45 protein-coding genes, 4 tRNA genes, 1 pseudogene and 1 other annotated feature (1 of these 51 running past the window's edge) are annotated in these 57,671 nt (G+C 37.3%); of the genes and pseudogenes, 41 read left to right on the forward strand and 9 right to left on the reverse strand.

The window, feature by feature from the left end:
• Positions 1-189 precede the first annotated feature (189 nt).
• From EDD71_RS01170 to EDD71_RS01185, 4 genes are all read left to right on the forward strand, one after another.
• Positions 190-264, forward strand: a tRNA-Glu gene (locus tag EDD71_RS01170).
• Between the two features lie 4 nt (positions 265-268).
• Positions 269-344, forward strand: a tRNA-Val gene (locus EDD71_RS01175).
• A 15-nt stretch (positions 345-359) separates the two neighbouring features.
• Positions 360-436: transfer RNA gene (locus EDD71_RS01180), tRNA-Asp, on the forward strand.
• A gap of 5 nt (positions 437-441) precedes the next feature.
• Positions 442-517: transfer RNA gene (locus tag EDD71_RS01185), tRNA-Thr, on the forward strand.
• Between the two features lie 557 nt (positions 518-1,074).
• On the opposite strand, the gene EDD71_RS01190 is transcribed toward EDD71_RS01185, so the two are convergent.
• Both EDD71_RS01190 and EDD71_RS01195 read right to left on the reverse strand, forming a co-directional pair.
• The gene (locus EDD71_RS01190) at positions 1,075-2,067 is read right to left on the reverse strand and encodes an ATP-binding protein (protein ID WP_133626918.1); all 993 of its coding nucleotides are present in this window, start codon (positions 2,065-2,067) and stop codon (positions 1,075-1,077) included.
• Positions 2,060-3,022, reverse strand: coding sequence for a DnaD domain-containing protein (locus EDD71_RS01195; RefSeq protein ID WP_243116356.1), 963 nt, complete (start codon positions 3,020-3,022; stop codon positions 2,060-2,062). The genes EDD71_RS01190 and EDD71_RS01195 overlap by 8 nt, the downstream gene beginning before the upstream one ends.
• A 330-nt stretch (positions 3,023-3,352) precedes the next feature.
• Between EDD71_RS01195 and EDD71_RS15890 the strand changes: the two genes are divergently transcribed.
• The gene (locus EDD71_RS15890) at positions 3,353-4,759 is read left to right on the forward strand and encodes a peptidoglycan DD-metalloendopeptidase family protein (protein ID WP_133626919.1); all 1,407 of its coding nucleotides are present in this window, start codon (positions 3,353-3,355) and stop codon (positions 4,757-4,759) included.
• 17 nt (positions 4,760-4,776) lie between these two features.
• On the opposite strand, the gene EDD71_RS01205 is transcribed toward EDD71_RS15890, so the two are convergent.
• The gene (locus EDD71_RS01205) at positions 4,777-5,979 is read right to left on the reverse strand and encodes a S8 family serine peptidase (protein WP_133626920.1); all 1,203 of its coding nucleotides are present in this window, start codon (positions 5,977-5,979) and stop codon (positions 4,777-4,779) included.
• A gap of 103 nt (positions 5,980-6,082) precedes the next feature.
• On the opposite strand from EDD71_RS01205, the gene EDD71_RS01210 reads away from it, so the two are divergent.
• Positions 6,083-6,271 (forward strand): FmdB family zinc ribbon protein, encoded by a 189-nt coding sequence (locus tag EDD71_RS01210; protein ID WP_133626921.1) that lies wholly within the window; start codon positions 6,083-6,085, stop codon positions 6,269-6,271.
• A 280-nt stretch (positions 6,272-6,551) separates the two neighbouring features.
• On the opposite strand, the gene EDD71_RS01215 is transcribed toward EDD71_RS01210, so the two are convergent.
• Positions 6,552-7,448 carry a selenium metabolism-associated LysR family transcriptional regulator gene (locus EDD71_RS01215; RefSeq protein ID WP_133626922.1) on the reverse strand — a complete coding sequence of 299 codons (897 nt, stop codon included), beginning with the start codon at positions 7,446-7,448 and terminating at the stop codon, positions 6,552-6,554.
• Positions 7,449-7,684: 236 nt separating this feature from the next.
• Between EDD71_RS01215 and EDD71_RS01220 the strand changes: the two genes are divergently transcribed.
• The 4 genes from EDD71_RS01220 (at position 7,685) to rlmH (ending at position 11,562) form a co-directional block, all read left to right on the forward strand.
• Positions 7,685-8,941 carry a UDP-N-acetylglucosamine 1-carboxyvinyltransferase gene (locus EDD71_RS01220; protein ID WP_133626923.1) on the forward strand — a complete coding sequence of 419 codons (1,257 nt, stop codon included), beginning with the start codon at positions 7,685-7,687 and terminating at the stop codon, positions 8,939-8,941.
• A 117-nt stretch (positions 8,942-9,058) separates the two neighbouring features.
• Positions 9,059-9,850 (forward strand): MBL fold metallo-hydrolase, encoded by a 792-nt coding sequence (locus EDD71_RS01225; protein ID WP_133626924.1) that lies wholly within the window; start codon positions 9,059-9,061, stop codon positions 9,848-9,850.
• 10 nt (positions 9,851-9,860) lie between these two features.
• Positions 9,861-10,967, forward strand: coding sequence for a S1C family serine protease (locus EDD71_RS01230; RefSeq protein WP_243116357.1), 1,107 nt, complete (start codon positions 9,861-9,863; stop codon positions 10,965-10,967).
• A gap of 115 nt (positions 10,968-11,082) precedes the next feature.
• Positions 11,083-11,562 carry a 23S rRNA (pseudouridine(1915)-N(3))-methyltransferase RlmH gene (gene rlmH, locus EDD71_RS01235; RefSeq protein WP_133626925.1) on the forward strand — a complete coding sequence of 160 codons (480 nt, stop codon included), beginning with the start codon at positions 11,083-11,085 and terminating at the stop codon, positions 11,560-11,562.
• Between the two features lie 343 nt (positions 11,563-11,905).
• Here rlmH and EDD71_RS01240 read toward each other — a convergent pair whose 3' ends face one another.
• On the reverse strand, positions 11,906-13,837 hold the full coding sequence (locus EDD71_RS01240) for an oxidoreductase (RefSeq protein WP_133626926.1): 1,932 nt from the start codon (positions 13,835-13,837) through the stop codon (positions 11,906-11,908).
• Between the two features lie 187 nt (positions 13,838-14,024).
• On the opposite strand from EDD71_RS01240, the gene EDD71_RS01245 reads away from it, so the two are divergent.
• Entirely contained in the window at positions 14,025-14,603 is a 579-nt protein-coding gene (locus tag EDD71_RS01245) for a TetR/AcrR family transcriptional regulator (RefSeq protein ID WP_133626927.1), read from the forward strand.
• Between the two features lie 384 nt (positions 14,604-14,987).
• Positions 14,988-15,241: pseudogene (locus EDD71_RS15630) on the forward strand (IS66 family transposase); the annotation flags it as partial.
• A gap of 71 nt (positions 15,242-15,312) precedes the next feature.
• Here EDD71_RS15630 and EDD71_RS01250 read toward each other — a convergent pair.
• Positions 15,313-16,167: a LysR family transcriptional regulator gene (locus EDD71_RS01250; RefSeq protein WP_133626928.1), complete on the reverse strand. Its 855-nt coding sequence runs from the start codon at positions 16,165-16,167 to the stop codon at positions 15,313-15,315.
• Between the two features lie 482 nt (positions 16,168-16,649).
• On the opposite strand from EDD71_RS01250, the gene EDD71_RS01255 reads away from it, so the two are divergent.
• A complete protein-coding gene (locus tag EDD71_RS01255) occupies positions 16,650-17,225 on the forward strand; it encodes a flavodoxin family protein (RefSeq protein WP_133626929.1) in 576 nt (191 codons plus the stop codon).
• Positions 17,226-17,513: 288 nt separating this feature from the next.
• Here the strand turns inward: EDD71_RS01255 and EDD71_RS01260 are convergent, their stop codons facing one another.
• Complete coding sequence (locus tag EDD71_RS01260) at positions 17,514-18,896, reverse strand: M20 family metallopeptidase (RefSeq protein WP_133626930.1); 1,383 nt, start codon at positions 18,894-18,896, stop codon at positions 17,514-17,516.
• Positions 18,897-19,312: 416 nt separating this feature from the next.
• On the opposite strand from EDD71_RS01260, the gene nfsA reads away from it, so the two are divergent.
• From nfsA to EDD71_RS01275, 3 genes are all read left to right on the forward strand, one after another.
• Positions 19,313-20,050, forward strand: coding sequence for an oxygen-insensitive NADPH nitroreductase (gene nfsA / locus EDD71_RS01265; RefSeq protein WP_133626931.1), 738 nt, complete (start codon positions 19,313-19,315; stop codon positions 20,048-20,050).
• Between the two features lie 49 nt (positions 20,051-20,099).
• Positions 20,100-20,852: an exodeoxyribonuclease III gene (locus tag EDD71_RS01270; protein ID WP_133626932.1), complete on the forward strand. Its 753-nt coding sequence runs from the start codon at positions 20,100-20,102 to the stop codon at positions 20,850-20,852.
• Between the two features lie 80 nt (positions 20,853-20,932).
• A complete protein-coding gene (locus EDD71_RS01275) occupies positions 20,933-21,202 on the forward strand; it encodes a hypothetical protein (protein WP_133626933.1) in 270 nt (89 codons plus the stop codon).
• Positions 21,203-21,240: 38 nt separating this feature from the next.
• Here EDD71_RS01275 and EDD71_RS01280 read toward each other — a convergent pair whose 3' ends face one another.
• Positions 21,241-22,281, reverse strand: a complete 1,041-nt coding sequence (locus EDD71_RS01280; protein ID WP_133626934.1) for an oxidoreductase — start codon at positions 22,279-22,281, stop codon at positions 21,241-21,243.
• A 112-nt stretch (positions 22,282-22,393) separates the two neighbouring features.
• Positions 22,394-23,449 carry a lactonase family protein gene (locus EDD71_RS01285; protein ID WP_133626935.1) on the reverse strand — a complete coding sequence of 352 codons (1,056 nt, stop codon included), beginning with the start codon at positions 23,447-23,449 and terminating at the stop codon, positions 22,394-22,396.
• A gap of 358 nt (positions 23,450-23,807) precedes the next feature.
• Here EDD71_RS01285 and EDD71_RS01290 point away from each other — a divergent pair, with 358 nt between their 5' ends.
• From EDD71_RS01290 to EDD71_RS01405, 25 genes are all read left to right on the forward strand, one after another.
• Positions 23,808-24,242, forward strand: a complete 435-nt coding sequence (locus EDD71_RS01290) for a MarR family winged helix-turn-helix transcriptional regulator (RefSeq protein WP_133626936.1) — start codon at positions 23,808-23,810, stop codon at positions 24,240-24,242.
• 58 nt (positions 24,243-24,300) lie between these two features.
• Complete coding sequence (locus tag EDD71_RS01295) at positions 24,301-26,028, forward strand: ABC transporter ATP-binding protein (protein WP_133626937.1); 1,728 nt, start codon at positions 24,301-24,303, stop codon at positions 26,026-26,028.
• Positions 26,025-28,073, forward strand: coding sequence for an ABC transporter ATP-binding protein (locus tag EDD71_RS01300; protein ID WP_133626938.1), 2,049 nt, complete (start codon positions 26,025-26,027; stop codon positions 28,071-28,073). Before EDD71_RS01295 ends, EDD71_RS01300 begins: the two co-directional genes overlap by 4 nt.
• Before the next feature lie 179 nt (positions 28,074-28,252).
• Positions 28,253-29,875, forward strand: a complete 1,623-nt coding sequence (locus EDD71_RS01305) for a response regulator (RefSeq protein WP_133626939.1) — start codon at positions 28,253-28,255, stop codon at positions 29,873-29,875.
• A 20-nt stretch (positions 29,876-29,895) separates the two neighbouring features.
• Positions 29,896-31,716, forward strand: coding sequence for a cache domain-containing sensor histidine kinase (locus EDD71_RS01310; protein WP_243116358.1), 1,821 nt, complete (start codon positions 29,896-29,898; stop codon positions 31,714-31,716).
• Positions 31,691-32,665 carry a substrate-binding domain-containing protein gene (locus EDD71_RS01315; RefSeq protein ID WP_166636280.1) on the forward strand — a complete coding sequence of 325 codons (975 nt, stop codon included), beginning with the start codon at positions 31,691-31,693 and terminating at the stop codon, positions 32,663-32,665. Before EDD71_RS01310 ends, EDD71_RS01315 begins: the two co-directional genes overlap by 26 nt.
• Before the next feature lie 234 nt (positions 32,666-32,899).
• Complete coding sequence (locus EDD71_RS01320; RefSeq protein ID WP_133626941.1) at positions 32,900-33,931, forward strand: galactose ABC transporter substrate-binding protein; 1,032 nt, start codon at positions 32,900-32,902, stop codon at positions 33,929-33,931.
• A 145-nt stretch (positions 33,932-34,076) separates the two neighbouring features.
• On the forward strand, positions 34,077-35,567 hold the full coding sequence (locus EDD71_RS01325) for a sugar ABC transporter ATP-binding protein (RefSeq protein ID WP_243116369.1): 1,491 nt from the start codon (positions 34,077-34,079) through the stop codon (positions 35,565-35,567).
• 16 nt (positions 35,568-35,583) lie between these two features.
• The gene (mglC, locus tag EDD71_RS01330; RefSeq protein ID WP_133626943.1) at positions 35,584-36,621 is read left to right on the forward strand and encodes a galactose/methyl galactoside ABC transporter permease MglC; all 1,038 of its coding nucleotides are present in this window, start codon (positions 35,584-35,586) and stop codon (positions 36,619-36,621) included.
• A gap of 221 nt (positions 36,622-36,842) precedes the next feature.
• Complete coding sequence (gene cooS / locus EDD71_RS01335; protein ID WP_133626944.1) at positions 36,843-38,756, forward strand: anaerobic carbon-monoxide dehydrogenase catalytic subunit; 1,914 nt, start codon at positions 36,843-36,845, stop codon at positions 38,754-38,756.
• A gap of 397 nt (positions 38,757-39,153) precedes the next feature.
• Positions 39,154-39,387, forward strand: a binding site (T-box leader).
• A gap of 129 nt (positions 39,388-39,516) precedes the next feature.
• Positions 39,517-40,701, forward strand: coding sequence for an ABC transporter substrate-binding protein (locus EDD71_RS01340; protein ID WP_243116359.1), 1,185 nt, complete (start codon positions 39,517-39,519; stop codon positions 40,699-40,701).
• Positions 40,702-40,783: 82 nt separating this feature from the next.
• Positions 40,784-41,668 (forward strand): branched-chain amino acid ABC transporter permease, encoded by an 885-nt coding sequence (locus tag EDD71_RS01345; protein WP_133626945.1) that lies wholly within the window; start codon positions 40,784-40,786, stop codon positions 41,666-41,668.
• A gap of 10 nt (positions 41,669-41,678) precedes the next feature.
• Complete coding sequence (locus EDD71_RS01350) at positions 41,679-42,644, forward strand: branched-chain amino acid ABC transporter permease (RefSeq protein ID WP_243116360.1); 966 nt, start codon at positions 41,679-41,681, stop codon at positions 42,642-42,644.
• Complete coding sequence (locus EDD71_RS01355) at positions 42,622-43,392, forward strand: ABC transporter ATP-binding protein (protein ID WP_133626946.1); 771 nt, start codon at positions 42,622-42,624, stop codon at positions 43,390-43,392. The genes EDD71_RS01350 and EDD71_RS01355 overlap by 23 nt, the downstream gene beginning before the upstream one ends.
• Before the next feature lie 2 nt (positions 43,393-43,394).
• Positions 43,395-44,099 (forward strand): ABC transporter ATP-binding protein, encoded by a 705-nt coding sequence (locus EDD71_RS01360; protein ID WP_133627124.1) that lies wholly within the window; start codon positions 43,395-43,397, stop codon positions 44,097-44,099.
• Between the two features lie 289 nt (positions 44,100-44,388).
• On the forward strand, positions 44,389-45,717 hold the full coding sequence (locus tag EDD71_RS01365) for an FAD-dependent oxidoreductase (RefSeq protein WP_133626947.1): 1,329 nt from the start codon (positions 44,389-44,391) through the stop codon (positions 45,715-45,717).
• Positions 45,718-46,041: 324 nt separating this feature from the next.
• On the forward strand, positions 46,042-46,200 hold the full coding sequence (locus tag EDD71_RS15120; RefSeq protein ID WP_166636282.1) for a TPR end-of-group domain-containing protein: 159 nt from the start codon (positions 46,042-46,044) through the stop codon (positions 46,198-46,200).
• Between the two features lie 74 nt (positions 46,201-46,274).
• A complete protein-coding gene (locus tag EDD71_RS01370; protein ID WP_133626948.1) occupies positions 46,275-47,204 on the forward strand; it encodes a M15 family metallopeptidase in 930 nt (309 codons plus the stop codon).
• Between the two features lie 136 nt (positions 47,205-47,340).
• Positions 47,341-49,659, forward strand: a complete 2,319-nt coding sequence (locus tag EDD71_RS01375) for an ATP-dependent Clp protease ATP-binding subunit (protein WP_133627125.1) — start codon at positions 47,341-47,343, stop codon at positions 49,657-49,659.
• A gap of 253 nt (positions 49,660-49,912) precedes the next feature.
• On the forward strand, positions 49,913-51,487 hold the full coding sequence (locus tag EDD71_RS01380; protein ID WP_133626949.1) for a serine/threonine-protein kinase: 1,575 nt from the start codon (positions 49,913-49,915) through the stop codon (positions 51,485-51,487).
• Positions 51,488-51,660: 173 nt separating this feature from the next.
• On the forward strand, positions 51,661-52,488 hold the full coding sequence (locus EDD71_RS01385) for a DegV family protein (protein ID WP_133626950.1): 828 nt from the start codon (positions 51,661-51,663) through the stop codon (positions 52,486-52,488).
• Between the two features lie 408 nt (positions 52,489-52,896).
• A complete protein-coding gene (locus tag EDD71_RS01390; protein ID WP_133626951.1) occupies positions 52,897-55,824 on the forward strand; it encodes an insulinase family protein in 2,928 nt (975 codons plus the stop codon).
• A gap of 221 nt (positions 55,825-56,045) precedes the next feature.
• Positions 56,046-56,846 (forward strand): amino acid ABC transporter substrate-binding protein, encoded by an 801-nt coding sequence (locus EDD71_RS01395; RefSeq protein WP_133626952.1) that lies wholly within the window; start codon positions 56,046-56,048, stop codon positions 56,844-56,846.
• A gap of 14 nt (positions 56,847-56,860) precedes the next feature.
• Complete coding sequence (locus tag EDD71_RS01400; RefSeq protein ID WP_133626953.1) at positions 56,861-57,502, forward strand: amino acid ABC transporter permease; 642 nt, start codon at positions 56,861-56,863, stop codon at positions 57,500-57,502.
• A gap of 8 nt (positions 57,503-57,510) precedes the next feature.
• Positions 57,511-57,671: the beginning of an amino acid ABC transporter ATP-binding protein gene (locus tag EDD71_RS01405; protein ID WP_133626954.1), read on the forward strand. It continues 595 nt past the right edge of the window; the window shows 161 of its 756 coding nt (coding positions 1-161); it begins with the start codon at positions 57,511-57,513; the stop codon falls past the right edge of the window.

Here is a 57,671-nt window from a genome sequence, read left to right on the forward strand (position 1 = left end):
TAGTAATTAAGATGGGCTTAAGGTTAAGTATGGGCTATCTTACCCTATTCAACATGATTTTTCACTAAGTGTTGCATTTAATATTGCAATTTAAGCCTCAAAAAAATATATTTTAATGTGTTGACAGTTTGGCAAAAATCCTGTATTATATACAAGTGTCGGGGCGATGAAAGCCTGATAGAAGAGCATGGCCCCTTGGTCAAGTGGTTAAGACACCACCCTTTCACGGTGGTAACAGGGGTTCGAGTCCCCTAGGGGTCACCATTATGGGCGCATAGCTCAGCTGGGAGAGCATCTGCCTTACAAGCAGAGGGTCACAGGTTCGAGCCCTGTTGTGCCCACCAAATCCAATCTCATACGGCCTAGTAGCTCAGTTGGTTAGAGTGCCGGCCTGTCACGCCGGAGGTCGAGGGTTCGAGCCCCTTCTAGGTCGCCAATAATGCCGGCTTAGCTCAATTGGCAGAGCAACTGACTTGTAATCAGTAGGTTGTAGGTTCAAGTCCTATAGCCGGCTCCACAACAAAGATAAGGAGTTTTTCCTTATCTTTTTTATTTTTCACTCATTACCTCCATTTCCGATTCGTTACAAACTTGCAGAAGCATTAGCCTATTGTACTCTTCTTTTGCTGAGAAGTAGTGAAGATATAAATATATGAAATTAATCTGTTGTGCTACTCTGAAAAGTACGTTGGAATAAAAATAGAAAATATTTACAGATCGACGCTGCGATAAAAAATACATTTCATTCACAAGTATGCTTAGCAAAGAAGTTCTAAGGCTCGGGCTGCTGACAAGCCAAGTAAGCTTTTAAAACTCGCTTAGCTCAAACACCACGAACTCTACTTTGACTTCTCAGCTACCCACTCGCCAAGAACCTCTAGTTGCTCGCTAGAATAGTTCGCTTCATATATTTTTTTCACAACGTCTTTTGAAAATAAAACTAGCTGCAGATGAATAATTGTTCACCAATATGAATGAAAATATCTTTCAGAGTAGCACAACGCGTGAAATTCACATTTGGCGGACGGCTGAGAAGGATTAATGACCTTCGTGTTACTTGTAGAAAAAAGCCCGTTATGCACGGGCTTTTCTTTTGTTTATGCTCTTTTTTATTCTTATGTCATCACCATAAAATTCGCATATCGTAAAATGACCTAGTATTCTTGAGGTGATCCTTTCAGGATAGATTGAGAGCAGATCCTCAAGTGGGAAGTTTGTCGATATAAGTATCTTTTTTCCCTTGATTATTCTTGTGTTTATAATATTAAAAAGCTCCGACTGCGCATAGGGTGTGTTGGGCTCGGTTCCGAGATCGTCTATTATAAGAAGGTCACATTCGATGAAATCTTCAATCTGATCCTTAGGTGCATTATCTTCAAACCTTAAACTTCTTAAAATCTGAATGAGATTTGATGAAGTTTGATAAATTACAACCTTTCCCTTATCAAGAAGCTCCTTGGCAATACAGTTTGAAAGAAAGGTCTTTCCAAGGCCTGAACCTCCGAAGAAGAAGAGGTTTTCATTTGTATTATCAAAGTTTTTAGTAAAATTAACGCATCTTGTAAATATTTCCTCTATGTTTTTTCTTGGAGAAAGAGGCTCATCCTTATATTTCTGATCGGAATACAGGCTGAAATCAAAGGTATCAAAGTTTTCTTCATTAAGTATGTCTCTCAGATTTGATTGCTTGTAATGTCTGTCTATGAGCTTTTGCTTAAAACAGCTGCATTTTTCATTTCCTATATAACCTGTATCCTTGCACTTATTGCATTTATATTGAATTTCAAGGTAATCTACAGGATAGTTGTGGGAAGATAGTATTTCTGCCTTCTCTATTTTAAGATCTGTTATTCGCTTTTTTTGCTCCTTTATGTAGTTTTCTATGTCTATTCCCTTAAAAATTGAGGAGGCTATTTCAAAACCTGTCCTTGCTATTTCATTATCAATATCCCTTATCCTTGGAAATTTGTTGTAAATTTCTATCTGCCTCTGTCTCTGCTTGTTCTTGGCTTCATCCTGGAGGCGTTCATACTCTTTAAGCACCTCAAGGGTATATTTATCACTCATCCCTATCACCCCTTCCTAATAGTTGTTTTTTAAGCTCATTTATATCGTACTGCCTTTGACCGCCATAGTTTGCAAATGGATTTGAGTTGTTTCGTTTTGTATTTTTGTTTTTTTTGTTGTGTTTTTTAATATCATCAATACTTTTGAATCCGCTTTTGTACCAATCGGTTAGTATGGCATCTATATAGCTGAAGTTAGCTTCGTTTATTCTCATAATACATATCCTTGCAGCTTCAAATATGATATCAAGTGAGAAGTTATATTTAAAGAGCCATTTTTCAAGTATTTCCTCCTGGGGTTTTGATATATCTGTGTCTTTAATGCCAAGATAGTTAAGGATTGTTCTATATTTTACCCATTTTTCCTCATGCTTTGTTATATGGTTTTGGGCATCTTCATAGCTTTTAACCCCTGAGTCATGCCATGCAAGGGCAACCTTTTCAATATATCTTATATCAGTTTTATTCTTGGAGCTGCAGTATTCTACCAGAAGCGTTACCATTTCAGGAGAAAATTTAAAATCCTCAATTATATTCATATAAACAGAAACTTCCTTGGAGGATAAAGGCCTTCCAATTAATTTTTCTATATCATCAAACATCTCCTTAATCTGCTTATTAAAAAGAAGGTTGAAGTTTTGTGATTCGAAGGAATTAACTGAGAATATCTCTATTAACCCTTCAGGGCTTAAGTGTATAATTTTTTCTTCTTCCCAATATTCAAGGGCTTTTATAACGTCGGTCTCAAGGAGGCACAGGGCGGAGGCTATCTCCTCTATTGTTATGTCCCTGTTTTCCATTCCGACTCTGAGGCAGTATATGTAGACCTTTATAAAGTCTCCCCTTGCTTTTGAAAGATATTTGTCTATAAAGGCGTTATCAATAGGTGTAAAGCCCATTGGCGGTATCTTTATTTTAACAGAGGACATAAGCATCACTTCCTTGAGTTTTTTCATAAAAGAAAAGTAAATCAATTTTTAAAAATATATCATTCAAAAAAGATAAAAATTCAAATAGAATTATAAAACATATCGGTTTTAATGAATTCATTTAACTATTATAACAAAATATAGTATGCCCCTCAATAACAGCAAAATTGTATAATATAGTAAAAGATGTTATTTATGATATATTGTTTATAAAATATGTAATAAAAAATACTTTAAATATTTAATAAAATAGATTTAATTATTCAATACGATAATCAGAAGTTAGGCAAACTTGCATTTTTTCTGACTTTATTGTATATTATATTATATACAAATTTAGAGAAAGGAGGCGAACTATTGAATAAGCCGACTGAAATTTTTTACGCTAAAATTTCCAGTATAATCAGAAAAATACGTCAGAAAATTGGTTATAGTGTTTTATTAGGAACATTATTTGGACTAGCAGTTACAGTAATGGTACTTTATATATATATAAAAAGTCACACAGTATACATAGTTAAGATTAATAACAATTCAATTGGCTATGTACAAAATCTCGAAACCTTTAATGAGGTTATTGAAAAAATCAAATCTACCGATGGCATTGACATAACTCAAAGCGTTACCGCTGAAAAAACCAGGGATGTTTCATCGAAGCTTTTATCGAGCTATGAGATTGAAAGGATTGCAAGGCAAAGCTTAAAACTTAAGATGCCGGCGGTTGCAATGTATGCAAACGGAGAAGAAGTGGTTAAGCTCCCTTCGAAGGAAGATGTGGATAAGGTTTTAGAGAAAGTTAAACAGAATTACATTCCGCAGTATAAGGACGCTACTGTATCAATATTATCAAGTAAGATAAAGGAAAATATTGAAACTAAGGATACTCTTGCTAATCCAAGTGAGGTACTTGATATTAATGGTGCAGTACAAAAGATTATGGCTGGTAAAAATGAACAAAAGAAGTATGTAGTACAACAGGGAGATACAATATGGGATATTGCACTTAAAAACGATGTTGAAATTGAAGACATTCAGGAAGCAAATCCTGATATTGATCTCGATAAGATAAAGATAAATCAGGAAATAAAACTAAATGCCATTGTTCCATATATAAACATTGAAATAGAAGCAGCAGTTTCTTCGGATGAACAAATACCTTTTGAAACGAAGACAATAACTGATAAAAACCTTGCTAGGGGAACAACAAAGGTTAAACAGGAAGGAAAATACGGATTAGCCCATGTTGAAAAGAAGATAACCTTGTTAAATAACAGTTTGGTAAAGGAAGAGGTTTTAAAAAATAATATCATAACTGCGGCGGTTGATAAGGTTGTAGTTACGGGTTCGAAGGCACCAACAAGAAACTACTCAGGAACTTTAGTGGCTTCGGCAGCTTCAGGGCGTTTCGGGTGGCCTTCAAGAGGTCAGATATCATCAGGATTTGGACGAAGATGGGGGCGTTTACACACAGGAGTTGATATAAGAACACCTGTTGGAACCCCCGTAGCAGCGGCAGACAGTGGAACGGTTACCTTCGCAGGATGGAATGGGTCATATGGTTATCTGGTTAAAATAAGCCATGGTAATGGATACGAAACTTTATATGCCCATAACAGTAAGCTTCTTGTAAGCCCGGGACAGATGGTTTCAAAGGGACAGAAGATCTCTTTAAGTGGAAATACGGGAAGATCAACAGGACCCCACGTGCATTTTGAAGTAAGAAAAAATGGAGTACCTCAAAATCCATTAAGCTATTTAAAATAAGGAGGAATTTTTCCTCCTTATTTTATTATTTTATCAAAAATAAAAAGACCTTTACCCTGGGAAAATTTATTCTCTCCTATGCTTATGGTGGAGAGACATAAAATAGATTTTAAATCCTGAGGAGTAAGGCCCGGCGTTTTTTCAAGTATAAGGGTGCAAATTCCCGATATAAGTGCGCATGAAATGGAAGTTCCCGACATAGTTGTGTAGTAGGTTTTGAGGCTTACATTCTTTCTTTCTGAAGGTGTATATAAAGTATCTGATAAGAGGGATATAACGTTATGTGCTGGAGCAGAAATGTCGGGTTTTGCAAGGCCCGAAAGGGTGGGGCCTCTTCCTGAAAAGCTGCATATACTTATATTTTTTATATTTCCATCTAAAGTAGATGCTCCTCCAACGGTTATAACTTCATTTATATTTCCCGGGAAATATATACTGTAGGGTTGCGGGCCGAGATTTCCTGCAGGAGCAATAACTGTTATACCAAGGGATATAGCTTTTTTTATTATATCCTCCATGGGATTTGTCTTAAGCTTCTCTAAACCGGGAAGTTCAAAGGGAAGACACAGAACCTTCATATTGTACGTATCTTTGACAGATACTAGTATATCTATAGCTTTAATTATGTCTGAAACAAAGCCTTTTCCGGCTGAATCGAAGGCCTTAATACAAAGTATATTTGCACCAGGAGCAACTCCGGTATACATTTGAGAAGACATATGACCTGAGGAAGCAATAAGGCCTGCCATGAACGTACCGTGGCCGTTATCGTCATAAGGGCTGTTATAGCCATTTATAAGATCTTTAAAAAAAGCTATCGCATTTCTTCTAACTGTTAAATCAGGATGGGGATAAATCCCTGTATCCACAAGGCCTATCCCTATGCCTTTTCCTGTTAAATTGAATGTAGTTGCATGCTTAATTCCTAACATATCCTTAGATTTTCTCAGACATAGGGAGGCCTTATAATCAAAGCATATGAAGGATACTTCGGGAATTTCTGATATTTTGTCAATTGAAAAGGGGGAGAGCTCGCATGATACAGCATTTACATTTTGATATTCATATTTTATTTTTCCTCCAGCTGAAAGTATTTTATTTTTAATTAGTTTAAAATTACTTTTATAACATAAAATAACTGGAATTGCTCGTCTTGAATTTATATTCAAATATGGCTTTATGTTTTTATCAATTTTGCCGCCAAATCCAAAAAGCCGCATATTATCACCTCAAAACCTTTATGCATTATATTATATGCACTCATTTCTATTGTGTGACAAAATTAAAAATTTCGTGATATAATTATTAAAAGGAGGGAATAACATGGCGCTCATCGATTTCAAATGCAAGGAGTGTGGAAATGAATTCTTTGAAATAATAAATGGAGAAAATATTAGCGTTGCATGTTCAAAATGTGGAAGTACAAAGGTTGAGAGAATATATAAAGGAAAATACTACGGCAAGGGTTCAAGCTGCTCTGGAAGCTGCTCAGGGTGCAGCGGATGTCATTAAATAAAAAAAAGCCAATCGATTGGCTTTTTTTTATTTGATCTGCAGCGAAAGTCTTGTATAGGTAACTATGAGTCTGTCAAGTTCCTAGCTTAATCTTAAAACTTCGTCGTATTCATCTGATTTTATACCGTATCTTAGCATTTCATTCAGCCTGCAGGAGAGTTTATGTATTTTATTTTTAATTTCACCCATGTATGTTAATACCTCCCTGCTAAAAAATTATGCAAATACTATTTTATTATCTTATTGGCAAAAAAACAATCAAAACTTTATAAATATTTTATGAATTATTGTTAATAAGCTTGGATACTACATGCTGATAAAAGGCCTTTGTTGATGGAGACAGAGTTCTTTTATTATGAGCAACAAGGTATATTCCCCTTGTAATATTGAAATTTATTACATTATGCTTCCTTATAAGCCCTGCTTTTATATAATCCTGGCAAGCAAGCTCTGATACTATGGAAACGCCAACGTTGTATTTTACAAGCTGAAGTACCGCTTCAAGGCTGCTTACTTCGGCAAATATATTTAGCTTGTTTAGAGATATTCCATGAAGCTCAAGGGATTTTTCAAAAACGTTTCGGGTGGCAGATCCTTTGTCTCTGAGTATAAACTTCTCCTTTAAAAGCCTGTCAAAGGCAATATTCTCAGGAAGTTCCTTATTGTTGCTTATAAGCACCAGTTTATCGTCCCCTATCTTTACATATGACAGTTTGTTATCATGTATTATTTCCCCTACTATCCCTATATCCGCATTTCCAGATAAAATAAGATCAATAACGTTTCTTGTACTTTCTTCTTTTATGTCAAAGGTTACATTAGAATAATCGTTATGGAAACTGCTGAGTATTGACGGCAGCAAAAATCTGCAGGGCGTTGTGCTGGATGCTATAACAAGCTTTCCGGATATTTTATTATCCAGATCTGCTAGAGTAGTAATGGCAGAGTTTCTGATGTTTATAAGGTTTATTGCATACTCCAAAAAAACTGAGCCTGCATATGTGAGCTTAACTTCCTTACCTGATCTATCAAAAAGATTAACATTTAATTCATTTTCAAGTGATGATATGTGGGCGCTTACCGTGGGCTGTGAAAGATATATTGCTTCAGCAGCCTTTGAAAAGCTTCTGTATTTAGCTACGTTTATAAAAGCTTCTATTTGCTTAAAATCCATTCTTGCACCTCCATCATTTTATCTTATAATATCCAATAAATATTTTCAATATTTTACATTTGCTTTTCTATTTAGTTATAATTTTATCATGTTTAAAATGTAAAAAAATGCTATCGAAAAAAATAGAGGTATGTTTTACATATAGGGGATATAAATGTTATAATAAAGACTGTGATATTAAAATGGATACTTTCATTATTGAATATAGATGTGTTTAGAAAAGGATGGGTGCGTTTATGGATAAGCTTTTAATTGAAGGTGGAAGAAGACTTGCTGGAAAGGTTTATATAAGTGGAGCTAAGAATGCAGCCCTTGGGATACTGCCGGCTGCAATACTTGCAGATGAGGGAATATGTGAAATAGATAACTTGCCTGAAATTGAGGATATTAGGTGTTATGAGAGTATATTAACAAGCCTGGGAGCTAAAATTTCAAAGGATAGAAAAGGACATATTAAAATAGATCCAAGTGGTGTAAAGTCCCACATAGCAGGTAGTGAAGAAGTTAGAAAGATGAGGGCATCCTACTATCTTCTTGGAGCTCTTCTTGCAAAGTTCGGAAAAGCAGAGGTTGTATTTCCTGGTGGATGCCATATAGGTGTAAGACCCATAGACCAGCATATAAAGGGCTTTGAAGCTATGGGAGCAAAGGTTACCATAGAACATGGAATTATAAAGGTTTATACGGAAAATGGACTTAAAGGTGCAAATATATATCTTGATGTTGTAAGCGTTGGTGCTACCATAAATATAATGCTTGCGGCAACTAAGGCCGATGGAGTTACAATAATTGAAAATGCTGCAAAGGAACCCCATGTAGTAGACGTTGCAAACTTTCTAAATTCAATGGGGGCAAACATAAAGGGAACGGGTACTGATGTTATAAAAATAACAGGTGTAAAGCATCTTAAAGGATGCTCATATTCGGTTATACCGGATCAGATTGAAGCAGGAACATATATGATTGCAGCGGCTGCTACAGGTGGAGATGTAACTGTGTGTAATGTAATACCAAAACACCTTGAATCAATAACTGCAAAGCTCATTGAGATGGGCGTCAATGTAGAAGAGGGAGAGGACAGCGTAAGGGTAATCTGCACTGAAAGGCCAAGGGGTGTAAATGTTAAGACACTTCCATATCCAGGATTTCCAACGGACCTTCAGCAGCCGATGACAACGCTTTTATCCATTTCAAAGGGAAGAAGTATAATGAATGAAAGCATATATGAAGCAAGATACAAACATGTGGATGAGCTTAAGAGAATGGGAGCAAACATAAAGGTTGAAGGAAGAATAGCGGTTATTGAAGGGATTGAGAAGCTTTCCGGTGCCGAGGTTATGGCAACTGACCTCAGAGCTGGAGCTGCCATGGTTATTGCAGGTCTTGTGGCCGATGGATATACAACGGTTACCAATATAAGCCATATAGACAGAGGATATGAGAAGATAGAGGAAAAACTAAGAAGCCTCGGTGCAAATATTAAAAGGATATAAAAATATAGGGATAGAGGCTTGTACCTTAATTTCCTTAAGCCCTTTTGCGATTTAAGATGCATTCTTATTTGTGTTTGTCATCCTGTGAAATAATGGAATATTGAAAGGAGAATGTGAATGGAGTTTTGTTCGCTTTATAGTGGAAGCAGCGGAAACAGCCTTTATGTTGCAACGGAAAGAACAAAAATTTTAGTTGATGCAGGGCTGTCCGGCAAGAAGATACAGGATGGACTTAAGGAAATAGGTGTAAATCCATGTGAAGTAGATGCAATTTTAATTACCCATGAACATGACGACCATATAAAATCTGCAGGGATTTTATCCAGGAGGTTTAATATCCCGATATATGCAAATACTAAAACATGGGAAGCTATGATAGACTTCATTGGGGATATAAGAGAAGAAAACATAAAGGTATTTGAGTCAAACGTTCCGTACGAGATAAAGGATTTAACCGTTATACCGTTTTCAATTCCCCATGATGCTGCGGATCCAACGGGCTACAGTTTCGTCCATGGCAAAAACAAAATTTCCATAGCTACTGATATCGGTCATGCCAGTGAAGGAGTGAAGAACAACATAAAAGATTCGGATCTAATACTTCTTGAGTCAAACCATGACGTTGAAATGCTGAAGGTTGGACCATACCCATATCCTCTAAAGCGAAGGGTTTTAGGAGATTCAGGTCATCTCTCAAATGAGGATGCAGGTAAAACCATAGTTGAAATATTAAATAGTAAAATAAAAAAGGTTATTCTGGGACACTTAAGCAAGACAAACAACTATCCGGAGCTTGCATATAGAACGGTGTTGTCCATTTTGCAGATGAATGGTGTAAGGGATGGAGAGGATGTTGAAATCGATCTTGCATATAGAGACAGGGTGGGGAGGATTCAAATCATAAAATAGGAGGAAATCCATGAATAGTAATGATTTCAAGATGAGAAAACCATCCTTTTTCGGCTATTTTGTATCCGGATTGTTCGGGGCTATTATAGGGGCGTTTCTTATTTTAATATTTGGCCCATCTGCACTTTTTACTAAATTTAACCAGCCGGCCCCATCACAGCAGCAGACGCAGCCCCAGCAGCAACAGCTTGTTCAAAATGTTGGTGTGTCGGATATAAGTATTGCTGCAAATAAGGTTATTCCTTCTGTAGTTGGAATTAAAACTGTTGAAGTTAATAGAAGCTTTTTTGGAAACGGCAAAATTCAGGGAGTTGGATCAGGAGTAATTGTAGATAGCGGAGGATATATACTCACAAACAATCATGTTGCGGGTATGGAAAAGAAAAATATTACTGTTTCCCTCTATGACGGAAGTGAAGTGTCGGGAAGGACAGTATGGGCTGATCCTGTTCTTGACCTTGCAATTGTTAAGATAGATAGAAGTGATTTAACGCCTGCAGCCCTTGGAGACTCAAAAAATGTAAAGATTGGAGAACAGGCTATTGCCATAGGAAATCCACTTGGATTTGCCTTTCAGAGAACTGTAACGGCAGGTATTATTAGCGCACTAAACAGAACGATTGAAGTAGACGGAAACCTTATGGAGGATTTAATTCAGACGGATGCCTCCATAAACCCTGGAAACAGCGGTGGGCCCCTTATAAATATAAGGGGAGAGGTTATTGCCATAAATACTGTAAAGGCTACATCAGCAGAGGGAATAGGTTTTGCAGTGCCAGTTAATATAGTAAAGCCCGTTGTGAAAAGCATAAAGGAAAAGGGGAGCTTTACTGCACCAACCATTGGAATAACCGGTTATGATAGGGAGATGGCTGGATATTATGATAATAAAATCATTGATAAAGGTATATTTGTAACCAGCACTACCAAAGGAGGCCCTGCAGATGTGGCAGGAATCAGGGAAGGAGATATAATACTATCTGTAAACGATGAGCCTGTAAACACAATGATAGGTCTTAAGGAGGCCCTTTATAAGGCTGGGGTAGGGAGTACAGTCAAAGTAAGAATAAAAAGGCCCCTTGGTGGAGAAACAGTGGTTGATGTAACATTAAAATAATATTAGCAATATGCGGTAATTTCCATATGGAGTTACCGCTTGTTTTATAGGGCGTGTAGAGATAACAGGATATGGCTTAAGTTTAAAAAGAATTTAATTGTAAGTGGAGGATGAAATGAACATAACCATTATTTCAGTAGGAAAACTTAAGGAAAAATATTTAAGGGAAGGAATAGAGGAATATAAAAAGAGGCTTACCAGATACTGCTCCATAGATATCATTGAGGTTCCCGATGAAAAGGCTCCTGAAAACCTGTCCGAAAGAGAAGAGGAGCAGATAAAGGAAAAGGAAGGACAGGGCATATTAAAGCATATTAGGGAAAGTGCGTATGTAATTGCCCTTGATATTAAGGGCAAGATGCTGTCATCTGAGGAACTATCAGGACTTTTGGGTGAGCTTGCACTATCGGGAAACAGCAGCATAGCCTTTGTAATAGGTGGCTCCCTTGGATTATCAAAGGAGGTTTTAAACAGGGCGAACTATAAACTCAGTTTTTCAAAAATGACCTTTCCTCATCAGCTTATGAGGCTTATACTTCTTGAGCAGGTATACAGGGGGTTTAAAATTTTGAAGGGGGAGCCGTATCATAAATAGCGGGAGATAGATATTAGGCTCGTGACAAGTGACAAATTGATATTTATATTCATAGAAATACTTTTTCTATGAATATTTTTTATTTTTATTAATGTTAAATATTTAGATAAAGAATATTCAAGGTAAAAATAAAATGCCAAGGAAAAATAGAGTTATCTATGAAGGGGAATATATCACATTTATCAGAGAGGGAAAATAAAGAATACACTTGTCATGAACCTGACACCCCCTCCAGGATTATCTGGAGGGGGTATCATCATCTAGTAAGTATTTTATTATTTTTCATCAAAGTGCAGCTTGCTTGCGTCTATGGATTTCCTGTCTTTTAGTGGTCTTTTAAGAATTAAGCATTCATACCTGCAAGGAACCCTTCACGTACCGCATCAAGAGCGTTTCGTATTTTTAAGGCGTCACCGATTACTTTGACTTCGGTTTTGCCTTCGAGTTCTTTTGCAAGGGAAGAATTTGGCTTTACACCTAACGCAAGGATTATTGTATCAGCATCAAAATCAAAAATTTCTCCGTCTTTTTCAAGCCTTGCACCTTTTTCGTTTATTTCCACTACTTTGGTGCCTTTCATTACCTGAATTTTTTTCTGCTCTATAAAGTTAAGAAGAAATTCGCGGCGTGTGCTTTCTTCATCAGTAGCTATTTCAGGAAGAAGTTCTACAATAGCAACCTGTTTACCCTGCATAGCAAAATGAGTAGCCGTTTCACAACCGATCATGCCGCCACCTGCTACAAGAACTTTTCCTTTAACAGTAACTTTTCCTGCCAGTGCATCCTGTGCAAACACTACGTTAGAACCATCTATACCTGGAATAGGAGGCTTTGAAGGAGTAGAACCTGTGGCTATTATTACTACATCAGGCTTTTCTTCATCGCAAACAGCAGGAGTATACTCCGTATTAAGTTTGATATTTATACCAAGTTTTTTAATTTGCCTTGCCAGCCATGATGGAAGATAGGCCATGTTGCCTTTAAATGGAGGGATAGGAGCCAGACCGAACTGCCCACCCAGTTTGTCAGATTTTTCATAAAGAGTCACGTTATGACCTGCTAAAGCTGCAGCTCTTGCTGCTTCCATACCTGCAAGACCCCCACCTACAACTGTTACTTTCTTTGGGGTTTTTGCCTTCTTTGTTTCATTGAGATATTCAAATCCTAAAGTTGGATTTACTACACAGCGAATAGGCTCATTATTGAACAGTCTTGCAAGACATCCCTGCTGGCAGCCTATACAATGTCTTATATCATCGTAGCGGCCTTCAGCAAATTTGTTTGGAAGCTCAGGGTCAGCAAGAGAAGCTCTACCCATTGCTACAAGGTCAGCTTTGCCTGATGCCAATATAGTTTCCGCCATGCGAGGGTCATTTATACGTCCTACTGTTATAACTGGTATATTTACAACCCTTTTAACTTCTTCTGCGAGGTTTACAATCCAGCCGTTAGTCACATTAAGAGGCGGAATTACAGCCCATGTGCTGCCATATACACCTGCGGAAACATGTATAGCATCAACACCTGCTTTTTCAAGCATTGCTGCAATAAGCTTTGTTTCCTCAATTGTACGTCCTCCTGGTACATATTCGTCACCTGATATACGGAATATAACTGTAAAGTCTTTTCCGCATTTTTTACGAATATCTGCAATAATTTCAAGAGGGAAGCGCATACGATTTTCAATAGGCCCGCCATACTCGTCGCAACGTTTATTTGAATAAGTTGACATAAATTGAGCTATAAGATAGCCGTGAGCTCCGTGAACTTCGACGCCGTCAAAACCGCATTTTTTTGCTCTGAGGGCTGCGTCACCGAATTCGGATACTATTTTCTTTATTTCGGGGATGGTAAGCTCACGGGGTATATATCCCATAACAGGGCATGGTATAGGTGAAGCGGAAACAGGCTGCTGTCCGATAACATCATATGAAGCTTGGCGTCCTGCATGGTAAATCTGTGCTACGATTTTAGCGCCATGTTGGTGAACACGCTGTGTAAGTCTTGCATGTCCTTCCATTTGCTCATCTTTCCATAAACCTGCTGTCCAGAAACCTCTGCCCAGAGGGTCAACGGCATAGTCTTCTGTTATAATGAGTCCCCAACCGCCCTTTGCTTTAGCCTCATGATAAGCGATATATTGCTCTGTTGCAAAGCCGTCGGGGTCACAGAACACTGTAACCATAGGAGAAACAACTAATCTGTTTTTAAGCTTTATGCTGCCTATTGAGATTGGAGCAAACACAGGACTTGAATTTAGAGTTTTGACTGACATAAAAAACCTCTCCTTTGTATATTATTTAACAATGTATTTTAAAAAATAAAAAGTAACCGATCGGTCAACTTAAGTTTATTATACCAACCAGTAACCCGCTGGTCAAGCTTTAAAGTTTTTTCTTGATAAAATGTTATCAACTGATATAATTAAATATTATATATTATAGAAAACAGGTGAGAATATTATGCCTACATCAGCAAAAAAAAGTAAAAGAATACGTGCCGAGCGTCGTAAACAGATATTGGATGCAGCATTGGTGTTATTTGACGAAAAAGGATATTCTAATACTCGTGTAAGTGATATAGCTCAGGCTATAGGTGTAAGCAAAGCTCTTATATTCAAATACTTTCCTTCGAAAATAGATATTTTTAAAGCTATTACAGAATATATAGAAACCTGCCTTGCAGAGGTTTTAAACGGGCCAACCCCTACGGATTCCTTAAGAAATTTTGGGCTTAAAATTACTTCTACAACCAAAGACTATATTCCACCCATGAGGATATATATCGCAACTTTTATAAAAGGAGAGCTTCCCACAGACATGAATGAGAATTTTCTCCGCACTAATTTTGCAAAAAAATGGCTGGCTCCTATAATACGTCAAGGACAGGTAAATGGCGAATTTCGTGAAGGTGACCCGGAAGAACTGGCTAATGCCTTTTGGCTTTATATATTAGGTGCAGTTGCAAATTATATTCATAACAGGAACGATGCAGCGTCTATACCTAATATTGAAATTCCCCTCAGCATGCTGAAAAAATAATCAAGGAGACTTATCTCTTTTTATTAACAAGCCTTCTATAAGTGTTTTTTTACAATTGCTTTGAGGAAATTTCATCTTATCAAATAGGATAATACCATCTTTATTATAGGTTTTTGTGTACAAAAATATTCATTAAAGGTTTAGTATAATCCTTCTCTTTTTTCCATCCTTACACTCTATATGAGGCTTTCAGCTCATACGGTGTTTCATCAGTTGGCATTAGTGCATCAGCCTGGTGTGCCAAGGCCTTGACAAAGCCATGTTTGCAGATGTTATACGGGTATTGTCTTCGCGATGATAAATAATACTTTAATTGATAGAGTTTATCTTGCATGCGGCTCAACTGACCTGCGTAAATCCATTGATGGTTTAGCTTCGCTAGTAATGGTATATGTTATGAGTGAAAAATACGAAACGGCATGCCCCTGTATAGGCAGAAGTTTATACTCCTTGGAATAGATCTGTCCTGTAAGACTCTTACCAATTGGATGGTTCATGAGGAGGGTCCCTTAGAAGGAACTATTTCATATATGTGGATATTCCGTACCGGGAATGGGAGGTAGCCTATTGTGCTCTACGATTATCAAACAACAAGGGCAAGTAAGCATCTACGAAGGTTCTTGTCCGGGTTTAAGGGCTAGCTGCATGTAGAATAATGATAAATTAATCCCCATCTATATAATAGGTGGGGATTAATTTACGCTTACGTTTAGATATCAAACAGGAGCGATTTATAGGAAGACACGCAATCCTTTTTCAATACAGCCGATACAACTCTGTGCAGAGGGAATTTTTTGATTTCTCGTGCTATAACTCCTTGGCTGCTCATGCTATCTGCTACCATTTTAGGTACTATGGTTATGCCAAATCCCTTTTCTACATAATTAATTAACGACTCGGTTAGTTCCAATTCAAGTGTTATATTTGGTGTAACACCCATTAAGCTGCAGTGATTGCGGATAGCAGCCCTTATGGGGCAGGGGGCTTTATATAATATTAACTTTTCCTTTACTACAGATAAAAAATCAATTTCTTCAGTTTTAACCATAGGGTGAGAAGCTGACATAACCACGAAAAATGGCTCTACCACTAATGGAACAATGGCAATATCCGATTCTTGTACAGCATCGGATACAAAAGCAATATTTAAAAAGCCATTCCTTACACTGTTGATCAACTGAGAATTAGTATGCATAGCTTCTATATAAACTTCATAATTCATCATTTTAAGCTTCTCGATATATTTAGGTAAAAAATATGTTATTAAATTTGGCAGACCGCCAATTCTTATAACATTTTCTTTATCAAATGATTTTATCTGCTTTATTGTTTCGTTTATTGTTTCCATTATTAAATTGCAACGTTCATAGAAATATCTACCGGCAGGCGTAAGTTTTATTCCAGTTGGAGTTCTTAATAATAGGGAACAGCCCAAGGATTTTTCCAATAGACTCAATTGTTTAGTAAGGGCGGGCTGCGAGATAAATAGATATTGTGAGGCTTTATTTAAACTTCCATATTCTACGATTGCTAAAAAATACTTAATTTGTTCTATGCTTAGCATAGGGCACCTCCATCTTCAGATATAACCTATAGTTATATCTTATATGTTTAATCTATATTATTCAAGTTAATAAAAATAAAGTTAAAATAAAGTTAAGTTGTCTAACTACTTAGATTTCCCATGAAAAACGAGTTGTTTATTGGGATGTAACTTAACTTGTTGTGCTACTCTGAAAAGTTCATTGGATTATAAGTGGAAAGCATATACAGATCGACGCTGCGATAAAAAATATATTTCATTCACTAGTACGCTTAACAAAGAAGTTCTAAGGCTCGGGATTTGAAAAATCAAAAACTTTCGTTTGTTTGAGCTAAGCGAGTTTTAAAAGCTTACTTGGCTTGTCAGCTGTCCCGAGCCTTAGAACCTCTGTGCACAAGCGTAGTTGTGAGAGTAATATATTTTTTATCACAGCGTCTTTTGAAAATAAAACTAGCACAACGAGTTAAATTAACAAGTTTATTGAAATTAGGAGGGTTTGTACATTGAAAGTAATAGGTATTAATGGAAGTGCACGTAGGGATGGCAATACTTCTATTATCATTGGGCGTGTTTTCGATGAATTAAAAAAGAAAGGTATAGAAACAGAAATGATACAGCTTGCTGGTAATAATATTCAGGGCTGTATCGGCTGTGGAGGATGTTTTAGAAATCAAAATAATCAATGCGTATTTCAAAATGATATTATAAATAACTGTATTGCCAAAATGATCGAAGCAGATGGCATTATATTAGGTTCGCCAGTATATTTTGGCGATGTCTCAGCCAACATGAAAGCATTTTTAGAAAGAGTAGGCATGGTAGCAAGTGCTAATAATGGGCTTTTTAAGCACAAGGTAGGAGCTGCTGTTGTGGCGGTTCGCCGAGGAGGAGCAATCCATGCTTTTAATACAATGAATTATTTCTTACACTACATGCAGATGTATATGGTGGGCGGAACTTACTGGAATATGGTCTATGGAAAAGAAATTGGTGAAGTTGAGAAGGATGAAGAAGGTATGCAAAATATGAAATCTATTGGAGAAAATATGGCCTTGCTTCTAGAAAAAATTGCAAAATAAAATACCATTGCAAGCGTAAAATAGTCTTATTTAGTAGCTCGGCAGAAAATGAGTAAGGAAATGGAGCGTTAAAGAGTTTAGTCATAAAAATTAGGCTGTGACAAAGGCAATTTCATGACTTTGTCACAGCTCTATATATTATTAATTTCGAGTCTACTAACTTAACTCGTTTTTCTAGATAAATTTACAGAAAGGCGCTGCAATAAAAAACATATTTCATTCACCAGTACGCTTAGCAAAAGAAGTTCTAAGGCTCAGGATTTGAAAAATGTGAATTTCATATATTTTTTATCGCCCCTTAGCCCCTGAACTATCACAACAAGTTAACTTATATATCGCCTTAGCATATATTTCTAAAGCAATAAACATATCCTCCAATACAATATGCTCATTGGGCTGGTGCTCTGTCTTTGTTCTACCCGGTAGAACTGCCCCAAAGGCTACGCAATTATCAATTGCTCTTGCATAGGTGGCTCCTCCTGAGGATATAGGCTCGGAAACCATATCCTTTGTTACCTCCCGGTATACACCAAGAAGGGTGCGAACTAAGAAATGATCCTTCGGGATATAGATTGGTTTCAACCAGTCATATTCTCTATAAGCCAGGCCATATTTATTGGCTGCTCTGCTTATCTTGTTTACTATTTCATCTTTTTCTATCGTCACTGGAATACGAATGTCGATGGACAGGGTTTCCTTTTCCTTTAAGCTTATCTTTCCAATATTGAATTTAAGCTTTCCGGAATCCTCATCTTCACAGGTGCCAAAAATCTTTGTAGCGAAAGGATCTTCCTGAATTTCACCAACAATGAATTCAATAGCTTTAGAAGTAATCCCTATGCTCTTCAAAGCTATTGCAAGTCTGTTTATTGCATTAATGCCCTTTTCTGCGACCTGTGCATGGGCAGATTTTCCTAATACTTTTACACCTTTTTCTTTCAATTCATATTCATATTCATATCCCAGCTCTATGAGTTTGGCTTTCAATTCTTCTTGTTTATCTCCGGTATAAACGATGTTGTCCGGTACGGAATTAAAGGCATTACCTCCTTCTAGAAGGAGGTTAGTTTCGTTTTCTCCCTCCAAAACGATCTGAAGCAGGCCTTTTTCTGCATAAATAAGGGGGAATGTGGAATCAGGCGTGAATCCTGCTGTTGGTTTTTCCTCCTTCTCCATATATTTTTTCATATCACGCCACAGGCTTTCCTCGTCAGTTCCAAAGATAAATCTAAGCCTTTTATTGAATGTTACGCCCAGGTTCATGAGGGCTTTAGCAGCATACACACATGCAAGAATGGGGCCCTTGTCATCCTGAGTTCCTCTTCCATATAACCTTCCATCTTCAATCACGGGATCAAAGGGATCGTGCTTCCAAACATCAAGACTGCCAGGAGGGACAACATCAAGATGTCCTAATATACCTATCAGTTCGTCTCCTTGACCAACTTCAGCATATCCATAATAGCCTTCCGGATCATAATAGGTTCTAAATCCTAATCCTTTACATATTTCCAGGGTCTTTCTCAATGCCTTATCAATATTTTCGCCAAAGGGATATTTTGTTGAATTTTGATCGATTATGCTGGGTATACTTACTAATTCCTTGATCGAGTGAATTAAATCACTTTTCAATGCTTCTAATTCTTTTTTTATTGTCCCATCTGTTAACATACTATTTGATCTCACCAACCTTCATAATTATTAGTATATTTTATTCCTTTTCCGAACCTCTATATGTTAACTTATTTTCCATATATTTTTACTTTCTGGGATTTTAATTTTTAGTTATTCTGTTTTTATTTTATATACTCTGAGTAAATTGTGCAAATGAATATGATTAAATGTTGAGTAAAATTGACCGGATGCAAAGTCATAAGGAGTTGTTATCGCATTTGGAGAAATTCTATTCTCACTGTTTCCATGTACTGTTATACGATTTCTTTCTGGCTTAAATTTTAACGTTGAAACCCTTGATACCTATTCTGTATATGATTTAGCGGTAAAAATAGTTAAGTGGTATAATATAAAAAAATAGAATAAGCTATAAACTTATATATCATATTTTTAAAATCATAGGAGGCGATGGTATGAACGATGTAATAAATCTTTTAAAATCCCACAGGTCTATCAGAAAATATATGCAAAAGCCCGTTGAGGAGGATAAGGTTAAGGCTATAATTGAAGCTGCCCAAAGCGCATCAACCTCAAGCTTCATACAGGCCTATACGATTATCAGGGTTGAGGATAGGGAAAAGAGGAAGAAAATCGCAAAGCTTGCCGGAGAGCAGTCCTATGTTGAAGAGTGCCCGCTATTCCTTGTCTTTTGTGCAGACCTTAACAGGCACAAGTTAGCCTGCAAAATGAACAAGGTGGAAATGGTGGAGGGTTATACTGAATCCTTCATCACTGCAACGGTAGATGCTGCCCTGGCTGCCCAAAATGCAATGGTTGCTGCAGAATCAATGGGCCTTGGAGGTGTTTACATAGGTGGTATTAGAAATAATCCTGATGAAGTGAGCAGGCTTTTAAACATACCTGTTAATGCTTATCCTCTATTTGGAATGTGCCTGGGGTATCCAGATGAAAATCCAGGGACCAAGCCAAGGCTTCCAATGGATTTAGTTTTAAAGGTGGATGAATACACCATTGAGGGAGATGAAGAAAGGCTTAGGGCCTACGATGAAATCGTCAAAGAATACTATTTGGAGAGAACCGATGGAAAAAGAGAAGATACTTGGACCGGAATGATGGCAAAGATGATGAGTAAAGTAATTAGACCCCATATGAAAGGCTTTCTTGAAAAACAGGGGTTTAGGATGAAATAGCAAATTAGTTTAATAGAAAAGAATTATTAAAACGCAAGGGGACGATATAATGAAATTAATTTCATGGAATGTTAACGGTCTTAGGGCCTGTGTTCAAAAGGGTTTTTTGGAGTATTTTAATAGGATAAATGCAGATATTTTTTGTATTCAAGAAACCAAATTGCAGAAGGGTCAAATAGATTTGGAACTTGAGGGGTATAATCAATACTGGAATTATGCAGAGAGGAAGGGATATTCAGGAACAGCTGTATTCAGCAGGATTAAACCTTTAAATGTCAGCTACGGAATAGATATAGAGGAGCATGATAAGGAAGGAAGAGTTATTACGCTGGAATTTGAAGATTTTTATCTTGTAACGGTATATACTCCCAACTCCCAGGAAAAGTTGGCAAGGCTTGATTATAGAATGAAATGGGAAGATGATTTTAGAGGCTATATAAAAAAACTTGATATGATTAAACCTGTAGTTTTATGCGGAGATTTAAACGTTGCCCATAGGGAAATAGACCTTAAAAATCCAAATAGCAACAGGAAAAATGCCGGATTTACAGATGAGGAAAGAAATAAATTTACTGAGCTTTTAAATGAAGGTTTTATAGATACTTACCGCTATTTTTATCCAGATAAGGAAGGAGCCTATACCTGGTGGTCATATAGATTCAATGCAAGGGCTAATAATGCTGGATGGCGTATAGATTATTTCTGTGTATCCGAAAGATTTAAGGATAGGCTCGTAAGCGCTGATATTCATTCAGACGTTTTTGGTTCAGATCATTGTCCTATAGAGCTGATTATAGAGTAAAAGCTGTATATTATTAAGAATTAAAGACAGGGGAAAGGAGATAATAAGAATAAAAGTAAGCTTATCAGGAGGACAAGAATATGGGAAGGATTGAAGATGCAGTTGAAAGAATAAAAGCCCTTGAATGCCCCACAGGGGATGTGGAAAATAGGGTTGAAAGAATGCTTGAGGATTATGGAGTTGTAAATAGGGATAAAATAACCGTAATGAGGGATAAGAGTCTTGACAGGGATGGAGCAGAAGCATATTGCGCTAAAATTACTGGTAGTGGAGGACAATCTGTTGTGATTCTAACAAAATCGGGAATGGATGATTATGTGGCTAAGGTTGTAGATGCTTATATAGATTGAGATTATTAGACAAAAGGGATGGATGATTCCATCCCTAATTATTCAAACTTATAAATCTTTGGATTTTCACCCTTAAAACCACTTTCAAGTATTTCTATAACCGTAAGTATTTCTTCGTCCTTTACAAGTTTATCTTTTCCGTTAATTATAGCGTCATACAGGTTGTCATAAACCCTTCCGTAATCTCCAAGTGGAGTTTTTATTGTAATTTCCTTATCCTGTCCGTTTTCATCGACATATGTAACCTTTCCATATAGTTCCTCCGGATCCAACCCAAAGCCTTCATCCCAGGGCATGATCCCAGCCTTTAAACATTCTTCTTGTTTGTCTATACCGTACTTTATGAAGCTTCCTTTAGTTCCATGAAGAATGAACTTAGGATAAGGGGATTTAACCAGATGGCTTGTTTTAAGTATTACCTTAAAGCTGTCATAGAAAAGTTCAACATGATAATAATCATCGGGATTGTTTTTATTTCTTATGGCCCTTATGTCATAGTATACCTTTTTAGGTCTTCCAAAGATTGATACAATTTGATCCACTGTGTGTACACCAAGTCCGAAGAAGGATCCATCATAATATTTTCCGTTATAAGTGGGGGATTCCGGCCTGTAGTAATCAAAGTGTGATTCGATTTCTACGATGTCGCCTACATATTTTTTGTTAATAACTTCCTTTAGGGCCAGGAAATCGCCGTCAAACCTTCTGTTCTGATAGGGCATTATGATAAGCCCCTTATCTTTAGCGAGGTTTAAAAGCTCCTTTGCTTCCTCTAATGTAGTTGCAAACGGCTTTTCGATTAAAACGTTTTTATTGTGCTCTAAACACAGCTTTGCAAATTCAAAGTGAGTGCTGTGGGGAGTGCATATTGTAACAAGCTTTATTTCCTTGTCTTCAAGCAAGCTGTTTAAGTCGTTAGTAAACTCTATATCATAGTCTTTATATTTGTTTTCAAGCTCTTCCTTCCTTGTTCTGTTATATATCTTCTTTACCTCAATATTTTCCCTTTTTAGGACATAGGGAAGATGGTATCTGTTTGTACTTTTGCCAAACCCAATAAACCCTGTTTTTAATTTCATAGGCATCCCTCCCAAAATGTACTGTTAACTATATAATAACACAACTGCAAAAAGCCTTCCTGATCAAAATAAGCTTTAAGGAAGGCTTTTACTATCATTATATTATTTTTGGCTAAATATTTATAAACTTTATGCACACTGGATTAGGTATTGAAATGGAGTCCCCTATTCTTGTAAGCTTTCCAGTTGAATTATCTATCGAAAATGGAACTATATTGTTTGTATCCTGGTTTGCTGCTATGAGGAATTTCCCTGTTGGGTCTATTGCAAAATCCCTTGGATGTTCACCACCCGTTGATTCATGGCCGACAACCTCAAGCCTTCCCGAGGTTATATCTATTCTAAAGATAGCTATGCTGTTGTGGCCGCGATTTGATGCATATAAATAACGCCCGTCAGGTGATACATAAATAGCGCTGCCCAGGTTTTCACCATTAAAACCCTCAGGAAGGGCTGAAATGTATTGTATTTCTTTAAAGCCATCTGAAGGGGAGTATTCTAATGCTACAATCTCAGAGCTGAGCTCTGTTATTATATATGCAAATTTACCATTTGGGTGGAAAGCCAGATGTCTTGGTCCGCATCCAGGCCTTAGCGAGAGGGAAAGACCATTAGCCTCTGACAAACTTCCCCTGTTTAAACTATAAACAGCAAGCTTATCTATACCTAAATCTACAGCGCAGAGATATTTTTCATCGGGGGTCAAGGCTGCATAGTGAGCATGAGCCTTTTCCTGCCTTTCCTTGTTTGGGCCGGAGCCTTCATGGGTTATAACCGATGAAGGGATATCAATTCCTCCATCTTCCCTTACCGGAAATACTTCAATAGTTGCCCTGTGATAGTTTGCTGAAAATACATATTCATTTTTACTGTTAAGGCCTACATAGCATGGCGGCTTTCCCTGTGAAACCTGGTAATTTATTAATTCAAGGTCGCCTGAATTCTTTATTTTAAATGCAGCTACTCCTCCACCGTCCCCAACCTTTGCTACGGAATAGAGGAGCTTATTATTCTTGTCTATTGCAAGGTATGTAGGATTCTCCATCTCACCTGCAAGGCTGACATCCTCAATTTTTCCTGATGATGCATCCATTGTAAATCTATAAATTCCTTTACTTTCACCGTTGGTATATGTACCAACATATGCAGTAAGCTTATTTGTATTCATAACATATTCCTCCATAAAATATACTTAATAGCCTATACCGATAGAATAAATGAATTTTGTATAATTATAGTTTTAATCCGGGTAGAAATCAAATATCAAAAGTGTCCTTTTATTCAGAAAAAAAGAACTCTGCTTTTATTATTTATCATCAGGTATTGTTTTATAAGGTATTTTACTGTTTGCGCTGAAATGAAATGTATTACAGATGCTTATACAATTTTTACTTTTGGATCATCAATAGGTATTTATATGATATATGTTGATTTTAAAAAAAAAGGGTAGTATAATATAAATATTTCGTATGCGAAATATTTATATACGAAATATTTAGACAGATTGATAAAGAGGAGTTAATATAATGGAAAATAACAAAGGAACCCGGATATCACTTTTAATTAAGGAAATCAATGGGCTTATGAAACAGAGCATTAAGCAGATGTTTGACGAGACGGGTCTTACCACCCCACAGATAATGGTTCTGGCAACCTTAAGCAAGTATGGGAGCATGAGGATTAGTGAGTTAAGTGAAAAATTAAGCCTCTCTAACAGCACTATATCAGGTATTGTAGACAGGCTTGAAAATCAGGGCTATGTAGAAAGGGTAAGGAGCAGAAAGGATAGGCGTGTTGTGCATGTATCTTTTTCTGAAAAATGCCGAAGGATGATGCATGGTGATTTCCACAGAATAATAGAACAAAATCTTGAGAAAAAACTGGCAGGGGCTGATCCTGGACAAATAGATGATATATTAAAGGGACTTGAAACGTTAAAGAGTCTGCTGGAGTTAAATTAATAATGCAATTTATATTGTTTTAAGTAATGCTTTAAACCTAAAAAGGAGGATGATGTTCATGATAAAACTTTTTAGATATCTTAAGCCCTATGCAGCCATCATAGGGGTTGTCATAGTGCTTTTATTCTTTCAAGCTATGGCAGAGCTGTACTTACCAACCCTCATGTCTGATATAGTTGATAATGGTATAGTAAATGGTGATACCAATTATATATTAAGGGTTGGAGGGTTCATGCTTCTTGTGGCCCTTGGAAGCGCCATCTGCATAATTTCGGCCAGTTTTCTGTCGTCGAAAACTGCAATGGCCTTTGGAAGGGATCTTCGCAGGGAAGTTTTTACAAGGGCAGAGAGCTTTTCACTGCACGAGTTTGATAAAATATCAACCTCATCCATGGTTACGCGAACTACAAACGATATTAACCAGATTCAGCAGGTAACGGTTATGATGATGCGTTTCATGATTACCGCCCCCATAATGGCAGTTGGAGGCCTTATCATGGCAATGTCAAAGGATAAAAAACTCACATTAGTACTTGCCGTTGCCGTACCTCTTCTTGGTCTTGTTATTTTTCTTGTAGCAAGAAAAGCAATACCGCTGTTTAAGGCAATGCAGGCAAAGATAGATAAGATAAACCTTGTTGTGCGTGAAAACCTTACAGGCATCAGGGTGATACGTGCATTTAACCGCATTGATGATGAAAAAAAACGTTTTGAAGAGGCGAGCTATGATTTTACAGTCACAGCCATTAAGGTAAACAAGTTGATGGCCTTTGTGATGCCTGTTATGATGATTATAATGAACTTAACCAGCATTGCAATTATATGGTTTGGAGGTATACGTATAGATAACGGGGATATGCAGGTAGGGGATATGATGGCCTTTATCCAGTATGCAATGCAGATCATGTTCTCTTTCCTCATGCTTGCCATGATGTTTGTTTTAATTCCTCGTGCTGAAGCATCGGCAGACAGAATAAACGAAGTCCTTGAAATGGAGCCTGAAATTACTGATATAAAGCATCCAAGGAAGGCTGATATGCAAAGAGGATATGTTGAGTTTAGGGATGTCACATTCAGATATCCCGGTGCAGAGCAGCCCGCTATCAAGAATATAAGCTTTATCGCAAGGCCTGGAGAAACAACTGCTATAATTGGAGGTACAGGTTCAGGAAAGTCTACTCTTATAAGTCTTATTCCACGCTTTTATGACGTTCAAAGCGGAAGCGTTTTAGTTGATGGAGTAGACGTTAGAGAGATGGCTCAGGAGGATTTGAGGGCTAAAATTGGCTTTGTACCCCAGAAGGCAGTATTGTTTACAGGTACAATTGCTGAAAATATCAGATATGGCAAGGAGGATGCAACGGATGAAGAGGTAGTGCATGCAGCAGAAGTAGCTCAGGCGGCTGACTTTATTGCCAATATGAAGGAAGGATATGATGCAGTTATCGCACAGGGCGGCAACAACCTTTCAGGAGGACAAAAGCAGCGTTTATCCATTGCACGCGCCCTTGTAAGAAAGCCTGAGATTTATATATTTGATGACAGCTTCTCAGCCTTGGATTTTAAAACAGATGCAAAGCTCAGGAAGGCACTTAATGAGGAAACAAAGGATGCAACTGTAATCATTGTTGCCCAGAGAGTAAGCACAGTAATGGATGCTGATAGAATAATAGTTTTAGATGAGGGTAGAATTGCAGGGATTGGAACCCATAGTTCCCTTTTAAAGACATGTGAGATATATCGCGAAATTTTAGCTTCACAGCTCAGTGAGGAGGAATTAATATGAGCGAAAATAGAAGAAACAGACCAGGGCGAGGCCCCATGGGCCATGGAGGCCCTCCAATGGGAAGGCCGGTAGAAAAGGCTAAGGATTTTAAGGGAACATCGAAAAGGCTTATTAAGTATTTAATGCCGCGAAAATTTAACCTTATAGCAGTGTTTATAACTGCAATAATAAGTACCGTGTTTAATATTATAGGCCCGAAAATCATGGGAAAGGCTACAACAAAGCTCTTTGAAGGGCTTATGAATAAAGCCAGGTATGCCATGGATTTGTTTAAGCCTCAAAACATACCAGAGATTTTAAAAATGCCGGATTTGCCTGAATCAATCAGAAAGATGATAAACGATATGATTGCAAATCCAAAGGCAGCTAAGGGAGCACTCCCAAAGATGGATATTACGAATATAGATCCTGAGGTATGGCGATTTATAAGCAAGCACGGTCCCAAAATAGATTTTAAATATATAGGAAACATCGTTTTAATATTGATAGGTCTTTATATAGTAAGTGCGGCCTTTAATTACATTCAGCAGTATATTATGGCGGGAGTTGCACAGAAGACCGTATTCGATATGCGCAGGGATGTAAATGAAAAGCTTAACCGCTTGCCCCTCAAGTACTTTGATTCTCGCACCCATGGAGAAATATTAAGCCGTGTTACAAACGATCTTGATACTGTTGCAGCTACGCTTCAGCAGAGCCTGACTCAGCTTATTACATCGGTTGTAACAATAGTGGGCATAATAATAATGATGCTGACCATAAGTCCGATTTTAACCCTTGTAACTATAGTAACCCTTCCGCTTTCTGTTTTAGTAACAATGGCTATAGCTAAAAAATCACAGAAGCTCTTTGCTAAGCAGCAAAAAATCCTTGGGGAGTTAAATGGACATGTAGAGGAGATGTATACAGGACATAGAATTGTAAAGGCCTTTGGACATGAGGAAAGGGCAATAAATAAGTTCAATGAAATAAACGAGAGGCTGTACAGTGTAGGATGGAAGGCTCAGTTTATTTCAGGCATTATAATGCCCATGATGAACTTTATCAACAACATAGGATATGTTCTTGTATCGGTGGTTGGAGGAATATTTGTTACTAAGGGCAGAATTAATATAGGCGATATTCAGGCCTTTATTCAGTATTCAAGGCAGTTTGGTCAGCCAATAGTTCAAACTGCAAACATAGCAAATATCCTTCAGTCAACGGTTGCAGCAGCTGAGCGCGTTTTTGAAATATTGGACGAGGTTGAGGAAATACCCGATAAGGAGGATGCTAAAGTTATAGAGTTTCCCAAGGGTGGGGTTAGGTTTGAAAACGTTACGTTTGGCTATAAGGAAACTGTTAAACTTATGGAAAATATAAATATAGATGTAAAACCCGGTCAGATGATTGCAATTGTAGGGCCTACTGGAGCAGGAAAGACAACGCTTGTAAATCTTCTTATGCGATTCTATGAAATTCAGGGAGGAAGGATTACCATAGATGGAGTTGACATAAGGGACCTAAGGCGCGGGGATTTGCGAAGGATGTTTGGAATGGTGCTTCAGGATACGTGGCTGTTTACAGGTTCCATAAAGGACAATATAGCCTACGGACGAAAGGGTGCAACCTTTGAAGAAGTTGTAAGGGCAGCAAAGGCAGCCCATGCAGACCACTTTATTAGAACCCTTCCGGAGGGCTATGATACAATATTAAATGAAGAGGCTTCAAATATTTCGCAGGGACAAAAGCAGCTTTTAACTATTGCCCGTGCGATACTTGCAGACCCTGTAATACTAATACTTGATGAAGCTACATCGAGCGTAGATACGAGAACGGAGGTTCAGATACAAAGGGCAATGGCAAACCTTATGAAGGGAAGAACAAGCTTTGTTATTGCCCACAGGCTCTCAACAATCCGTGATGCAGATCTGATACTTGTTATGAATAACGGAAAAATTATTGAACAGGGAAATCATAGGGAACTTCTTGAAAAGGGAGGTTTCTATGCAGACCTTTACAATAGCCAGTTTACAGGTGGGAAGGATAGCGGCGAAGCTGTGTAAAATAAAAAAACTGCTGGAAAATGAAATTTTTCAGCAGTTTTTTTATTTTACTCCCATATACTCCAGGCTATTTTGACACAAAATTTTGTAATTAGTATAATTGAAGTATAAATATTTTGTATATTCGGTTTTTTAAGTAAATACTTCCTTACAAATAATATAAGGAGCAGGGGGATATTATGTACAAGCTTATTTTGGTTGATGATGAGGAAGAAGTAAGAAGGGGTATCCTTGAAAAAATAGAATGGGAAAGAATAGGTTATGAAGTTATAGGGGAAGCAGGTAATGGTATAGATGCTCTTGAAATCGCTGAAAAGACCATTCCTGATGTTGTAATAACTGATATTAAAATGCCATTCATGGATGGTATAACTCTCTGTGAGAAGCTTAAGGAAAGATTTCCGACAACAAAGATAATAATTTTAACCGGTTTTGATGAGTTTGAGTATGCCCAAAGGGCGATAAAGCTAAATGTAGTAGAGTATGTTTTAAAGCCAATCTCATCGAGGGAACTTATAGACATACTTGAAAAGGTTAAGGCAGCACTTGATAATGAAATTGTCCAGAGAAAGGATATAGAAGCCTTAAGGGAACATTATAAAAAAAGCCTTCCTTTACTCAGAGAAAAATTCCTTGGATCCCTCATTGATAGCAGGATGAACAGAGATGAAATCCTGGAAAAATCCCGGACATACGGAATAGATATAGATGGAAAAACATTTGCTGTATCTGTTATAAGCGTTGGAAGAGGTAGTGAAGGCTTTGAAGAAAATATTGATTTTTCTGAAGCTGACAACAATGAACTCATCAGGGTTGCTGCTTTAAATATATCAGAAGAAATAATTAAAAAACATGGATCGGGAACTGCCTTTCTATATAGAGACTATATAGTTATAATATTCACCTTTGAAAACGACAACAGCGATGCTCTTGTGAACTGGATATTTACAGTCCTTGAGGAAATACGACAGAATATTGAAAAATATTACGGCGCTGCTGTAACAATAGGCGTAGGAAGTCTTTGTAGCAGCATTACAGAAATCCCATATTCCTATAAGGGGGCAGTTGCAGCACTTGATTACAGGATGATTTTAAACAGCAGCATTATTTATGTAGACGATGTGGAACCAAAATGTACAAGCAGCGTTGTGTTTGATGAGCTTAAGGAACGTTCCCTTATAAGCTGTATAAAGGTTGGTACCGATGAGGAAATCGTTAAAACAATAGACAGGCTTTTTGAAGAGATTATAGATAGAAAGGCATCTTTTAAGGATTATCAGATATATTTGCTTGAGATGCTGACGACGATTTTAAAGGTTGCAAGGGACTTGAATGCAGATATGGATAGGATTTTCGGCACTAATTATAACCTGTTTGTGGAGCTGTATAAGTTTAGGAGTTTAAAGGAGGTTAAGGACTGGATAAGAAATATATGTATTCGTATAAGAAGTTATATTTCAAGGGATCGTCAGGATACATGCAAGCTAATTGTAAAAAGGGCCAGGGAATATGTTGAGCAGCACTATGGGGAAAGCGATATAACAATAGATAAGGTTTGTAAATATCTGCATATCAGCCCGACTTATTTTAGCACATTATTCAAAAAAGAAACAAAGCTTACATTTGTTAATTATCTTACCCAGGTGAGGATGGAGGCTGCAAAGGAACTATTAAGAACCACGGATTTAAAATCCTTTGAGATAGCAAGGAAGGTTGGCTATTCTGAGCCAAATTATTTCAGCTACAGCTTTAAAAAGAACTTTAACATGTCCCCATCCCAGTATAGAAAGGCTTTTAAATAAACATAAGGGAGAGGTTATGCTTGAGTCAAAGATTATTTAAATACTTAAAGAATTCCTTTATGGGTATAATTAATTCTTTCAGAATTAAAAGCATACAGTTCATTATTACTGTATCCTTTATGTTTATTACTACTCTTGCGATGGTTTTTGTTGGTACTACGATCTATAATAGGATTTCAAATCTTGCAGAGCAGAATGCCTTCATCAATACACGTCAAATAATTGACCAGGTTAATTTAAACCTTGATTATTATTTAAGAAGTATGCTTGAGACGTCCAATTATCTGGACAACATCATATATTACAATGAGAGCATACCTAACGAAAAGCTTACAGAACAGATGAATGTGGTATTAAATTCGAGAAAGGATATAGTTACGCTGGCCGTATTTTCAAGTGAAGGTGAACTTGTTGCCGGAGTACCTCCCTTTAAGGTTAAAAATACTGTTGATATTACCGAGCAGGACTGGTTTAAGGTGCCTCTGCAGGAGCCAGCGAACCTTTTTTTTTCATCACCCCACGTACAAAATCTATTTGAGGGTCAGCACAATTGGGTTGTATCCCTCAGCAGGCAGGTAACGTTTAATAAAGATGGAAAAAAGGTCAAGGGGGTTCTGCTGGTTGATATGAACTTCAATGTTATAGACCAGCTCTGTCAGAAGGTAAGCCTTGGTAAAAGAGGATATATATATATAATAGATTCAAAGGGCAACATAGTTTATCATCCTCAGCAGCAGCTTATAAACATAGGACTTAAACGAGAAAATATAGAAGAGGTACTTGAACATGTATTTGGCAGATATATTGACAATTTTGGAGGGGAAGAGAGGCTTGTTACTATTCAAACCGTTAATTACAGCAGATGGAGGATAGTTGGCATTGCCTACATGGATGAAATTGTAGGTATTAAAAAAGATATAGGAAACTATGTTCTGTGGATTTCTGCTTTAGGAATGCTCATTGTAATTTCCATATCCGCATTTATATCTGCAAAAATTTCAAAGCCAATAAAACAGCTTGAAAAGTCTATGAAGCTGGTTGAAGAAGGCCAATTTGATATAAACATTGATGTTAAAGGTGAAGCAGAGGTTGCACAACTGTCAAAAACCTTTAATCTTATGGTAACAAGGATAAGGCAGCTTATGAAGCAGATTGTTCATGAGCAGGAGGCAAAGAGGATAAGTGAAATTAATGCACTTCAGGCTCAAATAAATCCCCATTTCTTATATAATACCCTGGATTCAATAGTCTGGATGGCAGAGCATGAAAAGAGTGAAGACGTAATAACTATGGTAACGGCCCTTGCAAAGCTCTTCAGAATAAGCATAAGTAGAGGGAAAAATATAATAACCGTTAGAGAGGAGCTTGAGCACGCGAAAAACTATCTGGTTATTCAAAAGAAAAGGTATAAAAACAAGTTTGAGTTTGAGATAGAAGCTCAGGGGGAAGTACTTGACTTAAAGACGCCGAAGCTAATTCTCCAGCCTATAATTGAAAATGCCATTTATCATGGAATCGAATATATGGTGGATAAAGGGTTTATTAAAGTTTCAGTATCCATAGCTGATGGAAAGCTTCTATATCAGGTAATGGATAATGGTCTTGGTATGGAACCGGAAGTACTTAACAATTTATTGATTAATGAACCAAAGAGTAAGAAGGGATCAGGTGTTGGAGTAAAGAATGTGCATGAAAGAATACAGCTTTACTTCGGCAGAGAATATGGGCTTCAAATAGAGAGTGAGCTGGAAGAAGGGACAAATGTAAAGATATGGCTTCCAATAGTAAGGGATGAGAATCCGGAGGGGTTGCTTCATGAGAAAAATGATAAAGCTGTTTAGACTTGTCTTTCTAACTATATTTACAGTTTTTTTAATTTCCTGTACAAAAAATAATGATATAAACAACACATCAAGGAAAAACATTTCACTTATTTTAAGAACAAGCTATGGATATCACTGGGGGACTATAAAAATGGGCGCCTATGCGGCTGCAAGGGAATTCAATGTAGATATTGATTATACTTCCCCCTATGATGAAGACGATGTAAATGAACAAATAAATCTTGTCAATCAGGCAATAGAAAAAAAGGTGGATGCATTGATACTGGGGGTTAGCGATTACGAGGCTCTTTCCGAGTCTATAGAAAGGGCCTATAAACAGGGCATCCCCGTAATCGTAGTAGACTCTGAAGTAGATACGGAAAAAGTAAACAGCTGTATTTTAACAAATAATTATGAGGCTGGAAAAAAAGCCGGTGATGTACTTGCTGATATTATAGGAAAGGAAGGAAAAGTAGGTATTATAAATTATGATAAGGAGGACAGGAATGCACAGTTGAGGGAGGAGGGGTTAATTAGCGCTATAAAAAAATACCCTGAAGTTAAGGTTGCTGCAAAGGAGTATTGCTTCTCGGATATGAAGCAGGCCTATAACCTTGCAAAGAAGATGCTTTCAGAGAACCCTGATATAGACGCAATTGTAGCTTTAAATGAGGTAGCCTCTGAAGGGGTAGCTCAGGCAGTTGATGAAATGAAACTTAAAGGAAGTGTTAAAGTAATGGCCTTCAACAGTACTTTTCAGGAAATTGACTACATGGATAAGGGCATAATTCAGGCAACAATAGTTCAAAACCCATTTAATATGGGTTATTTGAGCGTTAAATATGCCCTTGATTCCATAGAAAAGAAGGAGATCGATAAACGCATATATATAGACTCCAGGGTCATTTATAGAGACAATATGTATCTTCCAGAAAACCAAAAACTTCTATTTCCATTTATAAAGTAAAGCCTTTTTATGGATTTAATTTATACTCCTCGATTATTATTCCAAAAATATCCATAGAATACAGTAGGATTTTTATATATTATAATAGGATTTTGTATTCATTTATTGTCTGAATTGAATAATAATTGAATTGTAACATGGAATTTGAGTATGATATTATGATATTTTTGCTTCAATAATAGTATATATATATATTAAATATATATATAATTCAATAATTTAGGGGGGATCTTTATGAAAAAGGTTATTTCAACCTTGCTGGCCGGAGCTTTAATATCAACAATGCTTTCAGGCTGCGGCAGCACAAATACCTCAAGTGGAGGAGGTTCATCCGACAAACCGCCTGTAGGTGTTGCAATTTACAAATTTGACGACACCTTTATGACAGGAGTACGTAATGCTATTTCCGATGCTGCAAAGGACGTGGCAAACGTTGAAATCGTTGACAGCCAGAATTCACAGTCAACTCAGAACGATAAGGTAGACCTCTTTATTACAAAAAAGGTAAAGGCCCTTGCAATTAACCCTGTTGATCGTACAGCAGCAGGTGCAATCATTGATAAAGCGCAGAAAGCTAACATACCTGTTGTATTCTTTAATCGTGAACCTCTTCCAGAGGATATGAAAAAATGGGATAAGGTTTACTACGTTGGTGCGAAGGCAGAAGAATCCGGAACCATATCAGGACAGCTTATTGTTGACTACTGGAAGTCACACCCCGAAGCCGATAAGAATAAGGACGGAGTTTTACAGTATGTTATGTTAAAGGGAGAGCCGGGACATCAGGATGCAGAACTTCGTACAAAGTATTCAATAAAGGCCATTGAAGATGCAGGTATAAAGGTTGAAAAGCTTGCTGAAGATACAGCTATGTGGGATAGAGTAAAGGGACAGGACAAGATGCAGACATTCCTTGCTGCACATGGAGATAAGATTGAAGCTGTTCTTGCAAACAATGACGATATGGCACTTGGAGCTATTGAGGCTTTAAAGGCTGCTGGATATTTTAAGGATGGCAAGTACATTCCTGTTGTTGGTGTTGATGCAACTGCACCTGCACTTCAGGCACTTGAAGAAGGAACGCTTCTTGGAACCGTATTAAACGACGCCAAGAACCAGGGTAAGGCAACATTAAACATTGCAGTTGCACTTGCAAAGGGACTGACGCCATCAAAGGATAACGTTGGATATGATATTACAGATGGAAAATATGTATGGATACCTTATAAGAAGATAACAAAGGAAAATATAAACGATGCTAAATAATGAGAAATAAATTATCTATGGAAAGCAAGGGGATAATGAGCGCTGTACTCAACCCTTGTTTTCTAATATATTAAAATATATAAAAATGCCATAAATGTCAAAGGCAGGAGGCGGTAACTTGAGGGAAACCGAATTCGTACTTGAAATGAATAATATCTCTAAGGAATTTCCCGGGGTAAAGGCACTCGATAACGTAACCTTAAAGGTACGCCCAGGAACTGTACATGCCCTTATGGGAGAAAACGGAGCAGGAAAATCAACCCTTATGAAATGCCTTTTCGGGATATATAAACAGGATTCAGGGGACATAATCCTGGATGGTGAAAAAGTTGAAATAAATAACTCAAAAATTGCCCTTGATAATGGAATTTCAATGATACACCAGGAGCTTCACCCGGTGCCCCTAAGAAGTGTAATGGAAAACATATGGCTTGGAAGATTTCCTATACGTAGATTAGGACCATTAAAATTTGTTGATCATAAAAAAATGTATAAAGATACGGAGAAGCTCTTTAAAGAGCTTAACATGGATATAAAGCCCGATACAATAGTAGGAAGTATGTCTGTTTCAAAGATTCAGATGATGGAAATTGCAAAGGCTGTATCCTATAATTCAAAGGTTATAATAATGGATGAGCCAACCTCATCATTAACCGAAAACGAAGTAGAACATTTATTTGCAATAATCCATAAATTGAAAAGCAAGGGAGTTGCAATCATTTATATATCTCATAAAATGGAAGAAATACTTAAAATTTCTGATGAAGTAACCATAATGCGTGATGGCAGGCGTATAGGCACATGGCCCGCTTCAGAGCTTACAACCGATATGATAATATCTAAAATGGTAGGACGAGAACTTACAAACAGGTTTCCGGAGAGGAGAAATACACCTGGTGAGGTGTTACTTAAGGTTGAAAAACTTACATCACCCAACCCCAGGTCCTTTAAAGATGTGTCCTTTGAACTTAGAAGGGGTGAAATACTTGGAATAGGGGGGCTTGTTGGCGCCCAGCGTACGGAGCTTGTAGAGGCAATATTTGGTTTGAGAGCTGTGCAGTCTGGACAAATTTATATAAACGGAAAGGAAGTTAAAATTAAATCTCCAATAGATGCTAAAAACCACAGGATTGCCCTTCTTACTGAAGAAAGGCGTGCAACAGGGATAATACCCGTTTTATCAGTCCTTGAGAACACACTTATTGCCAATCTAAAGAACTATGTAAAGCCCTATTTTCTTCTAGATGAGAAGAAGAGGAGGGAAGATGGAGAAAAAATTATAGAAAGGCTTAAGGTAAAGACGCCTTCTTCAAATACGCTTATAAAGGATCTTTCAGGTGGAAATCAGCAGAAGGTGTTAATTGCAAGATGGCTTCTTACCGAGCCTGAAATATTAATACTTGATGAGCCTACCCGTGGTATTGATGTTGGTGCAAAATATGAAATATATACTATAATGGCAGACCTTGCAAAGCAGGGTAAAAGCATTATTATGATATCATCTGAAATGCCCGAGCTTATGGGAATGTCTGACAGGATAATGGTTATGTGCGAAGGACGTCTTTCAGGGTTTGTTGATGGAAAAAATGCAACAGAGGAAGAAATAATGCGACTTGCTACGCGGTTTATTGCCTAAGGGGGGAGGATTATAGATGAGCAATTTAAAATTAAAAAATGATGAAGTAAAAAATGCCATAAAACCCAAGAAGATAAAGGAGTTAGTATCACAAAATGCAATATATGTAGTTCTTGTAGTTCTCATAGTAGCCATTGCAGTAGTAAATCCCAGATTTATATCATTTGCAACTTTTAAAGATATATTGCTTCAAAATTCAACGAGGGCTATTATAGCTTTAGGTATGTCATTTATACTTATAACGGGAGGAGTTGACCTTTCAGCAGGGCGTGTCGTTGGACTTGCAGCGGTTCTCTCTGCCTCAATGCTTCAAAAGGCGGATTATTCAAGAAGATTTTTTCCTGATATGCCGAATTTGCCACTATGGCTGCCCATTGTAATTGCTGTGGCAGCGGGACTTGCATCAGGCCTTCTGAATGGATTTATTATTTCAAAATTTAATGTTCCACCGTTTATTGCAACGCTTGGAACAATGGTAATTGTATATGGAGCCAATTCCATATACTTTGACCTGCCTCCAAACGACTCACAGCCTATAGGTGGGCTTAGAAGTGACTTTACCAATCTTGGTTCGGGTTCTATCCTTTCAATACCTATTATAATATTGATAGCTATTATTGTAACACTTATTGTGTGGGTAATTCATAATAAGACACGGCTTGGCAAAAACATGTTTGCGATAGGTGGAAATGCTGAGGCTGCGAAGGTTTCAGGAATTAACGTCGGGCGTACCCTTTTGATTTTGTACGGAATTGCAGGTGCACTCTTTGCACTGGGAGGAGTCCTGGAGGCAGCAAGAACAGGCGGTGCAACCAATAACTATGGCAACATGTATGAGCTTGATGCCATTGCAGCCTGCGTCGTTGGCGGGGTGTCAAACCTTGGAGGTATAGGAACAGTACCTGGAGTAATAACTGGCGTTTTAATATTTGGAGTAATAAACTATGGTTTAACATATATCAATATAAACCCATACTGGCAGCTTATAATAAAGGGTCTTATCATTGTAGCGGCTGTTGGATTTGATATTAGAAAGTATCTGGCTAGAAAGTAAAATTCGTTTAAAAAAGATGCAGGTTTATCTGCATCTTTTTATTTACCTTGACTTTTTCGTTTTTAGTATTGCCAGGGCCTTAGGTAAATATGCAGATTTTGAAGGAAAATGTGAACTGTCCCTTGATTATTATAAATTCTTACTTTATTAAGGCATTTGTGTATATGATAGTCCCTTTAGGAGAAAACTTTATTTAGTGAAACTATAAGGGAGGTATAAAAATGAGTGAAACCATTTTGGAAAGAACTGAGGGACGCATAAGCTATCATGATTCCGTGGAGGAGATGGTAAAAAGAATAAGGGAAGATGGAATGTCTAACGTCTTTGATAGATGGGCCTCTCAGGAAAAAATAAGATGTAAGTTCTGCCTTGAGGGAATGAGCTGTCAGCTTTGTTCTCAAGGACCCTGCAGGATAAACCTTAAGGGTGAACAGCAAAAGGGAGTGTGCGGGATTGGACCAGACGCTATGGCAATGAGAAACATGCTCCTTAGGAATATAATGGGGGCAGGTACATATGGACACCATGCATATGAGGCATTCAGGACCTTAAAGGCGACAGGAGAGGGAAAAACTCCTTTTAAAATTAAAGATGTTGATAAGCTAAAGTGGATGTGTGAAAAGGTAGGGATTAACATTAACCAGGATATAAACAGGATGGCTGTAGAGCTTGCAGACTTTTTAATGACAGAGATGAGAAGGGGTTCAAATGAATCCAGCGTAATGGTTGATGTTTTTGCACCCAGGAAGAGAAAACAGATCTGGAAGGACCTTGGGATATATCCTGCTGGTGTTGAACATGAGGAGCAAAATGCTGTGGCAAGCTGTCTTACAAATGTAGATGGAGATTATGTTTCCCTTGCTAAAAAGGCCTTAAGGCTTGGACTTTCAACTATATATACAGCGCAGATAGGGCTGGAAATGGTGCAGGATATACTATTTGGAACTCCAACTCCCCACGAGGTAAATGTAGACCTTGGAATTATGGATCCGGATTATGTAAATATAGTATTTAACGGACATCAGCCCTGGGCAGGAGTTGCTACACTTCAAAAAGCAAGAACAAAGGAGGTTCAGGACAGGGCAAAGGCTGCAGGTGCAAAGGGTTTAAGAATAGTAGGTTCAATAGAAACAGGACAGGAGCTTCTTCAAAGGTTTGAGATTGATGATGTTTTTGTTGGGCTTATGGGTAATTGGCTTGCAATAGAACCTCTTCTTGCAACAGGTACAGTTGACGTATATGCAATGGAGGAAAACTGTTCACCGCCTTCAATAGACCATTATGCAGAAAAGTATCAGGTAACTTTAGTTGGTGTAAGCACAATAATAGGAATACCTGGACTAAACCACATGATTCCATATCATCCTGATAAAGTAGATGAAATGGCAGATAAGCTTATAGATCTTGCAATCGAAAATTTCAAAAAGAGAAAAGATAAGGTAAAACCTATGGTTCCAAAACATATTCAAAGGGCAATATCAGGTTTTTCAACTGAAGCATTGCTTAATGCCCTTGGAAATAAGCTTGATCCACTTGTTGATGTTATAGCAGCAGGCAAAATAAAGGGAGTCGTAGCCCTTGTAAACTGTTCAACGCTTAGAAACGGGCCACATGACTGGAATACAATAAATCTTGTGAAGCAGCTAATTAAGAAGGATATTTTAGTTGTGGCGGGAGGATGTGGAAACCACGGACTTGAAGTTGCGGGGCTCTGCAATTTCGATGCAATAGAGATGGCAGGACCGGGGCTCAAGGAAGTATGCAATATGCTTAAGATTCCTCCTGTGTTAAGCTTTGGAACCTGCACAGATACAGGAAGAATTTCCATGCTTGTTACAGAGATTGCAAACCATCTTGATGTTGATATTCCTGACCTTCCAATAGCAGTAACTGCACCTGAATGGATGGAGCAAAAGGCAACAATAGATGGGGTATTTGCCGTTGCATATGGCGCATATACACATCTATCTCCAACTCCATTTTTAACAGGAGGCAGAGATCTTGTTAAGCTTCTCACAGAGGATGTGGAAGGTCTTACAGGAGGCAAGATTGTACTTGGAGATGACCCTGTGGAGGCTGCAGACAACATAGAGGCTCACATAATAAGTAAGAGAAGGAAATTAGGGCTTGGATGATTTTAAAGTTTATTAAATAAAATTAATAGCCTCTGCATAGAGAGTAGAGGTTATTTTTTATTCTGTTATATCATAAATATAATTAATATTAACTCGTTTTGCTGGATAAATTTACAGATCCGCGCTGCGATAAAAAATATATTTCATTCACCAGTACGCTTAGCAAAGAAGTTCTAAGGCTCGGGATTTGAAAAATGTGAATTTCATATATTTTTTATCTGCGCTCAGCCCTTGAACTAGCACAACGGATTAATATTAAATATTACATAAAGTTCTAAAAATGAAATCATAAAAATAAAAACTTGCAAAAATCTTTAAAAAAGTATTGACAGGGAATTTTAATTGTGGTAATTTATACACAATAATATTTCGCTAAAGGGAATAATAAGTTAATATGATAATGACGATGACGAAGACAAAACTATCGGTAAATCAATCACAGAGAGCCGGGTATGCTGAGAGCCGGTATTGATTTGATAGATAATGATCACTTCAGAGTCGTATAGCCGAAGCTTAGTAGGCTATAACGTGGGGGCCCCGTTAAAAGGCCAGGGTTTTATTGAACCTGATGAGATAATTATCGTGAGATAATTATGAAGTAGAGTGGTACAGCGTTTTATACGCCTCTACATGTATATTTATACATGTAGAGGCCTTTTTATATATTAAAAAAGCTAAGGGGGGATTTGGTTGGGAATTTCCACTGGACAGGATGAAGATGGTATTATTACTGGCATTTTATTAAATAAAAAAATATTTGATGGAAAGGGTTGAGAATATGAGTAAAAAGGTGTCTTTATTCATGTCACTGATTCTCATGTTAAGCTTATTTGCGGGGTGTTCTTCAAAGGCCACAGGCGGAAACTCGGATAAAATAAAAGTAGGACTTAACTATGAGCTTTCAGGAAACGTTGCAACATACGGACAGGGCCTTGTGGAGGGCATTGAACTTGCATTTGAAGAGATAAATAAAAATAGCGGAGTTCTCGGAAAACAGATAGAGATGATTAAAGTTGACAACAAATCAGACAACGCTGAGGCTGCAAATGTATCAACAAGGCTTGCAACAAGGGATAAGGTAGTTGCAATTTTAGGAGCTGCAACCTCAGGAAACACAAAGGCTGCTACTCCTGCAGCAATGCAAAATAAAGTTCCATTGATATCCGCTTCAGCCACTGCAGACGACGTAACAGTGGACAGCAACGGAAAGGTTAGAGAATTTGTATTCAAAACCACATTTAGTGATTCCTTCCAGGGGGTTATGATGGCTAACTTTGCTTATAACGATTTAGGACTTAAAAAGGCAGCAGTTTTAATCGATACAACCAGCGATTACAGCAAGGGGCTTTCAAAGAATTTTCAGGATACCTATAAAAAACTTGGGGGAACTATAGTAACTGAAGAGGCCTATCAGGCTAAGGAAACTGACTTTAAGGCCGTTTTAACAAAGATTAAGGGAACTAATCCAGATGTACTGTTTGTGCCGGGATATTATGAAGAGGTTGGACTTATAGTTAAACAGGCAAGAGAACTTGGACTTAACGTACCTATACTTGGAGGAGATGGATACGATTCTCCAAAGCTTGCTGAGATAGCAGGAAGGGATGCATTGAACAACGTATACTACTCAAATCATTATTCATCGCAGGACAACACCCCGGAGGTTGTAGAGTTCAAGGAGAAATTTAACAAAAAGTATGGAAAGGATCCCGATGCCTTCAATGCATTAGGTTACGACCTGGCATATTTCCTTGCAGATGCTCTTAAGAGAGCGGGGGCTGCAGATCCTGTAAAGCTTAAGGATGCACTTGCCGCAACAAAGGATTTTGAAGGAGTAACAGGAAAAATAACAATAGATGATAAGCATAATCCTGTAAAATCCATTACGATAATTCAAATGAAAGATGGAAAACCAACCTTCTTAAAGAAGCTTGATCCACAATAATAATACGAATTCTCAGGTGTTTTTCACCTGAGAATTCAATAATTTTCTATAACATCAATTAAAAATAAAAAGGAGTGATGGGATGAAAGAATTACTTCAGCAGGTTATAAACGGATTATCCCTTGGAAGCATATACGCCCTAATTGCCCTTGGATACACTATGGTGTATGGAATAATAAATTTAATCAATTTTGCACACGGTGATATATATATGGTAGGGGCATACGTTGGTTTTGCCGTAACAACATCTCTTCACCTTGGATTTTTCCCATCCCTTGTTATATCAATGGTAGTGTGCAGCATACTCGGAGTTATTATTGAAAAGGTTGCATATAAGCCAATACGAGGATCTAGCAGAATAGCTGCGCTGATTACTGCAATTAGCGTTTCTCTTTTTCTTGAATATGGAATGATGTATTTTGTAAAGGCAGAAACAAGGACTTTTCCAAATGTGCTGGGGAAAAACAGCTTAAAGCTTTTAGATGGAAGTGTAGTAATTGATTATAAAAACATTTATATTGTTGCAATAACCATAATTTTAATGGTGGCACTTCAATATATAATTCGTAGAACAAAAGCAGGAAAAGCAATGAGGGCTGTATCTTTGGACAGGGAAGCAGCACAGTTAATGGGAGTAAACGTTGACAGGACAATATCCTATACCTTTGCAATAGGTTCCGCCCTTGCAGGAGCAGCGGGGGTTCTTGTTGGAGTTTATTATACAACTATCAATCCTCTTATGGGCATAGTACCCGGGCTTAAGGCATTTATAGCAGCAGTTATCGGTGGAATAGGAGTAATACCCGGGGCTGTATTTGGAGGTTTATTCCTTGGAATGATAGAAACGATGGTCAGTGCATATGGTGGTTCATTATACAAGGACGCAGTTGCCTTTGCCATACTAATTCTTGTTCTTTTACTAAGACCAAGTGGACTCTTAGGGCGCAATATAAAGGAAAAGGTATAGGGGTGATAATGTGAATACGAATTTGTTTAGAAGAAGAAATATATTGAGTTTGTTTATCATAGTTTTTCTATATATTGCAGTTCAATTAATGAGCAATTTGGGTATTATAGATTCATATATAATGCTTAATTTGATAATCATTGGTATTAACATAATACTTGCAGTAAGCCTAAACCTTATAACGGGATTTACAGGACAGTTTTCTCTTGGACATGCAGCCTTTATGTCCATAGGTGCCTATGCCTCAGCAATTGCAACGACAAAATTAGAACAGCCATTTATAGTTGGAATACTGATGGCTGCTGTTTCCGCTGCTGTGGCTGGTGTTATAATAGGCATTCCAACCCTGAGATTAAAGGGAGACTACCTTGCAATTGCAACCCTTGGCTTTGGGGAAATAGTAAGAATTATAGGACTTAACGTTGACTACGTAGGAGGAGCGACGGGATTAAATGATATACCCCAGTATACAAACTGGACATGGATATATTTTATGGTCATTGCAACTGTTTTAATTATAAAGAATTTCATTAACTCCTATCATGGAAGGGCATGTATAGCAATAAAGGAAGACGAAATTGCAGCAGAGGCAATGGGAGTTAATACTACCTATTATAAAGTACTTGCCTTTACAATTGGGGCACTGTTTGCAGGAATTGCAGGAGCACTTTATGCAAACTATTTTTATTTTATAAAGCCTGATTCCTTTGGATTTATGAAATCCATTGACATACTTGTAATTGTCGTATTTGGAGGAATGGGAAGTATACTGGGATCTATAGCTGGAGCTGTGGTTTTATCAATTATATCAGCATTTCTTCAAAGCATACCGGAACTTCGCATGGTGGTTTATGCAGTAATCCTCTTTTTAATAATGGTATATAGGCCTAATGGACTTCTTGGAAAATTTGATTTAAAGGATTTGAAGCTTTTTAGAAAAGGAGGGAAAGTAAATGCCGGTATTAAGGGTGAGTAATTTATCGATGTCCTTCGGAGGAATAAAGGCTTTGTCGAATATAAATCTCGAGGTTGAAAGAGGAGAAATAATAGGGCTTATTGGTCCAAATGGGGCGGGTAAAACAACCTTTTTTAACCTTTTAACGGGCATTTACTCTCCAACGGAAGGAGAAATAGAATATAACCTCAAGAAAAGGGGAACATCAAAAAATATAAAGCCCCACAAGATCATAGGCTATGGAATTTCAAGAACCTTTCAGAATATAAGACTATTTAAAAACATGACGGTTTTAGAAAATGTACTCATAGGATTTCATAACAATTTTAGATATGGTTTAGGGGCATCAGTTTTAAGGCTTCCTTTCTTTTATAAAAATGAAAAAGAAGCATATATTGAGGCCATGAACCTATTAAGTATATTTAGTCTTTCAGATAAGGCAGATGAATTTGCAGGCAACCTTCCCTACGGAGAGCAGAGAAAACTTGAAATCGCAAGGGCCCTTGCTGCGGAACCTCAGCTTCTTCTTCTTGATGAACCTGCTGCAGGCATGAACCCAAGGGAGACACAGGAGCTTATGGAACTTATAAAATGGATAAAGGATAGGTTTAATTTAACAATTATACTTATAGAACATGACATGTCTTTAGTTATGAATGTATGTAAAAGAATATTCGTATTTGACTATGGAATACTTATAGCTCAGGGTACTCCACAGGAGATTCAAAACAATCCTGCAGTTATTAAGGCTTATCTTGGAGGTGAATGATGATGATTGAACTTATAAATGTGAATGTATATTATGGCATTATTCATGCACTGAAGGGTATAAGTTTTCATATAGATGAAGGAGAAATAGTTACAATAATAGGTGCCAACGGAGCAGGAAAGACAACAACACTTAAGGCTATATCAGGAATCCAGAGGATAAAAAGCGGCAGCATAATGTTTAATGGGAAGGATATAAGCAAATCTTCAGCCACGGATATAGTGGGCCTTGGTATTTCACATGTACCCGAAGGAAGAAGGATATTTTCAAACATGACAGTTATGGAAAATTTGGAGATGGGTGCCTTTTTAAGAAAGGACAAGGCTGAAATAAAAAAGGACTTCAACAAAGTTTTTGAGCTGTTTCCAAGGCTTCTCGAGAGAAAGAACCAGCTTGCGGGAACCCTGTCTGGAGGTGAACAGCAGATGCTTGCAATAGGGCGTGGACTAATGTCAAAGCCAAAGCTTCTACTGCTTGATGAACCTTCCATGGGCCTTGCACCAATAGTTGTTAAAGAAATATTTGAAATAATAAAGGATATAAATAAAGAGGGAACAACAATACTTCTCGTTGAACAGAACGCCAACATGGCTCTCCAGACGGCAGACAGGGCATATATTATAAGGAACGGAGAAATAGATATAGAAGGCAGGGCAGAGGACCTTCTAAAGGATGAAACAGTAAGGAAGGCCTATCTTGGAGGGTAAAAATAAATATACAAAAACAGGTTTTTATGGAAATGTAGCAAGGGGCTTTACAACAGCCCCTTGCTTTTCAATTTTTTGACGTGGAACATGCTGCTATACGATTATGAATTTTTTTATAGAATTATGATTAAAATAAAAACAATATAAGCTAAAAATATGCTCTTATCTTATTAAAAAATTCATCTTAGAATTAATAGAAATTTATTATTTTTAGATATTGAAATTCTTTATCAAGTAGAATATAATTATTGTTAAGTTAGTAATTTATCAAATGAAGGGAGTAATACATATGAAGATAGCTGTTATAGGATGTACACATGCTGGAACAGCAGCTATAACTAATGCGGCAAAATTATATCCTGAAGCTGAAATAACTGTATATGAGAGGAATGACAATATATCATTTTTATCCTGCGGTATAGCGCTTTACGTAGGAGGAGTAGTTAAGGATCCTAAGGGGCTTTTCTACTGCTCACCAGAAATACTTGCAGAAATGGGAGTAAAGACAAAGATGCTCCATGATGTGCTTGAAGTGGATACCGACGGGAAGAAGCTAAAGGTTAAGAACTTACAAACCAATGAAGTATTTGAGGATACCTTTGATAAGCTTATTATAACGACGGGTTCATGGCCGATTGTTCCAGGGATTGAGGGGATAGATTTAGAAAATATAGTCCTTTCCAAGAATTATTCCCATTCAAACACTATAATTGAAAAGTCAAAGGAAGCTAAAAATATTGTGGTAGTTGGCGCCGGCTATATAGGCGTAGAGCTTGTTGAGGCCTTCCAGGTAAATGGAAAGAACGTGACTTTAATTGACAGCATGGATAGAATACTCAGCAAATATCTTGATAAGGAATTCACAGATATGGCGGAAAAGGCCCTTTCTGATAATGGAATAAAGCTTGCCCTTGGACAGACGGTTGTTAAATTCGAAGGCAAAAATGGAAGGGTATCAAAGGTTATTACAGACAAGGGTGAATATGAAGCAGATCTTGTAATACTCTGCATAGGGTTCAGGCCAAACACGGAGCTATTTAAAGGACAGCTTGATATGCTTCCAAACGGTGCAATTATAGTTGATGAATATATGCAAACAAGCAAGAAGGACGTGTTTGCAGCAGGTGATAGTGCAACTGTAATATATAACCCAACTGGAAAAAGGGAATATATCCCCCTTGCAACAAATGCCGTTCGTATGGGAACCCTTGTTGCTAGAAACCTCGTAAAGCCAACCACCAAGTATATTGGAACCCAGGGAACTTCAGGAATTAAGATATATGATTACAATATAGCCTCAACAGGCCTTACTGAAAGCGCTGCTAAAGCCCAGGGAATTGATGCCCTGGCAGTAACAGTTAAGGACAGCTACCGTCCTGAATTTATGCCAACATATGATGAGGCTACATTAAAGGTTGTATATGAAAAGGATTCAAGAAGGATACTGGGTGCACAGATTATATCAAAGGCAGATTTAACACAGTCGATAAACACTATGTCAGTATGTATACAGAACAGAATGACAATAGATGAACTTGCATTTGTTGATTTCTTCTTCCAGCCACACTACAACAAACCATGGAACCTCCTAAACATTGCGGGATTGAATGCAAAGTAAATATAACAGAAAACCCGTATCCTTGATATATGTAAGGCTGTTGACATATATATTATGTCAGCAGCTTTTTTCCTTATGTTACATTGATAATTATTGATATGATACAAACCCCGGGGTTAAACTATATATAAGCAGGATTTTAATTCCAAAAAGGGTGAAGAAAATGAAGGATTATAAATATATGATACATAACTATAAAATCATTGGAGATAAATATTTAAAAGAAGGTAAGCCTTTAAGAGCCCTCAGATTTTACAACAAAGCCTATATCTATGAAGGATAAAAAATCCAGGATATCCATACAGTTTTCCAAATCTGGCTGTAATGTATAAAGAAGATGGGGAATATGAAAAGGCCCTGAGGGATGTAATAAAAACTGTTAAACTAAACCCGGAATTTATTAAATATATAAAGAAGGATGAGGAACTTGAGCCCATTAAAAAATTAGAAGCATATAAAATCATGTTTGAAAATGAAAGATGAAAACTAATGGTGACTAACAAAGAAATGGAAGTGGAATAATAAGCAGGGAAGGAATTTTGAAGGAGAGGTATTTTATGAAAAAGCTTTCTATGCTTATCCTGCTTATGTTATTTACTTTAACAGTCGGATGCAGTAAAAACGATAAACTGAATAATATAAACGCTAATATATTAAACGAAAGGCCATACGATGTTGCTATGAAGCAGGACCTTCTCTGCCTTATGATGGCGTATCCGGATCATGCAGTTAATGTTGAGAAAAGCAGTGATGGGAAGGTTTACCTGGTTATGAAATCAGGCAATAAAATTCTTTATGATGATAAAAAGCAAAAGAGCTTTAACGAAAAGCTTCAAAACCCTGATCTTCAGGATATGATGGAGCAAGTTTACCCCCTTGATAATCTTAATAAACTGATGGATGAAAACTTTGACCCGGGGCGTTTCAGGGTATATCCTCTGCTTAAAGAGGTATATGGTGGAACAAAGGAACAGGTTCAGAAAAACCTTGTAAATGTAAATATAGGAGTACAGTTTAACAAAAACAATGGCGCTGCTGAGGCTCTAAATTCTGTTATGAAGGAGCTTATACCCCTTGCTCAAAGGCGTAAGGATGTTGCGTCATGTGTATTTCCAAGCAGTGGGACCTTCAATTACAGGGTAATTTCAGGAACGAACCAGTTAAGTCCCCATGCCTTTGGAATTGCAATAGATCTTGCAAGGGATAAGCGTGACTATTGGAAATGGGCTTCAAGGGAGCAGGGAGAGGAGAGAATAAAATCCTATCCTCCTGAAATTCCAAAAATATTTGAGAAGTACGGGTTTGTATGGGGTGGCAAGTGGGGCCATTTTGATACGCTTCACTTTGAATACAGGCCGGAAATAATACTTAAGGCAAGATATTTCAGCGACAGGTATGACATAAATAAGCCCTGGTATGGAGATTTACCGGTTGAAAGTTTGGATAGTCAGAGATATATAGAAATCATTGACAATATCTTTGATTAAATAGGATGAAGAAAATTCATCCTATTTTTTATAAAGGATTTCATTTTACATTAATAACTAATAGAATAAATAGTGAGGATATGGTATACTGTAATGATAACAATTTAATTATCTTAACAATATGGAGATGGTTGATATGAAACTGTGTTCAATTTGTAATAAAAATATAGCTACAGTATTTGCAACAAAAATAGAAAATGGAAAGACGGAGGTTGTTGGCGTATGTATTCAGTGCGCTAAAAAGATGGGCTTTCCGGTAATAGACCAGATAATGCAGCAGGCAGGTATTTCCCAGGAGGACTTTGAAAATCTAACCGAACAGATGAACAGCATGCTTCAGGATATTGATTTGGAAAACATGAATGTAGAAAATATAGATATGGGAACAATGAGTATAGATAATGATGATAAGAACAATTTCTTTTCAAAGCTTTTCGGAGGTGTCTATAGTTCAAAGAATGAAAATAAAAATGAAGCAAAGGAAGGTAATAAAGACCAGAACTTTAAGGTAAGGGAAAAGGGAAAGCACGAAGGTAAAAAAAAGAAAAGGAAGTATCTCGATATCTATGGCACAAATTTAACTGAAAAGGCAAGAAACAACCTTGTTGATAGAGTTATAGGAAGACATAGGGAGATAGACAGGGTAATACAAATATTAAATAGAAGAACTAAAAATAATCCTATTCTTATTGGTGAACCTGGTGTTGGAAAAACAGCCATTGCAGAGGGCCTTGCGGTCAGAATAGCAGAAAAACAGGTTCCTGCAAAGCTTTATGATGCAGAGGTATATCTTTTAGACCTTACTTCAATTGTTGCTGGAACTCAGTTTAGGGGCCAATTTGAGGGAAGGATGAAAGCCATAATAGACGAGGCAAAGGAAGATGGCAATGTAATACTTGTAATAGACGAGGTACACAACATTATAGGTGCAGGTGAAGCTCAGGGAGGGGCGCTAAACGCAGCAAACATTCTAAAGCCTGCCCTGGCTCGCGGTGAAATACAGGTGATAGGGGCCACAACCCTTGAAGAATATAGAAAATATATTGAAAAGGATTCAGCCCTTGAAAGAAGATTCCAGCCCGTTCTTGTTGATGAGCCTACTGTTGAAGAGACCATCGAGATACTTAAGGGTATTAAACATTATTATGAGGAATATCATAAGGTTGTAATATCCGACGAAGTGATTGAGGCCGCTGCAAAGCTTTCAGAAAGATACATTACAGACAGATATCTTCCCGATAAGGCAATAGACGTTATAGACGAGGCAAGTTCAAGGGCAAACTTAAAAAACAAAGGGCTTGTTGAACTTAAGGCACTTAGAGAGGAACTTGAGAATGTTGAATTTCATATGCAGGAGGCTGCAGATAGGGGGGACTATGAAAAGGCAGCAGAGTATAAGACGGAAAAGTTCAGAATTGAAGCAAAGATAAGGGATATCGAGAAGGAATGGGGAGAGATAAGGCTAACCGTTGAGGATATTGCCTTTGTAATAGAATCCTGGACTAAAATCCCCGTTCACAGCATCACCGAGGAGGAGTCAGAAAAGCTTTTAAACCTTGAAAACAGGCTTCATAGAAGGGTTATAGGGCAGCATGAGGCAATTGTTGCCCTGTCAAGGGCAATAAGAAGAAATCGCCTTGGTTTTAGAAGGAAGAGAAAGCCGTCATCCTTTATATTTGTAGGTCCAACGGGAGTTGGTAAAACGGAGCTTGCAAAGTCCATTGCAGTGGAGCTCTTCGGTAGCGAAGAGGCGCTTATTAGAATTGACATGACGGAGTATATGGAAAAGCATACGGTATCAAAATTAATTGGGGCTCCTCCGGGATATGTTGGATATGATGAAGGTGGACAGCTTACTGAAAAGGTTAGAAGAAGGCCCTATTCGGTAATACTCCTTGATGAAATAGAGAAGGCCCATCCTGATGTGTTTAATATGCTTCTTCAAATACTAGAGGATGGAAGGCTTACTGACAGCCAGGGAAGAACGGTATACTTTGAAAACACCGTAATTATAATGACTTCTAACGCAGGAACCAACTTTAAATCAAGCGGAATGGGCTTTGCAAAGGAAAGCTATAACGCACTTGAAAGTCATGTAAAGGATGCACTTAAGGAGTTCTTCAGGCCTGAATTTTTAAATAGAGTGGACGAAGTCATCGTGTTTAAGCCCCTTGAAAGGGAGGAGCTTTATAAGATAATCGACCTTATGATCAGGGAGGTTTCAGATGAGTTAAGGGAAAAGAACATGTCCCTTGAGGTTTCTGATGAAGCTAAGGAGTTTATACTCAAGAAAGGATATGACGAAAAGTACGGAGCCAGACCCCTTAGAAGGGCAATTCAGAGGTATATTGAGGATGAAATAACAGAACAGTATCTCCTTAAGAGGTTTAAGGAAGGTGATCATATTAAAGCCGCAGTTAAGGATGATGGCATAACCCTTGAAAAAGTTAGATAAAGCAATTCTTAAGGTTAGTAGTTCCATAGGCACAAATCAAGTTGATTTATAAAAACAAAAACCACTGTCAAATTTGATGGTGGTTTTTGTTATATGTTTATTCGATTCTTCAGCGATAATTCATATATTATATATCAATAGTTAATTTTTGATAATATCCTTAGCTATATTTATATGTTATATTGTTTTATATAACTATTTATGTAAACAGAGATAGAAGGAAAATACAGAGTAATATTAAGAGGTGAAGCATATGTTAAAGCCCGGGGATATTCTAGACGGGAAGTATGAGGTCATTAGAGTTCTTGGCCAGGGTGGTATGGGTATAGTTTATCTATGCGTCAATAAAAGGCTTGGAAATCTGTGGGCAATAAAGGAAATAAAAAATGAGCTCAAGGAAAGGATTGATTTTCTAGCGGAGCCTAACATACTTAAAAAGCTAAGTCATCCAGGCATACCGAGGATAGTTGACATATTTAATGAAGGGGATAACCTTTATATAGTTGAAGACTACATTGAAGGAGAGACCCTTGAAAAGCTGGTTTTAAGGGAAGGAAGGCTCAGCAGAGAAAGAATATACGATATTGCCAGTGAACTTTGCGATATATTATCATACCTTCACAGCTTTAATCCTCCTATTATATACAGGGATTTAAAACCATCCAACATAATCATATCACCCGATGGAAAGGCTAAACTTATAGATTTTGGTATATCAAGGATATATAAGGAAAATCAAAGCAGCGATACGATTCTTATGGGCTCGAGGGGATATGCTGCCCCTGAGCAGTATACCGGAGTTCAGTCAAACAAGCAAACGGATATATATGGTCTTGGGGCAACCCTTTACTTTATGGCGTCTGGAGAGGTTCCCCCTATGGTAATAGATATTTCACGTGATAAGAATAACATAGATGAAAATTTGGGCAAAATAATAGAAAAGGCTATGAGAACAAATATAAGCGAAAGATATTCCACCGTAGAGGAATTAAAGCATGAACTGAATGTTCTTAAGGATGAAAATAAAACATTTTTTATCGATGATTACAAAAAAACTGAAACTAAAACAATGGTTATGGAAGATAATAGTCCTTTTGAACTTAAGAAAAAAAGAGATAAAAAGGGACTTGTAAAGGCCCTTGCAGGTTTTGCAGCTTTAGTTTTTATAATCTATTCTCTGCTGCATGTTATACCTTGGCAGGATAAAAAGGAAAAAACGGCTTCTATGGATAACAAAAATTCTATCTCAGATAACAAACCTCAGGAAAGCAGTCAGCAAAAAGAGTCGCCTTCAGTTAACAAGAATAATGAAGTTAAACATGTGGCATCGGATGCCAGTGTTGAAGGATTATTTTACTGGGATTCCCCTGTAGTAAAAAAAACCTCCGATAAGGATGATGACAGATCAAAGGGAAGGGGGAAATACAAATACCTGGAAGACCATGAAACAGAAAGCCTTTTATACAAATTGAACCCAGCCGCGCTTAACGGCAAGTATGATAACAAGGTTACACTTAAACTGGAATATATGGAGTTTACAGAGAAACAGATAATTGCCTACTGTGTAGTTGAAAGCAGTTTATTAAATGGATTAATAATTTCCAGGGATAAAACATACCTGATGGGAGATGATGGCAGGTATTCGAAGGCAAGCCTTATATCCCCAGGTGGAACCTCTATCTCTGGAGGTTTAAAAAAGCAGAATATAAAAATTGTTTTTAATAGGCTTGATCTTAATACAGACAGAATAATTTTAAAGAGTACAATAAGCTTAAAGGATGTTCCAGATAGCACAGAAAACATAAACCTTGTGGTTAATGTAAAGTGATATAACTTATAACTGCTTCCATCCATACTTAAAACACTTTTTATGGGGGTTGAAACAAAGTTAGCGCAGCTTGATGGAGAGTGGAATTATATATTTCTCTTCATCATATAATTTGATATTTACAACTGGTATTAGTACCTGGTATTATTTATATATATGATGGAGGGATTTATATGAGTAAAATTAAATTTGTTACTGACAGTACGGCATATATAGAGAAGGAGTTTGCAGATAAAAACCATATAGAGATAGTGCCTTTAAAGGTGGACTTTCTTGGTAAAATAGAAAGTGAAGGGTTTCCTGGAGAGTTTGAAGAGTTCTTTGAAAGGCTTAAGGAATCAAAGGATTTTCCAAAGACATCCCAGCCTGCCATAGGGGAATTTGTAAAAGTATTTCAAGAGGCAGTTGAAGATGGGTACGAGGTTATAGGAATATTCCTGTCATCAAAGCTTAGCGGTACCTACAGCACCGCTTGTATAGCAGCTGAGATGGTGGATCCTGACAGGATATCGGTTATAGACTCCGAGACTTCGGTTTCAAACCTCAAGCTTTTGGTAGAAAGGGGTATGGAACTTGCTGATGAAGGAAAAAGCCGCAAAGAGATAGTAGAAATATTAAACCTTGAAAAGAAAAACATGGGAATAAATTTAACAGTTGATACACTTGATTACCTGAGAAAAGGAGGAAGGCTTTCGGGGGCAAAGGCATTTATAGGAAGCATGTTAAATATGAAGCCTATAATAGCCCTTATAGATGGAAAGCTTGAATCCATAGGAAGGGTAAGAGGTAAAGCTAAGGCAGTTGAAACTATGATATCAAACATACCTGAAAACGTTAAGCATATTTGCATATGCCATATATTCAGCATTGATGAGGCAGAGGGTATAAAAAATAGACTTGAAGAAAGGTTTAAAGGAGTTCCAATTTCAATTGATGTCATAGGGCCTGTAATAGGGGCACATCTTGGGCCAAAGGCACTTGGTATATGCTTCAAATGGTAGAATCTCTTGTGGTGTTTTTGGATTTTAAAGGCGCTGCGATAAAAAATATATTTCATTTCACTAATACGTTTGTGCAAGGAAGTTCTAGATGAAGGGATGGCTGATAAGGCCTCCCGTTATTTTTTTGGCCTATATCTGTATTTTACGATCTTTTCAATTTGATCATTTTGTTTTCAAGCAAACAAATCTTAAAATCACCTGCTTTATTTTAAAATGAATAGAAATATGCAATCGATGTTTGCATACCATTATATGGAGGATTTTCTATGAACGTATAGAATATAAATATTAATTCTCCAATTTGATAAAAATATTAATAATTAGGTTTATAATTAATTTGAATTGTTGTTTTGGAGAATTATATATCATGAATAGATCCAGTTATATTTTGAAAGGAGTAGTGCAGAAATGTATTTTGAAGTTGGTAAGACATACCATGGATTCAAACTAATTGAACAAAAGGAAGTTAAGGAGCTAAACTCCACAGCAAGGCTCTTTGTACACGAAAAGAGCGGCGCAAGGCTTTTTAGCCTCCAAAACGATGACGACAATAAGGTGTTTTCAATAAGCTTTAGAACTCCACCGGAAAACAGCACGGGAGTTCCACATATTATGGAGCATTCAGTGCTCTGCGGCTCAAGGAAATTTCCTGTAAAAGAGCCGTTTGTTGAGCTTGCTAAAGGTTCACTCAACACCTATTTAAATGCCATGACATTTTCCGATAAGACCATGTACCCCGTTGCCAGCAAGAACGATAAGGACTTTTTAAACCTTATGGATGTTTATCTGGACGCTGTTTTTTATCCAAACATATACAAATATCCTGAAATACTAATGCAGGAAGGCTGGCATTATGAGCTTGAAAATAGGGATGATGAGCTTACATATAAGGGTGTTGTATATAATGAAATGAAGGGTGCCTTCTCATCCCCCGAGGGCGTTCTTATGAGAAAGGTTCAGGAATCTCTGTTTCCAGACACAACCTACAGGTATGAATCAGGGGGAGACCCGGATGTAATTCCTGAGCTTACTTATGAGGAGTTCATTGATTTTCATAAAAAATACTACCATCCATCAAACAGCTACATATACCTTTACGGAAATGGAAACATAGATGAGCTGCTTAAATTTATAGACGGGGAGTATCTGAAAAATTTTGATAAAACTCTTGTAGACTCAAGGATTGAAGTGCAGAAGCCCTTCTCTCAAATGAGGGAAATGGCTGTTGAATATCCAATAGCTCCAAGTGAGAGGGAGGAGGATAGGACCTTCCTGAGCCTTAATTTTGCAGTTGGAAGATCTACGGACCCTGAAATTTATTTAGCCTTTGACATACTTGAACACCTTCTCCTTGAAACTCCTGCAGCACCGCTTAAGAAGGCCCTGAATGAGGCTGAAATTGGAAAGGACGTATTTGGAAGTTTCGATTCAAGCATTCTTCAACCTGTATTTACAGTGGTTGTAAAAAATTCCAGCGAAGAAAAGAAGGATAAGTTTAAGGAAGTAGTGTTCGATACGCTTAAAAAACTGGTTAAGGAGGGTATAGATAAAAAGCTTATTGAGGCTTCAATAAATGCAAAGGAGTTCATTTTAAGGGAAGCAGAGTTTCAGGGGTATCCAAAGGGGCTTTTATACAATATAAAATGTATGGACAGCTGGCTGCATGATGAGGATCCTACACTGCATTTAACATATGAATCAACGCTTAATAAGATAAAGAAGGCCCTTATAACTAACTATTTTGAAGAACTCATTGAAAAATATATTTTAAACAATAATCACAGCTCTCTGCTTATAGTTAAGCCAAGGAAGGGGCTTGCTGAAGAAAAGGCGGAGGAGCTTAGAAAGAAACTCGCAGATTATAAAGGAAGCCTGTCTGAGGAGGAGATAAAGAATATAATAGAAAATACAAGAAAGTTAAGGGAGAGGCAGGAGGCTGAAGATTCTCCTGAAGATCTTGAAAAAATTCCTCTGCTTTCACTAAAGGATATAAATCCAAAGGCCGATGTTCTGCCCTTTGAAGAAAGGGAAGAGGGAGGAATCAAGGTCCTTTTCCATCCTATATTTACAAACAACATAGCCTACATCGACTTATATTTTGATACAAGAACCGTTCAGCAGGATATGATACCATATATTACCCTTTTAGCAGGCGTTCTTGGAAAGGTAAGCACTGAAAGATATGAACTTCAGGACTTGTCCAATGAAATAAATATCCATACAGGTGGAATAAGATTCAGCGCAGAGGCCTATTCTAAAAACGAATCCGATGAGATTTATTATCCAAAGTTTATAGTGAAATCAAAGGCCCTTGTAGATAAGCTTCCAAAGCTTTTGGATCTTGTGGGAGAGATTGTTGGGCACACAAGGTTTGATGATAAAAGGAGGATAAAGGAAATAGTTCAGGAGATGAGATCCAGGATTGAAATGACCATATTTGACCATGGGCATGTTGTTGTACAAAACCGTGTTGCATCCTATTTCTCCCCTGTTGGAAAGTATGTTGAAGTTTTAAGCGGCCTCAGCTTCTATAAATTTCTTTCAGACCTTGAAAAGAACTTCGATGCAAGGTTTGAGGAGATTAGGGATAACCTTATAAAGGTTTCAAAGGCCATATTCAATAAAAAACACCTTATTGTAAGCGTAACAACCGATGGTGAAGACTATAAAGCCTTTAAGAAAAGCTTTAAAAACCTTTATGATCATCTTGGAAACGAGGAGCTTGAGCTTAATGAATATGATCTTGAGCTTGAGAAGTTAAATGAAGGCCTTATGACATCTGCCAAGGTTCAGTATGTTGCAAAGGCATACAGCTTTTTAAAGCTTGGCTATAAATATACTGGAAGCCTTCTGGTTCTAAAGACCATTTTAAGCCTTGACTACCTCTGGAACAAAGTAAGGGTTCAGGGAGGTGCATATGGCGGTTTTGCAAGGGTAGATAGGAGCGGCAATATATCCTTCGGTTCCTACCGTGATCCTAACCTTAAGGAAACTCTGTCAACCTATGATAATGTATACAAATACCTTTTAAACTTTGACGCAAGCGAGAGGGAGATGACCAAGTATATCATAGGAACCTTCAGCGGAATAGATTATCCTTTAACTCCTGCCATGAAGGGCCAGAGGTCAACGATAAACTATATAAGGCAGCTTACCCAGGAGGACATACAGAGGGAAAGGGAAGAGGTTTTAAACACAAAGAAGGAGGATATAAAGGGCTTTGCAAAGCTTGTTAAGGATGCAATGGAACAGGGGTATATATGCGTCCTTGGAAACGAGGATAAGATAAAATTAAATAAGGACCTGTTTAATAATCTTGTAACAGTATTTGAATAGAAAATTAGTTAATATCACTTTATATTAAAAATTCATATGGATTTGAATGGCTGCAAAACGTGGGTTTTGCAGCCATTTTCAGTAGAAGTGTATGCTTAATATATTTTCCATATATTGTTACATAAAATTTTTTTGCATTTTTTATTTTAATACTTTACTATGGTAAATTAATAAAGTATAATAGATATTGTTAGAAATGAAAATAGAAAGGGAGAGTTAATATGAAAAAGTTTTTGGCGATAATAATTTCAATTTTAGTATTATCAAGTTTGCTTGCAGGATGCGGTAAAAGCAAGGCATCCAGCACACCTGTAAATGAAATTAAACAAAAGGGCAAGTTTATAGTAGGGCTTGATGACAGCTTCCCTCCAATGGGATTCAGGGATGAAAAGGGAGAAATAGTAGGCTTTGATATTGACCTTGCAAAGGAAGCTGCAAAGAGAATGGGGCTAGAGGTTGAATTTAAGCCAGTTGTATGGGATGGGGTTTTACTCAGCCTTAAGAATAAGGATATAGACGTTATATGGAATGGACTTACAATAACGGAAGAAAGAAAAAAGCAAATAGACTTTACAAAGCCATATCTTGAGGATAGGCAGATTGTTGTTGTAAAGGGAAATTCAAATATAGCTTCTAAAAAGGATTTGGCAGGAAAGGTGATAGGACTTCAGCTTGGAAGTACCTCTGAACAAGCACTAAACTCCGATGCTGAAACAGCAAAATCAATTAAGGAGTTAAGAAAATATAGTAATAATACAGAGGCTTTAATGGATTTAAAGGCAGGACGAATTGATGCTGTGGTTGTTGATGAAATAAGTGGAAGATACTATGTTGCAAAGAATCCAGGAGATTATAAAATTCTTAATGAGGACTTTGGAAAGCAGATAGTTGGAGTAGGCGTCAGAAAAGAGGATACTGCCTTTAAAGAAGAATTGGACAAAGTTCTTGATGAGATGAAAAAGGATGGTACAGCCGCAGAAATTTCTAAGAAATGGTTTGGGGCTGATATATTAACGAAATAATAGGAGGGCTTAAGTTGCAATACATCCTTGATGTTACAAGTTTTATTTTAAAGGGCAGCGTTATAACATTTAAATTATATTTGGTAACAGCGATTTTTTCCGTTCCACTTGGTGCCTTATGTGCTCTGGGTAAAATATCGAGATTTAGGATATTAAGATGGTTTCTTGGGCTATACACATGGGTGTTCAGGGGAACACCCTTAATGTTTCAGCTATTCTTCACTTATTATGCTCTTCCTGTTTTCAATATAAAGTTGGAACCCTTTACAGCGGCAGCAGTAACATATTCTATAAACTATGCAGCTTATTTAACAGAGATTTTCAGGGCCGGTATAGAGTCAATAGACAAGGGACAATACGAGGCAGCAAAGGTTTTAGGTATGAATTATGCACAAACAATGTGGAGGATAATACTGCCTCAAACAATAAAAAGAGTTATTCCACCTGTGTCAAATGAGGCAATAAGTCTTATTAAGGATACCGCCCTTATAGCCGCAATAGGAATGCCGGATCTTTTAAGAGCTGCAAAGGAGGTCCTTGTAAGGGACTTTACCATAACTCCATTTTTTATTGCATCAGTACTTTATCTAATTATAACATCCTTTATAGTTCTTATATTTAGAAAGATTGAGAAAAGATATTCTGTACACGAATAGGTGATTTTATGGATATGATAAGAGTAGTTAATGGATATAAAAGATTTGGAAAGGATGAAGTTTTAAAGAATATAAATTTAGAGGTTAAAAAAGGGGAAGTAGTTTCCATTATTGGGCCTTCAGGCTCAGGTAAGAGCACCCTCTTAAGATGTATCAGCAGGCTTGAAAA

Origin of the sequence: Fonticella tunisiensis (assembly GCF_004364155.1) — a bacterium.
Lineage (GTDB): Bacteria > Bacillota > Clostridia > Clostridiales > Caloramatoraceae > Fonticella > Fonticella tunisiensis.

What these genes read in the sequence shown, in the direction of transcription:
- EDD71_RS01190 (WP_133626918.1), bottom strand. Translation starts at nt 2,067, where the DNA reads ATGAGTGATAAATATACCCTTGAGGTGCTTAAAGAGTATGAACGCCTC.
- EDD71_RS01195 (WP_243116356.1), bottom strand. Translation starts at nt 3,022, where the DNA reads ATGAAAAAACTCAAGGAAGTGATGCTTATGTCCTCTGTTAAAATAAAG.
- EDD71_RS01205 (WP_133626920.1), bottom strand. Translation starts at nt 5,979, where the DNA reads ATGCGGCTTTTTGGATTTGGCGGCAAAATTGATAAAAACATAAAGCCA.
- EDD71_RS01210 (WP_133626921.1), top strand. Translation starts at nt 6,083, where the DNA reads ATGGCGCTCATCGATTTCAAATGCAAGGAGTGTGGAAATGAATTCTTT.
- EDD71_RS01215 (WP_133626922.1), bottom strand. Translation starts at nt 7,448, where the DNA reads ATGGATTTTAAGCAAATAGAAGCTTTTATAAACGTAGCTAAATACAGA.
- EDD71_RS01220 (WP_133626923.1), top strand. Translation starts at nt 7,685, where the DNA reads ATGGATAAGCTTTTAATTGAAGGTGGAAGAAGACTTGCTGGAAAGGTT.
- EDD71_RS01225 (WP_133626924.1), top strand. Translation starts at nt 9,059, where the DNA reads ATGGAGTTTTGTTCGCTTTATAGTGGAAGCAGCGGAAACAGCCTTTAT.
- EDD71_RS01230 (WP_243116357.1), top strand. Translation starts at nt 9,861, where the DNA reads ATGAATAGTAATGATTTCAAGATGAGAAAACCATCCTTTTTCGGCTAT.
- rlmH (WP_133626925.1), top strand. Translation starts at nt 11,083, where the DNA reads ATGAACATAACCATTATTTCAGTAGGAAAACTTAAGGAAAAATATTTA.
- EDD71_RS01240 (WP_133626926.1), bottom strand. Translation starts at nt 13,837, where the DNA reads ATGTCAGTCAAAACTCTAAATTCAAGTCCTGTGTTTGCTCCAATCTCA.
- EDD71_RS01245 (WP_133626927.1), top strand. Translation starts at nt 14,025, where the DNA reads ATGCCTACATCAGCAAAAAAAAGTAAAAGAATACGTGCCGAGCGTCGT.
- EDD71_RS01250 (WP_133626928.1), bottom strand. Translation starts at nt 16,167, where the DNA reads ATGCTAAGCATAGAACAAATTAAGTATTTTTTAGCAATCGTAGAATAT.
- EDD71_RS01260 (WP_133626930.1), bottom strand. Translation starts at nt 18,896, where the DNA reads ATGTTAACAGATGGGACAATAAAAAAAGAATTAGAAGCATTGAAAAGT.
- nfsA (WP_133626931.1), top strand. Translation starts at nt 19,313, where the DNA reads ATGAACGATGTAATAAATCTTTTAAAATCCCACAGGTCTATCAGAAAA.
- EDD71_RS01270 (WP_133626932.1), top strand. Translation starts at nt 20,100, where the DNA reads ATGAAATTAATTTCATGGAATGTTAACGGTCTTAGGGCCTGTGTTCAA.
- EDD71_RS01275 (WP_133626933.1), top strand. Translation starts at nt 20,933, where the DNA reads ATGGGAAGGATTGAAGATGCAGTTGAAAGAATAAAAGCCCTTGAATGC.
- EDD71_RS01280 (WP_133626934.1), bottom strand. Translation starts at nt 22,281, where the DNA reads ATGAAATTAAAAACAGGGTTTATTGGGTTTGGCAAAAGTACAAACAGA.
- EDD71_RS01285 (WP_133626935.1), bottom strand. Translation starts at nt 23,449, where the DNA reads ATGAATACAAATAAGCTTACTGCATATGTTGGTACATATACCAACGGT.
- EDD71_RS01290 (WP_133626936.1), top strand. Translation starts at nt 23,808, where the DNA reads ATGGAAAATAACAAAGGAACCCGGATATCACTTTTAATTAAGGAAATC.
- EDD71_RS01295 (WP_133626937.1), top strand. Translation starts at nt 24,301, where the DNA reads ATGATAAAACTTTTTAGATATCTTAAGCCCTATGCAGCCATCATAGGG.
- EDD71_RS01300 (WP_133626938.1), top strand. Translation starts at nt 26,025, where the DNA reads ATGAGCGAAAATAGAAGAAACAGACCAGGGCGAGGCCCCATGGGCCAT.
- EDD71_RS01305 (WP_133626939.1), top strand. Translation starts at nt 28,253, where the DNA reads ATGTACAAGCTTATTTTGGTTGATGATGAGGAAGAAGTAAGAAGGGGT.
- EDD71_RS01315 (WP_166636280.1), top strand. Translation starts at nt 31,691, where the DNA reads ATGAGAAAAATGATAAAGCTGTTTAGACTTGTCTTTCTAACTATATTT.
- EDD71_RS01320 (WP_133626941.1), top strand. Translation starts at nt 32,900, where the DNA reads ATGAAAAAGGTTATTTCAACCTTGCTGGCCGGAGCTTTAATATCAACA.
- EDD71_RS01325 (WP_243116369.1), top strand. Translation starts at nt 34,077, where the DNA reads ATGAATAATATCTCTAAGGAATTTCCCGGGGTAAAGGCACTCGATAAC.
- mglC (WP_133626943.1), top strand. Translation starts at nt 35,584, where the DNA reads ATGAGCAATTTAAAATTAAAAAATGATGAAGTAAAAAATGCCATAAAA.
- cooS (WP_133626944.1), top strand. Translation starts at nt 36,843, where the DNA reads ATGAGTGAAACCATTTTGGAAAGAACTGAGGGACGCATAAGCTATCAT.
- EDD71_RS01340 (WP_243116359.1), top strand. Translation starts at nt 39,517, where the DNA reads ATGGAAAGGGTTGAGAATATGAGTAAAAAGGTGTCTTTATTCATGTCA.
- EDD71_RS01345 (WP_133626945.1), top strand. Translation starts at nt 40,784, where the DNA reads ATGAAAGAATTACTTCAGCAGGTTATAAACGGATTATCCCTTGGAAGC.
- EDD71_RS01355 (WP_133626946.1), top strand. Translation starts at nt 42,622, where the DNA reads ATGCCGGTATTAAGGGTGAGTAATTTATCGATGTCCTTCGGAGGAATA.
- EDD71_RS01360 (WP_133627124.1), top strand. Translation starts at nt 43,395, where the DNA reads ATGATTGAACTTATAAATGTGAATGTATATTATGGCATTATTCATGCA.
- EDD71_RS01365 (WP_133626947.1), top strand. Translation starts at nt 44,389, where the DNA reads ATGAAGATAGCTGTTATAGGATGTACACATGCTGGAACAGCAGCTATA.
- EDD71_RS15120 (WP_166636282.1), top strand. Translation starts at nt 46,042, where the DNA reads ATGTATAAAGAAGATGGGGAATATGAAAAGGCCCTGAGGGATGTAATA.
- EDD71_RS01370 (WP_133626948.1), top strand. Translation starts at nt 46,275, where the DNA reads ATGAAAAAGCTTTCTATGCTTATCCTGCTTATGTTATTTACTTTAACA.
- EDD71_RS01375 (WP_133627125.1), top strand. Translation starts at nt 47,341, where the DNA reads ATGAAACTGTGTTCAATTTGTAATAAAAATATAGCTACAGTATTTGCA.
- EDD71_RS01380 (WP_133626949.1), top strand. Translation starts at nt 49,913, where the DNA reads ATGTTAAAGCCCGGGGATATTCTAGACGGGAAGTATGAGGTCATTAGA.
- EDD71_RS01385 (WP_133626950.1), top strand. Translation starts at nt 51,661, where the DNA reads ATGAGTAAAATTAAATTTGTTACTGACAGTACGGCATATATAGAGAAG.
- EDD71_RS01390 (WP_133626951.1), top strand. Translation starts at nt 52,897, where the DNA reads ATGTATTTTGAAGTTGGTAAGACATACCATGGATTCAAACTAATTGAA.
- EDD71_RS01395 (WP_133626952.1), top strand. Translation starts at nt 56,046, where the DNA reads ATGAAAAAGTTTTTGGCGATAATAATTTCAATTTTAGTATTATCAAGT.